We start from the raw sequence: 57,671 nt of genomic DNA on the forward strand, positions 1-57,671 counted from the left end.
GGGACACGCCGTTTTAGCCTGTGGAGGCGTGGTGCAATCAGGCCGCCCGATGAAGCAGGAACCCGGTACTGCGCGAGCAGCTATCACCCAGTAATGGGAATCCCCCTCCTGTGACGCGAAGCGCTAAGGTGGGGGAGGATGTCAAGGTGAGTCTGTTGCAGTTTGAGTTTGTGACCCGGGAAAGCAGCTTTGATCTGGCGTGTCGCTTCGGAGTGGCCAGGCGCGAGGGTGGCGAGGATGCCGATGAGCTATTGGAGCAAGCCATATTGGCATTGAACGAGGCCAAGCGTGAGGGGACCACCCTGGTGTGGTATCAGAGTGCGATGAAGGCTGATCTCCACATGGCCCAGCGGCAGCTGCACCAATTGCGGGAATGGCTGGCGGGGGCCGCCCCTTCCCCCCTGGAGACCCTCTGCGAGGCGATGAGAGACGAGCAGGGCGTGCCGGTGACGGCGGTCAGCCTGCGCTGGCGGGTGAGCCAGCAGCCCTGTGACGTGGGCTGGATGCAAGAGCGTGGTGTCCTTGGGCCCGTGATGGCACGATGGCTGACAGAAGAGCCATGCAGTGGCACCTTGCTGGTAAGGCTTCATCAGCCTGCCCAGCTGGCCCCTCTGCTGGCGAGCCTGCCCCCCTTGCCACAGGGGAGACTGATCCTGGCATTGCCTGCGCTGATACCGGATGCCACCCTGCTTGAGAAGATGCGCGAGTGTGGCTGCATGCTGGCGCTGAGCGAGCTTGGCAGCTGCGCCCCCGAACTGCTGCAAGCGGGCTGGCCAATTCGCTACTGGCTGCCAGCACCCTCCGGGTACGAGGCGCTGCTCCAGCCGTTGGCAACGGCGCTGGGGCTGCTGCGCCTGGCTCCCCTGGGAGAGGCGCAGCAAGAGGATGATCTCAAGCTGAGTTGAGTGGTGGCTTGTGCAGTCTCGGGGCCGATGCCAAGGAGACAATACACAGAAGAGCGGCTCATGGCCGCCCTTCTGCTGCTTGCTGGCACTTAAACTGGTTTGCTGTCCGGTGAGGAAAAGGGAGCGCAGGAGTGTCTGATCACCAGGTCCGGATCCACGGTGATCATGCGGTTTGCGATGGGCTCGCCGTTGATGCGCGCCAGCAGCCGGGTGACGGCGAGGCGGCCCAGCTCCTCTTTCGGTTGATTGACCGTGGTGAGCGGGGGGGACATGAACTGGGCCAGCGCCACGTTGTCATAGCCGACGATGGAGAGATCGCGGGGGATCACCAGCCCTGCCTGATGGGCGGCACTGATGACCCCCATGGCCATCATGTCGTTGCAGACAAACAGCGCGGTGGGACGCTCTGGCAGCGCCAGCAGGCGGGTCATGGCGGCGGCGCCGCTGGCGCAGTCAAAGTCTCCCTCCTGGATCCAGCCCGGATTGACGGTGAGCCCGGCCTCCTGCATCGCTTGCTCGAAACCCGCCTGGCGCTGGTTGGCCGGGGCGCGGCTGTGGGGGCCCGTGATGCAACCGATGGCAGTGTGACCCAGCCCCAGCAGATGGCGGGTTGCCAGGTAGCCTCCACGATGGGAGTTGTCGGCGATGAGATCCACCTCGCCATTCTCCATGCCCCAGTCCATCACCACGACCGGCAGGCTCTTGAGCCAGTCGAGCTGGTTGAACACCTCCTGCTGCCCTTCACTGCACATGATGAGCAGGCCGTCGACCCGTTTCCTGAGCATCATCTTGAGGTAGGAGAGCGCCGTCTCGGCCTGTCCTTCGGTGTTGCCCAGCATCAGGTTGTAACCCTGCTCGAAGCAGTAGCGCTCCACCCCGCGCACCACCTCGGCGAAGAAGGGGTTGCTGGAGGTGGTAACCAGCATGCCGATGCTGTTGGTCTCCTTTACCTTGAGGCTGCGGGCCACCAGGCTCGGGGCATAGTTGAGATCGCGCATGGCGGCGAAGACCCGCTCCCGGGTCTCTTCGGCCACGAAGCGGGTCTCGTTGATGACGTGGGAAACGGTGGTGGTCGACACTCCCGCCAGCGCAGCCACCTCCTTGATATTGGCCATCAGTGCCCCTGCGCAGTCTGTTCAAGGAGGAAAGCATCGACCTCCTGCTTGCTCGGGATGGAGCTCTGGGCACCAAACCGGGTGACGGAGAGTGCCGCCGCCCCGTGGGCAAAGCGTACGGCTGCGTCAAAGTCGGCGCCGGCGAGCTCGGCCGCCAGGAAGGCGCCGTTGAAGGTATCCCCGGCAGCCGTGGTATCCACCGCCTTGACCCGAAAACCCGGCATGAGCGCCTGTTTCTGCCCCTTGCTGCAATAGACCCCTTGAGACCCCAGGGTGATCATCACCTCACCGATGCCCATCTGGTGGAAGCGGGTGGCAGCCTCCCGGGCGCTCGCTTCGTCCGTCACCTTGACGCCGGTCAGCAGCTCGGCCTCGGTCTGGTTGGGGGTGATGAGGTCCACCAGCGCCAGCAGATCCCTTGAGAGCGGGCGCGCGGGGGCGGGGTTGAGCACCACCCGGGTGCCGTGGGCACGAGCCAGACGGGCCGCTTCCTGCACGCTCTCCAGCGGCACTTCCAGTTGCAGCAGCAGGGTGTGGGCGGCGGCGATCATTGCCTCGTGACCTTGCACTACGGCCGGGGTGAGGGCGCCATTGGCTTCGGCGGAGATGCCGATGCTGTTCTCCCCCTCGTCGCTCACATAGATGATGGCGATGCCGGTGGGGAGCCTGGGGTCGAGTTCGACGGCGCTGACATCGATGCCGTCGTTGGCAAACCCGGTTTTCATCTGGTGGCCGATGGCATCATCACCGATGCGGGCGATGAAGGAGACAGGGGCGCCGAGGCGGGCGGCGGCCACCGCCTGATTGGCGCCCTTGCCGCCGGGAACGACCTGATAGCTGTGGCCGGTCAGGGTTTCACCGGGGCGGGGAAAGTGGGGGACGCGCAGCACATGATCCGCATTCACGCTGCCGAGGACTACGAGACGATTCATTCCTATCACCCTTGGTTGAGTACATCCTGGTCTGGGTGGACCCAGACCAGGCGGCACTGGCGGAAAAAGAGAGGGGAGGCGAACCTCCCCCCGTCAACTTACTTGTTGACGATTTGCAGCGGTACCGGGATGGATTTTTCCACCGGTTGACCCTTGAGCACCTTGTCGGCGGTTTCCACGCCGATGGCGCCGATGAGGGCAGGCTGCTGTGCCACGGTGGCGGCCAGTTTACCCTTGGCCACGGCGGCTTTGCCATCGTCGGTGCCGTCAAAGCCCACGATCATCACCTCTTTGCCAGCGGCCTGCACGGCGCGGATGGCTCCCAGCGCCATCTCGTCGTTCTGGGCGAACACTGCCTGCACGGTCGGATGGGCGGCCAGCAGGTTCTCCATGACGTTCAGACCCTTGGTGCGGTCAAAGTCGGCGGGTTGGGAGGCCAGCACCTGCAGTTTGTTGGCGGTGACCGCCAGGGCGAAGCCTTCGCCGCGATCACGGGCGGCGGAGGTACCTGCGATCCCTTCCAGCTGGATCACCTTGGCACCGCTGCCCAGCTTCTCGGCGATGAAGTCGCCAGCCAGCTTGCCACCGGCCACGTTGTCGGAGGCGATGTGGGCCTTGACGTCACCCTGGGCTGCGCCGCGGTCCAGGGTCAGCACCGGGATGTTCGCCTTGTTGGCCAGGCGAATGGCGTTGCCCACGGCTTCGGAGTCGGTCGGGTTGATCAGGATGGCGTTGACCTTGCGCACGGTGAGATCTTCCACGTTGGAGAGCTCCTTGGCCGGGTCGTTCTGGGAGTCCAGCACCACCAGCTCGTAGCCAAGCTCCTTGGCCTTGGCTTCGGCCCCCTCCTTCATGGTGACGAAGAAGGGGTTGTTGAGGGTGGAGACCACCATCGCCAGGGTGTGTTCCGCGGCCTGGGCGGTGCCCAGCACGGACATGATGGCGGCAGCGAGCAGGGTATTGAGCTTTTTCATCATTTCATTCCTTGTGTGTGGCGTGGCTTGTTAACGGTTGCTTTTGTTATCGATCATCACGGCAAGCAAAATCACGCTGGCCTTGGCGATCATCTGGTAATAGGAGCTGACGTCGAGCAGGTTGAGGGCATTGTTGAGGAAGCCGATGATGAGGGCACCGATCAGGGTACCCATGATACGGCCCTTGCCCCCCATCAGGCTGGTGCCCCCCAGCACAACGGCGGCGATGGCATCCAGCTCGTACCCCATGCCGGCTGTGGGCTGGGCGGAGGAGAGGCGGGATGTGACGATGAGCCCGGCCAGTGCCGACAGCATGCCGCACAGACCATACACCGCGAGCTTGACCCGATCCACATTGATACCAGAGAGGCGGGTGGCCGATTCGTTGCCGCCGAGGGCATAGATGTGGCGGCCCAGGCGAGTGTGGTTGAGCAGGTACCAGGCCAGCAGGAAGACGATGGCCATCAGCCAGATGGGCACCGGCAGACCCAGCAGGTAGCCGGTCCCGAGCCAGGCGAAGTGATCGGCGCCGTCACTGAAGCCGGTGGAAATGGGGCGCCCCTCGGTGTAGACCATGGTGACGCCGCGCAGGGCGGTCATGGTGACCAGGGTGGCGATGAAGGCCTGTACCTTGCCCTTGGCGATGATGAGGCCGCTGATGCTGCCAAGCAGGGCGCCGGCCCCCAGGGTGAGGGGGATCACCAGGCCGATGGGCAGCTCCATGGCCACCATGGTGGCGGCCAGGGCGCCGCACAGGGCCAGTACCGAGCCGACCGACAGATCGATGCCGGCGGTGAGGATGACCAGCGTCATGCCGACCGCCATGATGGCGTTGACCGATGTCTGGCGCAGGATGTTGAGCAGGTTGTCGGCGGTGAAGAAGTTGGGGCTCAGGAAGGAGACCACGCCGATCAGCACCAGCAGCGCGACCAGGGACTTGTTCTCGATCCACCAGGCCTTGCTCATGACGCCGCGGCGGGAAAGGGTTTGGGTTGTCATTGTGCTGCCTCTTGCTCTGCTTGCCACTGTTTACCGACTGCCGCTGCCATCAGCTTCTCCTGATTGGCATCGCGGGTGTTGAATTCTGCGCTAATGCGCCCTTCGTGCATCACCATAATGCGATCACTCATGCCGAGCACTTCCGGCATTTCGGAGGAGACCAGGATGATGCTCATCCCCTCCTTCTTGAACTGGTTGATGAGCTGATAGATCTCCTTCTTGGCGCCGACATCGACGCCGCGGGTCGGCTCATCCAGGATCAGCACCTTGGGCCGGGTCAGCAGCCCCTTGGCGATGGCCACCTTCTGCTGGTTGCCGCCGGAGAGGAGCTTGATCAGCTGATCCTGCCTCGGGGTCTTGATGTTGAACAAACGCACATAGTCCCCTACCGCCTGGCGCTCGGCCTTGCCGTCAATCTTACCGCCACGAATGAACTCGCCGAGGGCGCACAGGCTCATGTTTTCGCGCACCGACAGCTCCAGCACCAGGCCGTCGCCCTTGCGATCCTCGGAGATATAGGCGATACCAGCGGCCAGACCATCGGCCGGGCTTCTGGGTACCAGGGCGTGGCCATCCACCGTCACCTGGCCAGCGCTGATGGGGCTGGCACCGTAGATGAGCTTCATCAGCTCGGTGCGGCCGGAGCCCATCAGGCCGCTAAAGCCCAGAATTTCCCCCTGACGCAGGGAGAAGCTCACCCCGCGCACGCCGGGACCAGCCAGATCGTTCACCTGCAGGCTAACCGGGCCAAGCTCGCGCTCAAGACGTGGGTACTGCTCTTCCAGCCGGCGGCCCACCATCATCTCGATGATCCTGTCTTCATCGAGATCGCTCACCGCCTGCTCGCCGATCCACTTGCCATCCCGCAGCACGGTGACCCGATCGCAGATCTCGAAGATTTCTTTCAGGCGGTGGGAGATGTAGACAATGCCGCAGCCCTGCTCGCGCAGTTCACGAATGACGGTGAAGAGCTGCTCGGTCTCGGTGTCGGTCAGCGCATCGGTGGGCTCGTCCATGATGATGACGCTGGCATCGAACGACAGCGCCTTGGCGATCTCTACCATCTGCTGTTCACCGATGGAGAGATCCCCGAGTCGGGTATCCGGGCCGTGCTTGACGCCAAGTCGCGCCAGCAGACCGCTGGCACGCTCACGCAACTGCTTGTGGTCGATGCTGCCAAAACGGGTGCGCGGTTCGCGGCCGAGGAAGATATTGGCGGCAATCGACAATTCCGGCAGCAGGTTCAGCTCCTGGTGGATGATGCTGATCCCCTGATCCTGAGAGTCGCGGGGGCCCTTGAAGTGCACCGGCTGGCCGCGATAGTTGATGTAGCCCGCATCGGCCTGGTAGATGCCGGTCAGCACCTTCATCAGGGTCGACTTGCCAGCGCCATTTTCGCCGAGCAGGGCCATCACCTGGCCCGGATAGACCCGAAGGCCCGCTTCGTCGAGGGCGCGTACCCCGGGGAAGGTCTTGACGATCCCGGTCAGCTCCAGAATGGGTGAGAGGGGGGAGGTTGTGCTCATTTGCAGCTTCCTTGAAGAGGCCTTCTTTGAAGAATTCAGAACGCCACACCGGCGCAGAGGATCAGGTTGGCGTAGGGAGTCACCTCGCCGCTGCGCACGATAGCCTTGCTCTGGCAGGAGCGAGCCTTGAACGCTTCGTGCAGGCAGTACTCGATGGTGATGGGCTTGCCCTGGGCGGCTGCGTGGGCCTCCAGCTGATCCACCAGCGCCTGATGGGCGGCGGGACTGATCTGCTTGATCTCGCTTGCCATGATCACCTTCTCCACCACCAGGTCGGTGAGTAGGGCGGTCAGTACGGTTTCAAGGCTGGGGGTGCCCGCCATCAGCGCCAGATCGATGCGCTCGGGGCCTGCCGGAATGGGCAGGCCAGCGTCGCAGACGGTGATCTCGTCGGTGTGGCCCATCTGCGCGACCAGCGCGCTTAAGGGAGCATTGAGCAGCTTGCCTCGTTTCATACAGCACCTCGGCGGCCTGGGACCGCATATGAATATTGAGTTGGGCAATCGGTTACGCAACCGGTTGCGTCATTAGGGCGAAAGATAGGTGTTAACCGTTAACGGGTCTAGGAAGTGATGACGAAAATGTGAAAACGATCTCAGTGACAGGGCAATTTCAGAAGAAACGGGTGCCATAAGAGCACCCCGTCTGAGAGGCGTCGCCGGATGTTGCCCGCACAAAAAGGCGTACCCGGCGCGAGGAGATCAGAGGGCGAGCGCCGCCTGCACTGCGGGGCGGGCCAGCATGCGCTGATAGTGATCCGCCACCTTGGGAAACTCGCTGATGGCAACCCCGTCGCTCTCGAGCCAGCCTGCAATCACGAAGAGGTAGATGTCGGCCAGGCTAAAGCGCTCCCCCAGTACCCAGGGGCCGGCCAGATAGTGGCGCTCAATCTGGTCAAAGCCATCGCGCATGTTCTGGGGCATCTTGGCCTGCATGGCAGCCATGGCCTGTTCATCGTCGGCCCAGCGGCCGGGACGGCGTCCATGGGCATGGGCGACATGGACGGTGGAGACGAGGAAACTGTGTACCTCCTGCATCCTGGCCAGGAGGAAGGGGTCATCCAATGGGGCCAGCCCGGCGTTAGGAAAACGCTGGGCCACGTAGAGCAGCAGAGCCGGTGTTTCGGTCAGCACGCCATGCTCCGTCACCAGTGCCGGGACTCGCCCCTTGGGATTGATGGCGAGGTAGTCGGGGCTGCGCTGTTCACCAGCGGCCAGATCCAGGCGCTTGACAAGGTGAGGGGCACCGGCCTCCACCAGAGCGATGCGTACCGCCATGGCACAGGTACCCGGGGCAAGATAGAGCGTCAGTTCGGACATGACCGTTTTCCTTGTGTGAGAGAGAAGAGCCAGTGGACATCTCGTCCGCCAGCGCGCGCCATCATCCTACTCCCGTTGGACAGAGGGGCCAAGGGTGAGGGGAACTTCATCAAGTAGGGCTGCAAGGCCTTGGGTATCAATGGCTTTCTGAACGGAAGATAACAGGAAAAACGGCTACGCATGCCGGTTCAAACCGCTATAATGTGCCACTTTGGATCAGTCGTCAGTGAATGTTGGACAGTCAATTGAGTAATAGAATGCGGATCGGTGGAACCCTCGAACAGTCCCTCAGCCAGGGATATCGTCTGGACCTGCAAGGGGTGTTGAAAGAGGGGTGGCAACAGACTCGTCGCACCGGTTTCGGATTGGCGCTGGCCATCGCCGGGGTCATGGCAATCTGGATCCTGCTGAGCAATACCTTGCTGACGCCCTATGTCGCCCGTGAAGGAGGGGATATGGATATGGCCCTGATCCTGAGCCTGCTGGTCACGGTGATCATGTCACCCATGACCTCCTCCCTCGACATGCTGGGGTTGCAGCAGTCGGTGGGGGTACGCGCCCGGCCGAGCCAGGTGTTCGACTTCTTCCGCCACTTCCTGCGCCTGGGCAGCCTGAGTCTGCTCGGCAGCCTCATCACCAGCCTGTTTGGACCCCTGTTCGAGCTGCTGGGGGTGCCTGTGATGCTGGCCTTCATCCCTTCCGCCCTGGTGGGCATGGGGCTGGTGTTTACCGTACCTCTGGTGCTGGAGCGCGGTCTTTCCCCGGCTCAGGCCATTCTGGTCTCCCTCAAGCTCTTTGCCCGGGGCTGGCCCAGCATAGTGCTGCTGCACGGGGTCATGCTGGCACTCTTCTTCCTGGCGCTCATCCCCATGGGGCTGGGACTTATCTGGGTGGCGCCGCTCTACTTCAACTGCAAGGGCATTCTCTACCGGGATCTGTGTGGGGTGGCAGTCGAAGTGACCGAGGTTGCCAGTGGCAACGACGGGCAGGGCCCGGATCATTTCAACGCATAATGGAATACCAGGGGTCAGCCGGTGTCGACCCGCCCGGAGCATGATGCAAAAGGATGGCATATGAACAAGCGATACGGGATGGCGGCGCTCCTGCTGATGCCCATGCTGGGACAGGCTGAGCCGTCCCTTGAACTCGACTACGGCACCTTCTACAGCCAGATGAAGACCTTCGCCAAGGGGGAATTTGGCCACGCCAGACTGGGCTTTTATCTGGCCAGTCAACAGTACGGTCGGCGCTGCGGGCTCACCTCGGCCCGGGTCTCGACCCCGGACAGGGATGTGCCCGCCGAGGTCACGGTGGATGGCGAACTGCGTCTGCCCTATGACGATGATCTCAACCTCGACAAGGCGATCGTGGTGGTGGGGCTCACCGAGGCCCACGCCGCCTGTGATCTGTCGGTACAGGTGATGGCTGACGCCCCCGCCACACCCGAGGTGCCGCTGGCCGAACTTGTCTCGCGTCAGCAGCAGATGCAGCGATTGCTCGACAAGATGGCCGGCATGGTCGGCCAGTATTTCCTGCCCAAGATGGAAGGGGTGCGGATCTCCATGGTGGCGCCCGCAGGCACAGCCTACCTTGTGGAGGGTGCCCGTCAGGAGGCCGTCTCCTGGCAGCAGGGGCAACTGCTGCTCAGCAATGCGCAGCTGAAGGGGTTTGCCCAGGGCAAGCTGCAACTGCAAGGGGAGATCCTGCGCCTGACCCCCTGGCTACACAAGGAGTAGCGACCCGAGTCCGCAGATTGCCAGAATGAAAAAAGGAGCGCCTGGCGCCCCTTTTTTGTGGGTGACGGGGCTTAGCGCACCTCAATCACGTCCAGCATGTCCATCTCGTCGATGTCCAGCAGCGGCGCCTTGGGCAGCTCGGGCGGATCAAATGCCTTGTCGCCACCGTCGATGATGCCGGAGTCGCGATTGATGCTCTTGAAGTCAAACAGCTGGTGATCGAGCAGGTGGCTCGGGATCACGTCCTGAATGGCGGTGAACATGGTCTCGAGACGGCCTGGGAAGCGGCGATCCCACTCCTGCATCATCTGCTTGATGGCCTGGCGCTGCAGGTTCTCCTGGGAGCCGCACAGGTTGCAGGGGATGATGGGGAAGGCCTTGACCTCGGCATAGCGCACCAGATCTTTCTCCTTGCAGTAGGCCAGGGGGCGGATCACCACGTTCTTGCCATCGTCGCTCACCAGCTTGGGGGGCATGGATTTGAGCTTGCCACCGTAAAACATGTTGAGGAACAGGGTCTCGAGGATGTCGTCACGGTGATGGCCAAGGGCGATCTTGGTACAGCCCAGCTCCTGGGCGGTGCGATACAGAATGCCGCGGCGCAGGCGGGAGCAGAGCGCGCAGGTAGTCTTGCCCTCCGGTACCTTCTCCTTGACGATGGAATAGGTATCTTCTTCCACGATCTTGAAGTCGATGCCGAGAGTGCTCAGGTATTCGGGCAGCACGTGCTCGGGGAAGCCGGGTTGCTTCTGATCCAGGTTGACGGCCACCAGATCGAAATGGATGGGGGCGCTGGCCTTCAGGCTCATCAGGATGTCGAGCATGGCAAAGCTGTCCTTGCCGCCAGACAGGCAGACCATGATCTTGTCACCCTCTTCAATCATGTTGAAGTCGGCGATGGCCTGGCCCACGTTGCGCCGCAGACGTTTCTGCAGCTTGTTGAAACTGTATTTCTCTTTGGCGTTAAGCTCTTCTAGCATGGCCTCAAACCCGGGACAAAAATAAGCGGCTTATTATAGCCATGTCCCGGGGGAGGGCAAGAAACGCTTATGCAGGATGACGCCTGTCATCCACAGGGCAGCTGTAATCGTCGGGTTTGAGGATGAGAATGTCGCAGTTGAGCCTGTCCACCACGTGCTCGGCGGTGTTGCCAAGCAGGGCGGCAGAGAGGCCGGTACGGCCGACGCATCCCATGATCATCAGGGTGGCATTCAGATCGTCCGCCATGTCCGGCAGCACCTCCTCCGGCAAGCCTTCCGCCACCTTGGTCCACATGTGGTTGATGCCGAATTGATCGGCATGTTCCCGCAGCAGATCTTCATGGTGTTTGCGAATGGCATCGTTGTAGGCGTTGGGATCGAACTCTGGCAGTTCGATGGCGACATTGACCGGGGTGCCCGGGTAGGTGTTGACCAGATAGAGACTGGCACCAAGCAGCTCGGCGATGGCGATCCCCTCGCGGGTGATCCGCTCGTTAAGCACCTTCTGCTCCTTGTCATCGCTCGAGCAGTTGATGGCGGCAATCAGGTTGCCCCCCCGTTGCCAGTGCCCTTCTTTTACCAGCAGAACCGGACAGGGGCATTTGCGCAGCAGGTGCCAGTCGGTGGGGGTGAAGATGAAGGTTTGCAGGAAGGAGTGTTTGTGAGTCGCCTTGACGACCAGATCGTGACGCTGTTCCAGCACTTCCTGAATGACGCACTCGAAGGGACGGTTGTGCCAAAGCACTTTCACTTCGCATTCCAGCCCTCTGGCCCGATAGGGAGTTAGGATCTCGTCGAGCCACTCCCGACGCTGGGCGATGACACCATGGCGCATCTCTTCCCGCTCGTCTGCCGAGAGCATGGCGGTCATCTCGTAAGAGAAGTCGTAAATCGTCAGGAGCAGGGTCAGCTGGGCGCCCTCATCCAGCTCGGCGACCTTGACCGCGCGCTCGAGCGCGATCTGGCGCTCCTCCTCGGGATTGATCACCACCAGAATGTTTCGGTACTTGACCATGTTCTCCTCCTTGGTAAAAAGGCCAATGATGGCAACTCTTTAGCTATTACAGCTTAGTCCAAGGGGGGAGACGGGAAGGTGTGCCGGATCAAATTTCAGGGTGATCCGATCCGGCAAAAAAGGGAATAAACGGGGATTAACCGCAGGGAGGACGAGTGGCTCCGGCCATGACGCCCAAGGCAACGTTGTCAAGTACAGTAATGTATTTGCCTTTGACGCTGATGAGACCGGATTTCTGGAAACGGCCCAGCAGGCGGCTGATGGTCTCGACGGTGAGACCGAGGTAGTTGCCGATGTCTCCACGGGTCATGGAGAGGCGGAACTCCTTGGCGGAGAAGCCGCGCTCGGAGAAACGAACCGAGAGATTGTGCAGGAAGGCAGCGAGGCGCTCTTCGGCGTTCTTTTTGGAGAGCAGCAGTATCATCTCCTGGTCGCCCATGATCTCGTTGCTCATCAGCCGCATGATCTGCTGGCGCAGTTTGGGCATCTTGCCAGAGAGGTCGTCGAGCACATCGAACGGTATTTCGCACACCATGGCGGTTTCCAGCGCCTGGGCGAAGGAGGGGTGGGCCTGCTTGTGGATGGCGTCGAAACCGACCAGATCACCGGCGAGGTGGAAGGCGGTGATCTGTTCGTCACCCTGTTCGGTGATGGTGTATGACTTGATGGTCCCGGAACGTATGGCATAGAGCGACTTGAGCTCATCGCCGGCCTTGAACAACTCTTCACCCTTCTGGAACGGCTTTTTGCGCTCGATGATGCTGTCGAGCTGATCGAGCTCGTTATCGTTCAGGGTGAAGGGGATGCAGAGCTGGCTGATGCTGCAATCCTGGCAATGAATTGCACAGCCACCGCTCTGAATACGTCTGCCAGGTTTCTTGTCCGGGATCATAGGCTCAAATGAATAATTGATTTATATCAAACAAGTTTACCACCATCTCATCCGTTTTGGATAGGGTTTCAAAAGGACGCCATCCCGATCCAGAGGGTGTGGATCCCGTAGGCAATAAGCAGCAAGGCGCCCCCAAGGCGCAGGCTGCGCAGGGTGAGCCAGTAGCGCAATCGGTCTGCCAGCCCCCCTAGCGCAAACAGGGTCGGCAGGGTGCCGAGGCCGAAAAAGAGCATGATGAGTGCCCCGCCACTCGCGGAGCCTGCGGCAGCGCTCCAGGTCAGCATGGAGTAGACGAGGCCGCAAGGGAGCCAGCCCCATATCATGCCAAAGGGGAGGGCCTGCCTGGCTGATGTAAACGGGAGAAACCTGCCTGCCAGCGGCTTGATGAGAGGCCAGAACTTCGCACCGATGCGCTCGAGCAGCAAGACGCCATGCCACCAGCCAGCCAAGTAGAGGCCGAGCGCTATCATCAGCAGGGCGGCGATGAGGCGAAGCCCTGCCAGGGCGTGTTTGCCAGCGCCTATCTCCGTGGTGGTGGCGAGCAAGCCGCCCACCAGCGCGCCCGCCAGCACATAGCTCAGGATGCGCCCCAGGTTGTAGTTGAGCAGATAACCGAGCCTGCCCCAAAAATGCTGCTTCTCGGCAGGTATGGCCATGGAGAGCGCTGCGGACACGCCGCCACACATGCCGATACAGTGGCCGGCACCGGCAAGCCCGACCAGCAGGGCGCCCATGAGGTCAAGGCTGCTGGTCATGGGGCCTGTTTTCCTGTTCTGCTTGTTGTTCAGAGGGGGGCAAGGGGCGCTGCTCCTCGTCAAACAGGATGTTGGAGCCCTGCCTGTCGAGATCCTCGAACTGCTCGGAGCGGATGGCCCAGAAGAAGACGGCGCCGGCAATGACAACGAACAGGATGGCGATGGGGATGAGGACGAAGATAATGTTCATGGCGTGGACCCTGTGGTGAAAGGGGGATGATAACCCGGCGAGGCAAGAGGTGCCGCCACCCGGGAGGATGCCAGATGGCTGCTCACCGGTTGAGCCGCATGGAGTTGGTGACCACGATGAGGGAGCTCAGGGACATGCCAGCAGCCGCCAGATAAGGGGGGAGCCAGCCACTTGCAGCCAGCGGCAGCACAAGCAGGTTGTAGCCGATGGACCAGGCAAAGTTCTCCTTGATGATCTTGCGAGTTCGCAGGGCCAGGGCCCGGGCGGCCAGCAGACGGGAGAGATCGTCGGCCAGCAGGATGGCGTCGGCACTGTTCTTGGCCAGATCCGTGCCCCCCGCCATGGCAAAGGACGCGTGGGCGCCGGCCAGCACAGGGGCGTCGTTGATGCCATCTCCCACCATGATGCTGATATCCCCGGCCGCTTCCCGGGCCTTGAGATAGGCCAGCTTGCCGTCCGGGGTGACCCCTTTTACCAGCTCATCGACCCCCAGCTCGCGGGCCAGCATGTCCGCCTGGTCCGAACCGTCGCCGGTGAGAATGGTGGTTTGCAGGCCTGCCTCCTTGAAGGCCTGGATCAGTGCACCGGCATCGGGGCGCAGCGTGTCGGCCAGGATGAAACGGGCCAGCAGTCCGTGTTCATCGGCCAGATAGATGGTCAGCCCTTGAGCGGCATTCTCTTCTTGCGCCAGTTCGAGCCAGCGTGCACTGCCGATGCGGTAATGCTTGCCCTCAATTACTCCCTGCACGCCGTGGCCGATGACGGGGGTGACGTCGCTGGCGGCGAGCGGCACCCCGTCCGCCAGTGGTTTGCTTCGAAACGCACGGGCGATGGGATGCTCGGAATAGGTCTCCAGGGCCTGGGCGAGGGCGAGGCAGCGGGCTGCGTCGAGCTCGCCGAGGGGCTGGGTGCTCACCAGGCTGATGTTGCCCGTGGTCAGGGTCCCCGTCTTGTCCATCACGATGCGGTTGGCCCGGGTCAGAATGTCCAGCACGTGGCCGCGGCGCAGTAGGATGCCGCTGCGGGTCAGGTTGGCAGTGGCCGAGGTCAGTGCGGTCGGGGTGGCCAGCGAGAGGGCGCAGGGGCAGGTCGCCACCAGCACCGCCAGGGTGACCCAGAAGGCCCGCTCGGGCTCATGAAAATGCCAGAAGGTCCAGACCCCGGCCGCAATGATCAGGAGCACCAGGATAAAGTGGCGCGACAGCACGTCCGCCAGCTGGGCGATGGCGGGCTTGTCGTCCAGAGCATGATCCTGCAGGCGCATGATCTGGGCCAGGCGCGACTCTTCAATGGAATGGCTGACCCGGATCTCCAGGGGGGCATCGGTGTTGATGGTGCCTGCATAGACGGGATCTCCGGCCTGTTTGAGCAGAGGCAACTGTTCGCCAGTCAGCATGGATTCGTTGAGGCTGGCCTGGCCCAGGGTGACGATGCCGTCTGCCGGCAGGGTGGCCCCCGCGAGTACCCGCACCCTGTCTCCGACTCGCAGCGTCTTGGCGGCCACCTCGTGTTCGCCGTCATCATCGATGCGGGTTGCCATGATGGGTACCAGGCGCGCCAGGTTGGAGCTCGACTCCGACGCCTTGCGCCTCGCTCGCAGTTCCAGCAGACGGCCCAACAGCAGGAAAAAGACGAACATGGTGATGGAGTCGTAATAGACCTCACCCGTGTTGAAGACCGTGGCCCAGATGGAGGCGACGAAGGCGCCGATCAGTGCCAGCGACACCGAAACATCCATGGAGAGGTGCCCCTGCTTCAGGCTGCGCCATGCCCCCACGTAAAAAGGCTGGGCCGAGTAGATCATGATGGGGGTGGAGAGCAGAAGGCTTATCCACTTGAAGTAGATCATGAACTCCTCTTCCACGCTGATGAAGAGGTCCATGTAGAGTGCTACGGCGCACATCATCACCTGCATGGAGCCAAGGCCGGCCAGCGCCATGCGGAACATGTAGCTGCGCACCTCTTTGGCGTAGAGCGCTTCCTGCTGATGAGTCTGGAAGGGATAGGCGCGATAGCCGACCCTGGCAAAGCCCTTGAGAATGTCGCTCAAAGAGAGCTGGGCCGGATCCCACTTGATGCGGGCGCGATGGGTGGTGGTATTGACGTTGATGTAACGCAGACCGCGCAGGGTCATCAGGTGCCGCTCGATGAGCCAGGCACAGGCGGCGCAGGTCAAACCTTCCACCGTCAGTTGGATCTCGCGCGTAGTTTCGCGACCCGTACCGGTGTCGGTGACGAACTCCTGCTGCACCTCCGCCAGATCGTAGTGGGTGAGGGCGGCGAGCTCTTCGGGCACCAGTTCCCCCTTGATGCCGGGAGCGGTGCGGTGTTCGTAATAACTGGCGAGGCCGCATTCGAGAATGGTCTGTGCCACGGCCTGACAGCCAGGGCAACACATCGGCTGAACGATGCCTTTGATCTCGAGAGTAAAGTTACTGCCAGTGGGAACCGGTTCACCACAGTGAAAACAGCCGGTCATGGTGATCATCCCTCTTTGATGCAGCCCAGCAGGCCGGGTCGGGGAGAAGGGTGGCTGACCGGCGTGCCGATCACCCTGCCTTCGTGATTCAACGTCCCTTGGGATCGAGCTCAATCGCTGCCTGAGTCGGCAGTTGTGCCGTCTCCTGGAGGCGCCATTCATGGTTGAAGGCATCGACCCGCACGTGCCACTTGCCGGTGAGGGGCTTGTCCAGCATCAGGCGATAGACTCCCTTGCCATCGGCCGTCAGCAGATGTTCGCTGTCCAGGCCCGCCAACGTGGGATGAAACAGGGAGAGGTGCAGTGCCTGCCCGAGGGGGAAATCCCCGGACAGTGGATTTAACGTCAGCTCCTTGTCGCTGACATTGAGGGCGATACGGATGCCGAGCGCCTCGGCGCGATCGAACTTGCTGAGATCCTGATTAATCTCCTTGCCCTGCTTGTAGTAGTCCTCCGCTACCAGGTTGACCCCATCCTTGCTGGCAATGATGGCGGTGGCGATGCTGCCTACCACGGCGGCGCAGGGGAGGGCGATGATGAACCAGGGCCAGAATTGGCGATACCAGGGTTGGGTCATGATGCTACCGAAACAAATGGTTAACGAAATGGCGGTAATTCAGCCAACACAAGATAACAAAAAGCCTCGAAGAGTCGAGGCTTTTTGCTGATTAATCACGTGCTTATCACATGTTACTGCTGATTTTGCCGATCGTTGTGGGACAAGCTGTAAACGTAGGAGGCGAGCAGATGTACCTTGTCTTCCCCCAGAATGTCCTTCCAGGCCGGCATCACGCCGTGACGACCGTGGGTGATGGTCTGTTCGACCACCTGACGGGAGCCGCCATAGAGCCAGATGTTGTTGGTCAAGTCGGGGGCGCCGAAGGCGATGCCGCCCTTGGCATCCGGGCCGTGGCAGGCGGCGCACATGGCAAAGCGTGCTTCCCCTTTCTTGGCTTCCACCAGATCAACCTTGCGACCGGAGAGGCTCAGCACATAGGAGGCCACCTCCTTCACCCCGTCCTGACCCAGGATCTCGCCCCAAGCGGCCATGATCCCCTGACGACCGCCCATGATGGTGGTCTTGATCTGGTCGGGTGCGCCGCCCCACTGCCATTCGCTGTCGGTCAGGTTCGGGAAACCGCGGCCACCGCGGGCATCGGAGCCATGACACTGGGAACAGTTTTGCAGGAACAGGCGCTGACCCACCTTCAGGGCTTCCGGATCCTTGGCGATCTCGGTGATCTCCTTGTAGCTCTTGCCGTCAGCCTGATAGGTCAGCTCGCGGAACTTGGCGCCGTAGATCTCGTCGGCCTTGGCAAGTTCCCGATCGTATTCCACCGCGCGTCCTTCGGCCTTGGCGGAAGCCGCCGCTGCCTTGGACTCGGCCAGGGAACGTACATCCTGGTTGGAGCTCTGCCAGCCCAGCAGACCCTTGAAGTTGCCAAGGCCCGGGAAGGCGAGCAGGTAGATGAGCCCGGTGACGATGAAGAAGAGGAACATATAGGACCACCACTTCGGCAGGGGATTGTTGATCTCCTCGATGCCGTCGAAGGTGTGACCCATGGGTTTGCCCTCTTCGGCCCCCATCTTGTCCTTCATGCACCAGGCCAGCAGCAGGAAGCAGCCGAGAATGGTGCCAAGGCTTATGACGGTCACAAAAATGCTAAACAGAGTGCTCATTATTGCTTCGCTCCTGCGTTCTTGTTATCAGCACTGGGTTGCTCGTCATCGGCAAAAACCAGGTTGGCGGCCTCGTCGAAAGAAGCCTTGCGGCGCTTGCTGTAGGCCCAGACGATGATGCCAATCATGATGACCATCAGCAGCAGGGTGTACAGGCCGCGAAATGTGCCGTAATCCATATCCCGACTCCTTATTTCAGGGCATGGCCCAGTGATTGCAGATAGGCGATCAGCGCATCCAGCTCGGTCTTGCCCTTGACGGCCTCACCGGCACCGGCGATGTCGGCATCGGTATAGGGCACGCCGAAGTGATCCCGGAACAGAGCCAGCTTCTTGCCGGTCAGCTCGCCGCTCAGCACATTGGTCTCGAGCCAGGGGAAGGCCGGCATGTTGGACTCGGGCACTACGTCGCGCGGGTTGATGAGGTGGGCGCGATGCCAGTCATCGGAGTAGCGGCCGCCGACCCGGGCCAGATCCGGGCCGGTACGCTTGGAGCCCCATAGGAAGGGGTGCTCCCACACGCTCTCGCCGGCAACCGAGTAGTGGCCGTAGCGTTCGGTCTCGGCGCGGAACGGGCGGATCATCTGGCTGTGGCAGACGGTGCAGCCTTCGCGGATGTAGATGTCGCGTCCTTCCATCTGCAGGGCGGTGTAGGGCTTGAGGCCCTCCACCGGCTCGTTGGTCTGCTTCTGGAAGAACAGGGGGGTGATTTCCACCAGGCCCCCCAGGCTGATGGCGAAGATGATGCCAATGACCAGCATGGGGACGCTTTTTTCAAAAATCTCGTGACGGTTGTTGTTGCTCATGCTTTAAACCCCTTCAAATCAGGCTGGCTGTGCGACGGGTTCCAGAGAACCCTTGGGCGCAGTGACGGTGCGATAGGCGTTGTAGGCCATCAGCAGCATGCCGGTGACGAAGAAGCAGCCACCCAGGAAGCGCACGAAGTAGAAGGGATAGGAAGCTTGCAGCGCCTCCACGAAGCTGTAGGTCAGGGTGCCGTCGTCGTTGACCGCACGCCACATCAGACCCTGCATCACACCGGAAATCCACATGGCGACGATATAGAGCACGGTGCCCACGGTGGCCAGCCAGAAGTGGACGTTGATGAGCTTGATGCTGTACATGCGCCCCTGCCCGAACAGGTTCGGGATCAGGTGGTAGACGGCACCGATGGACACCATGGCAACCCAGCCCAGGGCACCGGAGTGAACGTGACCGATAGTCCAGTCGGTGTAGTGGGAGAGGGCGTTGACGGTCTTGATCGCCATCATGGGGCCTTCGAAGGTCGACATGCCGTAGAACGACAGGGAGACGATCAGGAAGCGCAGGATGGGGTCATAACGCAGCTTGTGCCAGGCACCCGAGAGGGTCATGATGCCGTTGATCATGCCGCCCCAGGAGGGCACGAACAGGATGAGGGACATCACCATGCCCAGCGACTGGGCCCAGTCAGGCAGGGCGGTATAGTGCAGGTGGTGCGGACCGGCCCAGATATAGAGGGAGATCAGCGCCCAGAAGTGCACGATGGAGAGGCGGTAGGAGTAGACGGGGCGACCCGCCTGCTTGGGCACGAAATAGTACATCATGCCAAGGAAGCCCGCTGTCAGCAGGAAGCCCACTGCGTTGTGGCCATACCACCACTGCACCATGGCATCCATGGCACCGGAGTACATGGAGTAGGACTTCATGCCGGAGAGCGGCACTTCCATGTTGTTGACGATGTGCAGTACGGCCACCGTGATGATGAAGGCACCGAAGAACCAGTTCGCCACATAGATGTGGGAGGTGGTGCGCTTGACCAAGGTGCCGAAGAAGACGATGGCATAGCTCACCCAGACCACGGCGATGGCGATGTCGATGGGCCACTCCAGCTCGGCGTACTCTTTGGAGGTGGTGTACCCCAGCGGCAGCGAGATGGCTGCAGACAGAATGATCGCCTGCCAGCCCCAGAACACGAAGGAGGCGAGGGGACCACCAAACAGCCGGACCTGACAGGTGCGTTGCACCACGTAGAAGGAGGTGGCCATCAGGGCGCTGCAACCAAATGCGAAGATGACCGCATTGGTATGCAGGGGACGCAGACGGCTGTACGTCAGCCAGGGGGTGTCGAAGTTGAGGGCAGGCCAGATCAACTGGGCTGCAATCAATACACCCACCGACATGCCGACGATACCCCAGACAATCGTCATGACGGTGAACTGGCGCACAACGGTGTAGTTGTACTCAGGGTGGTTTGTTGTATGGCTCATCGTTGTATTCCGCTTCCGATGCTGTTGTTAGTGTTGCCCGGTGTCCTGGGCCATTTTCACCCCGGTTTTGCAAAATCCCCTCGTTAACATCTGTTAATAAAAGGAAAAGCAAAAGGTGGTTAAATGAAAATCCATTGAGAATGATACTGAAATGACCGGTAAAATAACAGTACAAACAGTGATATATTTGGCTCCAGCGGGTCTCATGTCCGCCAGTTTTTACCTTGAGCCAGATCACGAAAATTACATTTTCTACGTACCTTACAGAGCTGTTTTTTCATGAAAGAGAGACTCACTTCACGCAAAATCGTCCACCTGTCCATGGTGCTGGTCATTTTGCTCTCCCTGATGGCCTATCGAACCTGGTTTTCAGGCACAGGAAGCGACCATGCAGAGGGCTCCAATGTTCAGATTTGTGATCTGTCCCACAGCCCCTGCCGCCTCATCGTCGGGGATCGCCCGCTGACGGTCAGCATCGATGGCTTGCCGATCCGCCCTGAACATGACTTTGTCCTGCGCCTTCAAGGGGGTGTGCCGGCCATTACGCCGGTCAAGGCCTGGCTCGAGGGCAAGGAGATGTTCATGGGGCTCATCCCCGTGCTGTTTGAAGCCAGCGATGCGGGGTGGCGAGGGGTGACCCAGGTGGGAAGTTGTACGGCAGAGGCGATGGACTGGCTCTTGACCATCGAGTGGAGCAATGGCCAGCGCCATCAACTGACGTTGGGCGCGGCACGTTGAACGGACTCTCATCGGGCCCCAGGAGGGGGGATAAATGAAAATTGATTTGAAATTTTCAGGCAGGACGGTACCTTGCATTGATTATCAAAGAGTGAAGTTCATTTAATCATGATTGAAAAACAAGCATTTTATCGCACGCTCAACCAGCAGGCCCAGGCATTGCTAGAGGGCGAACCCGACATGATCGCCACCCTGGCAAACCTGTCTGCCCTGCTCAATCAGGAACTGGCTGACATCAACTGGGTTGGTTTCTACCTGCTGCAGGGCGAGACCCTGGTGCTCGGCCCGTTCCAGGGCAAGCCGGCCTGTGTGCGCATCCCGGTCGGGCGCGGCGTCTGTGGCACTGCGGTTGCCGAGGGCAAGACCCAGCTGGTGGACGACGTGCACCAGTTCGCGGGGCACATTGCGTGCGACGGTGCCAGCAACTCGGAAATCGTGATCCCGCTGCGCCGTGGCGGGGAGATCATCGGGGTGCTGGACATCGACAGTCCAATCTTTAACCGCTTTGACGAGCAGGACCGGATTGGCCTCGAAGAAACGGTGCAAATTTTGGAAAGCATGCTCTAAGTCATTGCTAGATGGTTCGCAAAAGGTCCCAAGCTCTCTATAATGGGGCCTTTGTTGTGTTCGGGCATGCCCGTGCGTCTATATGAAAGCCAAGGTTATACATGGAAAACACTGAAAAGCTGAAGAACAGTAAAGAGATCGTCGCCTACCTGGTCGAGAAATTCCCGGCCTGCTTCATCGCTGAAGGAGAGGCCAAGCCACTCAAGATTGGCATCTTCCAGGATCTGGCCGCGCGTCTTGCTGATGACGAGAGAGTCTCCAAGACCATGCTGCGCTCTGCTCTGCGTCAATACACCTCCAGCTGGCGTTACCTGCATGGCCTCAAGGCTGGCCAGGCCCGTGTCGATCTGGACGGCAACCCGGGCGAGCTGCTCACCGAAGAGCACATCGAGCATGCCAAACAGGCGCTCAAGGAGAGCAAGGAACGTGTCTTTGCCAGCCGCCGCACCAACACCAAGGAGAAGGAAGACAAGCCCAAGCAGCCGCGTCGCAACGCGCCGCGCAAGGCTGACGCTCCCCGCTCCGACAAGCCCAAGTCCGCCCCTGCTCCCAAGGCTGCACCGGTCGCCGATGCGCCGCTGGTGAAAGTGGATGCCGCTACCCTGAAAGTCGAGCAGGGCGTGCGCGTCGTGCTGGGCAAGTCCCCTGTGCCTGCGACCATCAAGGAAGTGACCAAGGATGACGTACAGGTTCAATTGCAGACCGGCATGATGTTGCGGGTCAAGTTCGAGCATCTGGTTCTCTAAGGAGACGAATGTTGAAGCATGGCGTGATTCGTTTTTCACTCGTTGCCTGTAGCCTGGCGCTTGCCGGGCTCGCACAGGCCATCGAGCCGGTGCTCAAGGAAAGTGATTTGCCTGTGTTGGCTCAAGAGAGCCAACATGCTACGGCCAGCAAGCGAATTGCCAATCTGTTTACCCGCTCCCACTACAAACAGTTCAAGCTGGACGACGCCTTTTCCTCCGTGATCTTTGACAAGTATCTGGAGAATCTGGACTACAGCCGCAACCTGTTTCTGGCCTCTGACATCAGCCGTTTTGAGAAATATCGTACCGGTTTTGACACCGACCTCGAGCGAGGGCGACTGGCTCCGGCCTACGAGATGTTCAACCTGAGTCAGCAGCGGCGGTACGAGCGGTTCGAATACGCCCTCAAACTGCTCGACACTCCCTTCGATTTTACCCAGAAAGACAATTACGTCTTCGATCGGGAAGGGGCTCCCTGGCCCAAGGATGAAGCCGAGCTCAACGAGCTGTGGCGTCAGCGGGTCAAGTTCGATGCCCTGAGCCTCAAGCTCAGCGGCAAGGAGTGGCCCGAGATCAAGGAGCTGCTTGGCAAGCGTTACAACAACGCCATCAAGCGGATGTCCCAGACCGAGAGCGAGGACGTGTTCCAGCTCTTCATGAACTCCTTCGCCCGCGCCATCGAACCGCACACCAGCTATCTGTCTCCGCGCAGCGCCGATCGGTTCAACACCGAGATGAACCTCTCGCTGGAAGGGATTGGGGCCGTGCTGCAGGCGGAAGATGACTTTACCGTCATCCGCTCCCTGGTGCCAGGCGGCCCGGCGGCCAAGTCCAATCACCTGAAACCCGATGACAAGATCACCGGTGTGGGGCAGGACGACGGTAAGATCGTGGATGTCATTGGCTGGCGTCTTGACGACGTGGTCGAGCTCATCAAGGGGCCCAAGGGCAGCAAGGTGAAGCTGGAGATCCAGCGCGGCAAGGGCGCGACCGCCAAGACCGAGCTGGTGGAGCTGGTGCGTGACAAGGTGCGTCTGGAAGACAGAGCCGCCAAGTCCAAGGTGATCACCGCCGAGGGCAAGAAGATCGGCGTGCTCGAGATCCCGAGCTTCTACGTCAACCTGCACGACGACGTGATCAAGGAGATCTCCAGCCTCAACAAGCAGAAGATCGACGGCCTCATCGTCGATCTGCGCGGCAACGGTGGCGGTGCCCTGACGGAAGCTTCCGCCCTGAGCGGTCTCTTCTTTGCCAGCGGCCCCGTGGTGCAGATCCGTGATCACATGGGTCGCATCACCGTCAATGGCGACGACGACGGCAATGTCTACTACGGTGGCCCCATGTCGGTGATGATCGACCGCTACAGCGCCTCGGCCTCCGAGATCTTCGCTGCCGCCATGCAGGACTATGGTCGTGCGCTGATCCTCGGCGAAAACTCGTTCGGCAAGGGGACGGTGCAGCAGCATCGCAGCCTCGCCAAGGTCTATGACTTCTACGAGCAGCCGCTGGGTCACGTGCAGTACACCATCGCCAAGTTCTACCGTATCGATGGCGGCAGCACCCAGAACAAGGGAGTTGCACCCGATATCGCCTTCCCGACTGCGGTAGCGCCGGGGGAGACGGGGGAGAGCCGCGAGTTCAACGCCTTGCCCTGGGACAAGATTGCCTCGGCCAGCTACGAGCGACTGGGGGACTTCTCCAGCCTGCTGCCCAAGCTGAAAGCGGCCCACGAGGCACGGATCACCAAGGATCCGGAATTTGCCTATGTGCTGCAGGACATCAAGGAGTATCAGGCGGACAAGGACAAGAAGTCGGTCTCCCTGAACGAAGCCGAGCGGCTGGCTGAACAGGCCAAACAGGACGAGAAGGCGCTGGCGCGAGCCAATGAGCGGCTGACCCGTCTTGGCAAGCCGACGGTGAAGAGCCTGGATGAACTGCCGACCGATTTCGAGGCACCTGACGAATACCAGGTGGAAGCGGCCAACATCACGGCGGATCTGGCCACCCTCAGCAAGAAGAGCTGATGCTGGCAACGAAATGACAAGGGCGACTCGGGTCGCCCTTTCTTTTGCCTGAATGCAAACTATTTGACCCTGTCCGAGCCTTGTGACAGCCTCTGACACGTCAATAACAAAGCGTGGAAGCACACAATAATGACTGAACAACCTCAGGCCATGACGGCCAAATATCGCCAGGATTACCAGGCTCCCCTCTATTGGTGTGACAGCCTGGATCTCGATTTTCAGCTGCAAGAGCCCCTGACCCGGGTCACCGCCATTTCCCGTTTGCGTCGCAGCGGCGATCACAACGAACCCCTGGTGCTGGACGGCGAGGGGCTTGACCTTGTCAGCGTCATTGTGGATGGCGTGCCCTATCAGCAATACGAGCAGGGAGAGAGCAGCCTGACCCTGTTCAACCTGCCGGCCGAGTGCGTGCTGACCGTGGTCACCGACATCGATCCCGCCGCCAACACGGCGCTGGAGGGGCTCTACAAATCCGGCGATGCCTATTGCACCCAGTGCGAGGCCGAGGGCTTTCGTCGTATCACCTATTACATGGACAGGCCGGACATCCTGGCCCGTTACAGTACCCGCATCACCGCCGACAAGGCCAAGTACCCCTATCTGCTCTCCAACGGCAACAAGGTCGCGAGCGGCGATCTGGACGACGGTCGCCACTTCGTGCAGTGGCAGGATCCCTTCCCCAAACCGAGCTACCTCTTCGCCTTGGTGGCGGGGGACTTCGATGTGGAACGCAACCACTTCATTACCAAAAGCGGCCGCCAGGTGGCGCTCGAGATCTTCGTGGACAAGGGCAACCTGGACCGCGCCGGTTTCGCCATGGAGAGCCTCATCAACTCCATGCGCTGGGACGAGCAGCGTTTCGGCCTCGAGTATGACCTCGACATCTACATGATCGTGGCGGTGGACTTCTTCAACATGGGGGCCATGGAGAACAAGGGGCTCAACATCTTCAACTCCAAGTTCGTGCTGGCCAACCCGGCCACTGCCACCGATGCGGACTACCACGGCATCGAGCGGGTGATCGGCCACGAATATTTCCACAACTGGACCGGCAACCGCGTCACCTGCCGCGACTGGTTCCAGTTAAGCCTCAAAGAGGGACTGACGGTGTTCCGGGATCAGGAGTTCTCCTCCGATCTGGGGTCGCGCGGCGTCAACCGCATCAACAACGTGCGCACCGTGCGCGGTCCGCAGTTTGCCGAAGATGCCGGCCCCATGGCCCACCCCATCCGCCCGGATGTGGTGATCGAGATGAACAACTTCTACACCCTGACCGTCTACGAGAAGGGCTCTGAAGTGATCCGCATGATGCACACCCTGCTGGGGGAGGACGCCTTCCAGGCGGGTATGCGACTCTACTTCGAGCGTCACGACGGCTCTGCTGCCACCTGCGACGACTTCGTGCAGGCGATGGAGGATGCCTCCGGGGTGGATCTCGCTCGCTTCCGCCGCTGGTACAGCCAGTCCGGCACCCCCGAGCTCACCGTGACCGACGAATACGATGCCGAAAGCGGTGTCTATCGTCTGCACGTGAGCCAGCACACGCCGCCGACCCAGGATCAGCCACAAAAGCTGCCGCTGCATATCCCCCTCGACATCGAGCTCTACGATGCACAGGGTGCCGTCATCCCGCTGCAATACCAGGGCAAGGCCATCGGCAATGTGCTGGACGTGCTGGAAGCACAGCAGACGTTCGAATTCGATCGAGTGCCGGTCAGACCGATACCCTCCCTGCTGCGAGACTTCTCCGCCCCGGTCAAGCTGCACTATGACTACAGCGACGAGGCCCTGGCCTTCCTGATGCGTCATGCCCGCAACGAGTTTGCCCGCTGGGACGCCGCCCAGATGCTGATCAACAAGGCGGTGATCGACGGGGTGGCCCGGGTCCAGCACGGGCAGGGGGTTGAACTCTCCCACACCCTGCTGGCGGCCTTTGTCGCCATTCTGGACGAGGCTGCACTGGATCCCGCCCTCAAGGCAGAGATCCTGGCCCTGCCGGGGGAGGCGACCCTGGCCGAGCTGTTCGAGGTGGCCGACATCGACGCCATCCACCAGGTGCGCAACGGGATCCAGACCGCATTGGCCCACGCCTTCGGCGACCGCCTGCTGGCGTGCTACGAGAGCCTGCGTCTGCCGGCTTATCAGGTGGTCCATGCCGACATGGCCAAGCGGGCCCTCAAGGGTGTGGTGCTGGGTTATCTGGCGGCGCTGGATGCCGCGAAGGCCGATACCCTGGTGCGCGAGCAGTACGAGGCTGCCGACAACATGACCGACACCCTGGCGGCGCTCCAGGTGGCCAACAGCCATCTGCTGCCGTGCCGCGCCGCGCTCTTGGCCGACTTCGAAGGCAAATGGGCCCATGATGGCCTGGTACTGGACAACTGGCTGCGGTTGGTGGGGGCCAAGCCGGCCAAGGATGTGCTCCATGACGTGAAGCAGGCGATGGCGCACCCGACCTTCAGCATCCGCAACCCGAACCGGCTGCGGGCGCTCATCGGCAGCTTCGCCATGAACAACCAGGTGCAGTTCCACGCCGCCGATGGCAGCGGCTATCGCTTCCTGACCGATCTCTTGATCGAGCTCAACGAGGTCAATCCCCAGGTGGCGTCCCGCCTCATCACCCCGCTTATCCAGTTCAAGCGGCTCGATGAGGGGCGCAAGGCGCTGGTTCGCGCCGAGCTGACCCGCCTGGCCAACCTGGACGGGCTGGCGCGGGATCTGTTCGAGAAGGTGAGCAAGGCGCTGGCACAGTAAGCGCCGCGACGGCGGGCAGGGGAGCCTGGCTTTCCTGCCCGTTTTTCATGGATGACCAGGAGGTGACATGAGGCAATACACTTTTCGGCTCTCCCTTGGCCGCGACGAGATCATGTTGATGTACCAGGGGCAGGTGAACCGCCTGGTGGTACGTACCGAGCAGGGTCTGACCCTGGAGCTGGGATTGGAGAAAATCCGGCGTTTTGTGTCGGAGAGCGGCGTTCACGGCTACTTTCGACTGAAAACCCAGGACGATCATCGCTTCATTTCCCTGGAACGCATAAATTAACAAAACTTGAACATCAATCCGGGTAATTATCTGCTTTAAGTCACTATCTATCCGGCAAATGGCGCGGCATCCAGTGGGATTTTCTGAATTTTGCCAACTTGGCAAAATTTATCACAACCCAAGCCGTGATCTGTCCCTTGTTTTTAACATCCCGTTATCACCTTTGCTCGCCTTCCTTGATCCAAGCCATTACACTTCGCTGCAACTCTGTACCGGTGGGCATCCTGGGTGGATGTCGCCGTGTCTGTGATGTCGTCCGATAAGGAAACTAGCAATGGCATTGAAAGACGCCCCTACCTCCGTTCTGCTCGAAAACGTTCTCAGTCTGATCCACCAGAAATTGCCGAAAAACAGTGCCTCCCTGGTCGAATGTTTCGTTGCCAAGTTCTACGGCAACATGGCCAGCACTGATCTGCATGACCGCAATGACAGCGATCTCTATGGCGCCGCCCTCAGTCTGTGGAATGCCCTCAACCACCGTACCGGCATCGAGCCCTATATCCGGGTCTACAACCCCGAGCTGACCCGCCACGGATGGCAGTCTCCCCATACCATCGTCGAGATCATCCTGCAGGATTCCCCCTTCCTGGTGGACTCCATCCGCATGGCCCTCAAGCGTCTCAATATCACCGCCCACATGATGCTGCACCAGCCGCTGCACCTGATCCGCGGCGAAGGCGGCAAGATTGGCGCCATCCTGGATCTGGACAACACCGCAGAGCAGACCTCGGTGGAAACCGCCTTCCTCATCGAAATCGATCACCTGACCGGTGAAGAGGAGATGGACGCCCTGACTGCCGAGCTCAACTCGGTGGCGCGGGAAGTGGCCCTGGCGGTGGGAGACTGGCAGCCCATGCTGACGCGCCTGAACGAGATCATCGAGGAGCTGCCCAAACGCAAGAACCCGGTCAGCCAGGCCGAGGTGGACTCCTGCGTCGCCTTCCTCAAATGGGTGGCCGCCCACAACTTCACCCTGATGGGTTATCGTCGCTACGACGTCAAGGCGGTGGAGGGGGATCACGAGATCCTGCCGCAGCCCGAGTCCAGCCTGGGGCTGATGAAGAACTCCATCAAGGACGAAGGCCAGCGCCTCGGCACCATGCCCGCCAGCGCCCGTCACGCGGCCCTCAGTTCCGACTTGCTGATCCTCACCAAGTCCAACAGCAAGTCCCGGGTGCATCGTCCGGCCTATGTGGATTACATCGGCATCAAGCGCTTCGACGAGCACGGCAAGGTGGTGGGAGAGGATCGCTTCATCGGCCTGTATGCCTCCTCCATCTACAACACCAGTGCGACCCAGATCCCCCTCATCAGCCACCGCCTCGAGCGCATCATGGCCGCCTCCGGCTTTGAATCGGGCTCTCATGCCTACAAGGCGCTGCTGAACGTGCTGGAAACCTACCCGCGCGACGAGCTGATCCAGGCCCGTGAAGAGGAGCTGCTGGCCACCGGTCTCGGCGTGCTGGAGATGCAGGAGCGGGACATGCTGCGCCTGTTCGTGCGCCGCGACGTCTACGGCCGCTTCTTCTCCTGCATGGTCTATGTCACCAAGGAGCGCTACAACACGGCGCTGCGGGTCAAGACCCAGCAGATTTTGCAGAAATATTTTGGCAGCAGCATCGATGTGGAGTTCAACGTCTACTTCACCGAGGGCGTGCTGGCACGGACCCACTACATAGTGCGGGTCAACAACAACAACGTGGATGTGGATGTGAACGAAGTACAGAACAACCTGATTGAAGCGGCCCGCAGCTGGGATGACCGCCTGGATTCCGTGCTGCTTTCCCACTATGGCGAGGCCCGCGGTAACGAGCTGCGCCGCCGTTTCAGCACCGCCTTCCCCCGTGCCTACAAGGAAGATGTGCTGCCGGGCTCTGCCGTCGCGGACATCATGGCCCTGGATGGATTGAGCGAGGCCGAGCCGCTTGGCATGCTGTTCTACCGCGCCCAGGAGGAGGAGAACGATCGCCGGGTACGCCTCAAGCTGTTCCACCGAAGCGAACCCATCCACCTCTCCGACGTCCTGCCCATGCTGGAAAACATGGGACTGCGCGTCATCGGCGAGACCCCGTATCAGGTACGGACCCCCACCGGCGAGGTGTTCTGGATCCTCGATTTCTCCATGCTGCTGCGGGGCGAGCAACCGTTCGATCTGGAGCAGAGCCAGCAGCGCTTCCAGCAGGCCTTCGCCGCCATCTGGAACAAGACCCTGGAAGATGACGGCTTCAACCGTCTGGTGCTGGGGGCCGGCCTCACCGGTCGTCAGGTATCCGTGCTGCGGGCCTATGCCAAATACATGCGCCAGACCGGCGTCTCCTTCAGTCAGTCCTATATCGAGGAGACCCTGACCCGTTATCCGGATATCGCAGAGCTGCTGTTCACTCTGTTCGAACAGCGTCTGGATCCGGCCGGCAAGCAGGACGCCAAGGTGCCATCGCAAGATGCCAAGGCATCCGCCAAGCTGCATGAGCAGCTCGCCGCCAAGCTGGATCAGGTCGCCAACCTGGATGACGATCGCATCATTCGCCGCTATGTGGAGATGATCGACGCCACCCTGCGCACCAACTACTACCAGCTGGACAAGGCGGGCAACATCAAGCCCTACATCTCCTTCAAGCTGGCCCCCTCCAGCATCACCGACATGCCGCTGCCGCTGCCGAAGTTCGAGATCTTCGTCTACTCCCCGCGAGTGGAAGGGGTACACCTGCGCTGGGGCAAGGTGGCCCGTGGCGGCCTGCGCTGGTCCGATCGCAAGGAGGACTTCCGCACCGAAGTGCTGGGTCTGGTGAAAGCCCAGCAGGTGAAGAACACCGTCATTGTGCCGGTGGGCGCCAAGGGCGGCTTCTATTGCAAGCAGATGCCGGCAGGCGCCCCCCGTGCCGTCATCCAGGAGGAGGGCAAGGCCTGCTACCGTCTGTTCATCCGCGGCCTGCTCGATGTGACCGACAACATCATCGGCGGCGAGGTGATCCCGCCAAAATCCGTGGTGCGTCACGACGAGGATGACTACTACCTGGTAGTGGCGGCCGACAAGGGCACCGCCACCTTCTCCGACATCGCCAACGAGATAAGCCTCGAATACGGCCACTGGCTCGGCGATGCGTTTGCCTCCGGCGGCTCGGTGGGCTATGACCACAAAAAGATGGGCATCACCGCCCGCGGCGCCTGGGAATCGGTCAAGCGCCACTTCCGTGAGATTGGCATCAACTGCCAGACCACCGACTTCACCTGCGTGGGTATTGGGGACATGGCCGGCGACGTGTTCGGCAACGGCATGCTGCTCTCCGAGCACATCCAGCTGGTGGGCGCCTTCAACCACATGCACATCTTCGTCGACCCGACCCCGGATGCGGCCAGGAGCTTCGTCGAGCGCAAGCGCCTGTTCGAGCTGCCGGGCTCGAGCTGGGATGACTACAACCGTGAGCTCATCTCCAAGGGGGGCGGCATCTTCCTGCGCTCGGCCAAGTCCATCAAGCTGAGCCCCGAGATGCAGACCCTGCTCGGCACTGACAAGGCCAGCATGGCGCCGAACGAGCTGATCAAGGCCCTGCTCTGTCTGAACGTGGACCTGCTCTGGAACGGCGGCATCGGCACTTATGTGAAGAGTGCCCGCGAGAGCGACGCCGACGTCGGGGATCGCAGCAACGACGTGCTGCGAGTCAACGGTCGCGATCTGCGTGCCCGCATCGTGGGCGAGGGTGGCAACCTGGGCTTCACCCAGCTCGGCCGGGTGGAGTACGCGAGCCAGGGTGGTCGCATCAACACCGACTTCACCGACAACGTGGGCGGCGTGGACTGCTCCGACAACGAGGTGAACATCAAGATCCTGCTGAACCAGCTGGTGGCCGCCGGGGATCTGACCCTCAAGCAGCGCAACCAGATGCTCTACGAGATGACGGATGCGGTGGCGCAGGTGGTCATCACCAACGCCTATCGCCAGTCCCAGTCCATCTCGGTCACGGCGTTCCGTGGCGCCGAGCAGCTCAAAGAGCAGCAGCGCTTCATCCAGGGGCTGGAGCGGGAAGGCAAGCTGGACCGCGGCCTCGAGTTCCTCCCCACCGACGAGGAGCTCTCCGAGCGGATGGCGGCGGGGCAGGGGCTGACCCGTCCCGAGCTGGCGGTGCTGGTGGCCTACGGCAAGATGGTGCTCAAAGAGCAGCTCAACTGCCCGGAAGTGACCGACGAGCCCTTCCTGGCCAACATGCTGGTCACCAGCTTCCCGACCCAGCTGCAGCAGCAGTTCGGTGCGGCCCTTGCCCAGCATCCGCTGCGCGGCGAAATCATCGCGACCCGGGTGGCCAACATGCTGGTCAACGACATGGGGCTCAACTTCGCCAGCCGGATGAAGGACGAGACCGGTGCCTCGGTGGCCGAAGTGGCCTGCTGCTTCGCCATGGCCCGCGAGGTGTTCGGCCTCAATACCCTGTGGCGCGACATCGAAGGGTGTGACAACCAGGTGGATGCCAACACCCAGCTCGAGCTGATGTTCTACAGCCGCCGCATTGTACGCCGCGCCACCCGCTGGTTCCTGCGTGCCCGCAACCGCAGCTGGAGCATCGGCGAGAACATCGCCTTCTTCCGCCCGGCCTTCGAGACCCTGGCGGAGCACCTCTACGAGGTGATGGACGAGAGCGAAGTGGCCGAGCACCAGCAGGCGGTCGCGGCCCTGGTGGCCAAAGCGGTACCCGAGCAGATTGCCCGTCAGGTAGCCCACATGAGCAGCCTGTTCTCCTGCCTGGATCTGGCGCAGATCGCCGCGGAGCACAAGACCGACATCCTGCGCGCCGCCAACGTTTACTACCGTCTCGGTGCCAAGCTGGATCTGCACTGGTTCCTCGAGCAGATCAACCATCAGCCGGTGGGCAACCACTGGCAGGCGATGGCGCGGGCCTCCTTCCGCGAAGATCTGGACTGGCAGCAACGCAGCCTCACTTCCGTGGTACTGGAAGGGTGCAAAGAGCAGGGGGAATGCGCTACCATACTGGCCGACTGGATTTCGGAGCATGAGCAGCTCTTGTCCCGTTGGACCCATATGTTGGCCGACTTCAAGACTACCAGCACCCACGAGTTCGCCAAGTTCTCGGTGGCCTTGCGAGAGTTGAACCTGCTCCAGTTGAATTGCCGAACCTCGGCATAACCCCAAAAGCCCCGGCCAGTTGCCGGGGCTTTTTTTAAGGAGCAAGCATGCTGTACCCACTCGCCAGGCATTTCCTGTTCAAACTCAATCCGGAGCAGGCTCACGATCTCTCCATCAAATATTTGCCCCGCCTTCTCGGTACACCGCTCGATTGTTTCTTCCGCAACACCCTGCCAAAACGCCCCGTCACCGTCATGGGGCTTAATTTTGCCAATCCGGTGGGCCTGGCCGCGGGATTGGATAAAGACGGGGAGTGCATCGATGCCTTCGGCGCCATGGGGTTCGGTTTCATCGAGGTCGGTACCGTGACCCCCAGACCCCAGAGCGGCAATGACAAGCCACGTCTCTTCCGGGTGATCCCGGCCGAGGGGATCATCAATCGCATGGGATTCAACAACAAGGGAGTCGATCACCTGGTGGCCAAGGTGAAAGAGGCCAAATATCAGGGGGTGATCGGCATCAATATCGGCAAGAACAAGGACACCCCCATCGAGCAGGGCAAGGATGATTACCTTCTCTGCATGGACAAGGTGTATGACCACGCCGGTTATATTGCGGTCAATATTTCCTCGCCAAACACCCCGGGTCTGCGTCAATTGCAATATGGCGATGCACTGGATGAACTGCTGGCCGCATTGAAACAGCGCCAACAGGAGCTGGCCGAGAAATATAAAAAGTATGTGCCGCTGGCCGTGAAAATTGCCCCGGATCTGTCACTCGATGAAATAGATCAGGTAGCCGCCTCTTTGATCAAGAACCGTATTGACGGTGTCATCGCCACCAATACCACTCTGGAGCGGGAGATGATATATGACATGCCCCATGCCGCAGAGGCTGGCGGGCTTAGCGGTCGTCCGCTCCAGCACAAGAGCACCGAGGTTATTCGCCACCTGGCCAAGGCCCTCGACGGCGCCCTGCCCATTATCGGTGTGGGTGGTATCGACAGCGCCATGGCGGCTCGGGAAAAACTGGCAGCGGGTGCCAGTCTTGTCCAGATTTACAGCGGCTTTATTTATAAAGGGCCGAGTCTGGTCAAAGAGATCGTTACCCATATTTAAAAAATAACCGGTTGCCCTTATTTAACGTTGCTCAAATTCTCGACATGGAATAAAGTCGAGGGACGGCTTAGATAAGGGCACCACCATGTGTATTCAACCCAATGACAATTGGCAGTGGCATTATGACGCTCAGGATGATCGCCTTATGCTGGATTTGTCCGATCGCATGATATTTGCCACCGAATATAAAGGTCGACAACTTGTTCCCTGTTCTTTCACCACCCAGCCTTTTTGCGTGGATGATGCCGCCCTCTATTACCAGTTGATGGACAAGGCCGCTGAACTCGACTGGAGTACGCCCCACCAGGTCCAGCTGGTCCTCAATGCCATCGCCGTCAGCCGTTTTTATAAACCCCTGATGCCGCAAAGCTGGTTCTTTCATGAACAGCAGGCCCATGTTATTCCGGATATGGGATCCCTGGTGTGGATGGATACGCCCCACGGTAGGGGGGAATTCATGGTCATCGAAGCCGGCGATCAGGCGAGTGTTTGCCTGAACCTGACCGACGAGCTGGTGCTGACCAACAGCAAGACGCTGCCGCGCTTTGCCGTGATCAAGGTGATGAATAACCGGATGCAAGCCAGAGTTCGGGCACAGACACAATATCGGGAAGTGGGCTGACGACGGGGCCGTTATATGGCGACGAATAAGTCCGTTATAGGCCTGCTATATTGGTCTGATATTTAAGCGCTCAGTCTCTCTCTTGTTCCATTATTTGTCTTTTTCCTTCGTCTGGTCGTCACGACCATTTTCTGCCTGGTCCGGGCAAGATTTTCGAATTCTTTACGAATGTGATGGTAGACAACTGCCAGCCAAGAGCGGGATCCTGTCGCCCGCAAGGGGGAGGGGAGCGTTTGCCGCGCCTCTTGCCGTTTATATGGCGCCTTTGTCCAAGGTTCGAGTGCCGAGCGCGGGCCGATAAGGTATAATGCGGCACTATTTTTATGGCATCCCCGTGAGCGTGATGAAAGAATTTTTTGCAACCTGCCCCAAAGGGCTGGAAAACCTGCTGGCCGTCGAGCTGACCAATCTGGGTGCAGAGCAGGTCCGTGAGACCGTGGCCGGCGTCCACTTCAAGGGCGAACTGGCCATCGGCTACAAGGCCTGTCTGTGGAGCCGCTTTGCCTCCCGAATCGTGCTTGTGCTCTCCGAGTTCCAGATGAACGACGATCTGGACCTCTACCTCGGGGCCCATACCATTCCCTGGGAAGATCACTTCTCCGGTACCGCCACCATCGCGGTGGACTTTACCGGTACCAACGCCTCCATTCGCAATACCCAGTACGGTGCCCTGAAGATCAAGGACGCCATCGTCGATCGCTTCACCAAGCGCGGTCACGTGCGCCCGGATGTGGACAAGAAGTCCCCGGACATTCGCATCATGGCGCACCTTGGCAAAGGCAAGGCCAATATCACGCTGGACTTGTCAGGCCCGGCGCTGCACCAGCGCTTCTATCGCCAGGGCACCGGCGAGGCGCCCCTCAAAGAGAACCTGGCGGCGGCCATGATTGCCCGCAGCGGCTGGGCCGGCGAGCCCATGATGGACCCCATGTGCGGCTCCGGTACCCTGCTGATTGAAGCGGCCTTCATCGCTGCCGACATGGCGCCTGCGCTGCGCCGTGAGCGCTTCGGTTTCGATCGCTGGCTGCAACACGATGGTGAACTGTGGCAGAGTCTGATGATGGAAGCCCAGGTACGTGCCAAGCGCGGCATGCAGCGCTGCGAGGTGAAACTGTTCGGTTGCGATGCGGATACCCGGGTCCTGATGAAGGCCCGTGACAACGCCAAGGCCGCCGGCGTGGATCATCTCATTACCTTCAAGCAGGCCGATGTCACCAAGCTGGAAAATCCGCTGCCAATGCCGGCTGTGGAAGGAGAGAGCCGTCAGGTCGGCATGCTTATCTCCAACCCGCCCTATGGCGAGCGTCTCGGTGAATTCCCGGCGTTGCTGGAAGTGCATCAGGCCCTTGGCGATGCCCTGCGCCGCGGCTTCCAGGGGTGGAAGGTCACCATTCTCTCCGCCTCTCCCGAACTCCTGAGCTGCCTGCGCCTGCGTGCCGACAAGCAGTATCGCCTGTTCAACGGCGCCCTCGAGTGCCAGCTGCGCAACTACCAGATCGCCCTCGATGCCGTCGCTTCCCAGAAAGAGGTGGCCCAGGACTTTGCCAACCGTCTGCGCAAGAATCTGAAGACCCTCGAGAAATGGGCGAGCAAGGAGAACCTCGATTGCTACCGCCTCTATGACGCGGACTTGCCGGAATACAACGCCGCCATCGACCGCTATCAGGATTATCTGGTGGTACAGGAGTACGCGGCGCCCAAGGACATTCCCGCCCAGAAAACCCGCCAGCGTCTGCTGGACATGGTGCAGGCCGCCATCAAGGTGACCGGCATGGACGGCGAGAAGGTGATCCTGAAGGTGCGCGAGCGCCAGGAAGGCAAACAGCAGTACCAGAAGCTCTCCGAAGAGCAGCACCGGATGGAAGTGCAGGAGTACGGTGCACGCCTCTGGGTCAACCTCTACGACTATCTGGACACCGGCCTCTTCCTCGACCACCGTCAGACCCGCCGCATGCTGGGCCAGATGGCTCGGGGCAAGCGCTTCCTGAACCTGTTCGCCTACACCGGCAGTGCCACCGTGCACGCGGGGCTCGGCGGCGCCCGCGAAACCACCACGGTGGACATGTCGCGCACCTACCTCAACTGGGCCCAGGACAACATGCGCCTCAACTCGCTGGTGGGCCGCGAGCACAAGTTCGTGCAGGCGGACTGCCTGAAGTGGTTGTCGGAAGCCGACGAGCAGTACGACCTCATCTTCATCGATCCGCCCACCTTCTCCAACTCCAAGCGGATGGACGAGAGCTTCGACGTGCAGCGGGATCACCTGCTGTTGATGCAGCACCTCAAGCGCCTGCTCGCGGCGGACGGCACCCTGGTCTTCTCCAACAACAAACGCCACTTCAAGATGGACTTGGCCGGCCTTGACGCCATCGGTCTCAAGGCGCAGAACATCACGAACAAGACCCGGCCCAAGGACTTCGAGCGCAACCAGCATATCCACAACTGCTGGATCATCACCCACGCCGAGGCACAAGGCTGATGCTGACCCTGTTTCACACCGACGGCTGCCACCTGTGCGAACAGGCGTGGACGCTGGTGGAACAGGCCGGGATGGCCGCGCAGACCCGCCGCTGCGACATCCTGGAGGAGGAGGCCTGGCTCGAGGCTTACCGGGTGCGCATCCCGGTGCTGCAAGACAGTGCCGGCCGGGAGCTGGGCTGGCCCTTCACCCTGGGGGAGCTGCAAGGCTGGCTGGCACAGGGGTGAGCAGGATTTGACGACAAAACGGGGGCAGATTCACGCTGCCGCCCGTTTTTTCATAAGCAATAAGGAACAAACATGGCTCTTTTGACATTGCACGGCGCGTCCCTGTCGTTCAGTGATTTTCCGCTGCTCGACCATGCCGAGCTCACCATAGAGCGGGGCGAGCGCCTCTGTCTGGTGGGTCGCAACGGGGCGGGCAAGTCCACCCTGATGAAGGTGATTGCCAGCGAACTGCCGCTGGACGACGGCCGTCTGGTGTTGCAACAAGATTTGAAAGTGACCCGCCTCGAGCAGGATCCGCCCGCCTCGAGCGAGATCACCGTGTTCGATTACGCCGCAGAAGGGCTGGCCGGGGTAGGGGAGCTGCTCAAGCAGTACCACCATGTCTCCCACGCCCTGGCGCACGACCCTTCCGATGCCAACATTCGCACCATGAGCCAGTTGCAGGAGCAGCTCGACTATCAGAACGGCTGGCAGTACGAAACCCGCATCAATCAGGTGCTGACCCTGCTCGATCTCGACCCTGATGTGACGCTCGACAGTCTGTCTGGCGGCTGGCTGCGCAAGGTGGCTCTGGCCCGCGCCCTGGCGTGTGACCCGGACCTGTTGCTGCTGGACGAGCCGACCAACCATCTGGACATCGATGCCATCAACTGGCTGGAAGAGTTCCTCAAGGACTTTCGTGGCGCCATCGTCTTCATCTCCCACGACCGGGAGTTCATCCACAAGCTGGCGACCCGGATCATCGATCTCGATCGCGGCGTGATCACCTCCTGGCCCGGTAACTATGACGAATATCTGCAAGGCAAGGAGGAGTGGTTGCGGGTCGAGGAGCTGAAAAACGCCGAGTTCGACCGCAAGCTGGCCCAGGAAGAGGTGTGGGTCCGCCAGGGGATCAAGGCGCGTCGTACCCGCAACGAGGGACGGGTGCGGGCCCTCAAGGCGATGCGCATGGAGCGCACCCAGCGCCGGGAACTGCAGGGCAAGGCCAAGCTGCAACTGGACGAGGCGGGCCGCTCCGGCAAGCTGATGTTCGAGACCGAGGGGCTGGGGCTGGACTTTGGTGATCGCACCCTGTTCCAGGGACTGGATCTGCAGGTGCTGCGCGGGGACAAGATTGCTCTGGTTGGCCCCAACGGCTGCGGCAAGTCGACCCTGATCAAGCTGCTGATGGGCCAGCTCGAGGCGAGCCGTGGCTCGGTGCGCCAGGGGACCAACCTGGAAGTGGCCTACTTCGATCAATACCGTGAGCAGCTCGATCCCGAGAAGACGGTGGTGGACAACGTGGGGGAGGGCAAGCAGGAGGTGATGGTTCGCGGCCGCTCCCGCCACATCCTTGGCTACCTGCAGGACTTCCTGTTCGAGCCCAAGCGGGCGCGCACCCCGGTCAAGGCCTTGTCAGGGGGCGAGAAAAACCGTCTACTGTTGGCCAAACTCTTCCTCAAACCCAGTAACTTGTTGATTCTGGATGAACCAACCAACGACCTGGATGTCGAAACGCTGGAATTGCTGGAAGAGCTGCTCACCGATTATCCGGGCACCCTGCTGCTGGTCAGCCACGATCGCCGTTTCATCGACAATACCGTGACCGGCTGCTGGCTGTTTGAAGGGGATGGACGGATCAGCGATTATGTCGGGGGCTACGCCGACATGATGGCCACACGAGCCCTGCAGGCCGCCCAACAGACGGCCAAGCCGGCCCCGGTCAAGGTGGCAGAGCCTGTCGCATCGGCAGCGGAGCCTGCGAAAACAACACGAAAACTCTCTTACAAGTTGCAACTGGAGCTGGATAATCTGCCAGCCCGGCTGGAACAGTTGGAAATGGAACTCGATGCCCTGCAGGCCGAGATTAACCACCCCGGTTTCTTCTCCCTGCCAGCAGAGCAGACCCAGCCCAAACTGGATGCATTGAATGCGGCAGAGGCCGCATTGGAACACGCCTTCTCCCGTTGGGAGGAGTTGGAAGCGTTGAAACATCAAGACTAAGGAAGTAGATGAAAAAGCAATTATCCATGCTGGCCATCCTGGTCGGCGCCAGCCTCAACGCGCAGGCGGCACAAAGCTCCTTTTTCACCATCGTCGATGACGAAGTCAAAGGCTATGCCAGCGGGATCAGCGGCGATGCCAACGGCCTCATCGGGCTCAACACCAAGAACAACATGGCGGAATACTTCTCCACCGTGCGGTTTGCCGACTTCCTGGTGGATCGTTTCCGTTTCGAGCAGGGTTGCATGCTCTCCAACTCGGTCTGCAACTCCTTCTGGAGCGACAACTCGGGCTTTGCCTACCAGTGGCGTCGCGACTTCCTGGACAAGGTGGATCAACGCAGCAACCTGGGCTACGTGACCAGCTCCGAGGTCGATGGCCTGGTGACGGCCCTCGGGGATGTTCCGGAGGATCGGGTCGGTTACAAGATGAATGGCAAGCTGCGCACCGCCTTTGCCGTGGTCAATGACGGCAACCCGGTCGAGCTCAAGGATGCGGCCAGCACCCACGGCCTGAGCGTACCCACCTCCATCAAGAAGCTGGACAACGGTCAGTATCTGGTGACCGGTACCGCGGCCAGCGACAAGTATCGCCACAAGGTGGGCGGTGATTTCTACAAGTGGTGTTTCGAGACGGGCAATGACAGCCAGTACGGTGACTTCCGCTACTGCCCCGGGGTCGATACCCAGGCGAGTTTCTGGCTGCTCAACAGCTCGGGCGGGTTCAACAAGCTGATGCAGGCCGGCACCTATGGCCATCAGCGTGACGAGGTGCTGCAAACCGCTTCTGCACTGGGCGTGGCCAAGTACAACGGCACCCTCTACGGCGTGGGCTACAGCTCTACCGGCGAGGTGGGCACCGGTGATCTGGATGGCCGCAACCTCGCCAGCTACTGGACCCTGGATACGGCTGCCGGCACCGTGGGCACCACCAAGATCATCCCGCTGCCGGATGGCGAGCCTGGCAAGGACGATGCCAAGCTGCAACACAGCTGGGCCGTGGCCGTCAACGACAACGGCTACGTGATCGGCAACCAGCGCTATCGCATCAACAAGGGTCAGAACCGCCCGGTGGAGATGTTCCTGTTCAACCTGAGCAAGCCGGGTACGGCGGCCAGCCTTCCTCTTCAAGACAAGCCGGTCTCGGGGGCAGGCTCGGAAGCGGCCGCCATCAACGAGCACAACATGGTGGTTGGCTGGCGCGACTCCCGCCATCAGACCCAACCGGTGGTCAATGGCACCAACCGCATGCAGGAAGCCTTCCTGCTGAACGCGGCCGCCCCGGCCAACAGCTGGTATCTGAACGATCTCATCTGTGGCAAGGATGACGCCGGCAACAAGCAGTGTGCCCAGAACGGCAAGTACTATCACATCGCTTATGCCAGCGGCATCAGCAGCGACGGCACCATTGCCGCGACGGCGTATCGCTATGACAGCGAGAGCGACCTCAACAAACGCGCCAACGCCACCGTGGTCGCCGTCAAACTGACGCCGGCCGTGGCGGATTATCAGGGCAATGCCCCGGCCAGCTATGTGGTCAGCAATGCGCCGGTCAACAACCAGACCGGTCAGGATGGTGGCGAGGGCGGTGGTGGCAGCCTGTTCTGGTTGACTCTGCTGGCGCTGCCCTTTGCCTGGCTGCGTCGCTATCAGCGATAAATAAGTGTCATCAAAAATTAATGCAGTTCAGTATCTTGTGTCACAACCCCTGAATAGCATGGAATTTTTGTTTGACCCTGCCTCCCCCCTGGGGTAAAGATGAAGGCGACCGGTGAAAAACTGGTCGCTTTTTTTGTTCCACGAAGAGGGTCGTAGATGATGAAGAGACAGAAACGGGACCGTCTGGAGAGAGCTCGCGCTCGTGGTTATCAGGCTGGCGTAGTCGGCAAACAGAAAGAAGCGTGTCCGTACCAGTGCCTGGATGCCAGGGGCCATTGGCTTGGTGGTTGGCGCGATGCCATGGAAGGGCGAGGCTCAGGCCTCTTCATGAAGTAACCGATACTTCATCACTCATTACAAAAGGAAAGGGGCCATCGTGGCCCCTTTACGTTGTCTCTGCTCACCCAGGAGCAGGATCAGAATGCGGTGGTGTCTTTGAACAGGCCCACTTTCAGATCGGTGGCGCTGTAGATGGGGCGACCATCCACTTCCACGACGCCATCGGCAATGCCCATGACCAGTTTGCGGTTGATGACGCGCTTGAAGGTGATTTTGTAGGTGACCTTCTTGGCCGTCGGCAGGATCTGGCCGGTGAACTTGACTTCACCGACACCCAGCGCACGTCCCTTGCCAGGACCCCCTTTCCAGCCCAGGAAGAAGCCGACCAGTTGCCACATGGCATCCAGGCCCAGGCAGCCAGGCATGACGGGATCGCCGGGGAAGTGGCAGTCGAAGAACCAGAGATCCGGCGTGATATCGAGTTCAGCCAGGATTTCACCCTTGCCGTGCTCGCCGCCATGGTCGTTGATCTTGACGATGCGATCCATCATCAGCATGTTGGGGGCGGGCAGCTGGCTGTTACCTTCACCAAATAATTCGCCACGGCTGCAGGCAAGCAGCTCTTCACGGGTAAAGGACTCTTTGCCTTGTTCGCACAGGGAGAGGCGGGGATCAGTGGTGTCGTTATCTAGGGTCACGCTGTTTATCCTTCATATGGGTCAAAGCCGGGCCAATTTAGCTTACAGATGTTCGCCAAACAACTCCGATCACTTCATTTAACGGCCAAGCAGCCGGTCCAGCAGGCTGCGCAGCAGGCCGCCACTCTTGGTTGCCGTGCCATTGAGTTCGTCCAGTCTCTCCTGGATGCGGCCAAACAGGGTATCCGGCATGTCAGGCTCCCCAGCAACGCAGCCGGTGAGCAGCTCGATTGCCTCTTCCACGTGATCCACCGGGTGGATGTGGAACTGGCCGGCCTCTACTGCCGCGATCACTTCATCAGAGAGGTTGAGCTGCTGGGCGTTGGTGCCTGGCAGCAGAATGCCTTGCTTTCCGGTGAGACCGTGGATCTTGCACACCCGGAAGAAGCCCTCAATCTTCTCGTTCACGCCGCCCACGGCCTGCACATTGCCGAACTGGTCGACCGCACCGGTCACGGCGAAGTGCTGATAGATGGGCTGGCGGGCGAGGGCGGAGAGCAGGGCACACAGGCCGGTCAGGGAGGCGCTGTCACCATCGATCTCGTGGTATGACTGCTCGAACACCAGGTTGGCCGAGAGCGGCGAGGGGTTCTCTGCGCCGAACTTGTTGGAGAGGTAGCCGTGGATGATCATCATGGCCTTGGCGTGAATGTGCCCGGCGAGCTCCGCCTTGCGCTCGATGTCAGCAACATCGCCATCCCCGAGGTGGACGGTCGCGGTGAGGCGTACCGGCTCCCCGAAGTCATAGGGATGGCCGGCCACCTGGATGACGGAAAGCCCGTTGATCTGGCCAACCTCTTCACCGTCGGTCTGCAGCAGGATCTGGCCGTCGATGACACCCTGATCCGATTGCTCCACCAGATAGTTGAGGCGGTAATCCTGTTCTTCCAGGGCGAGCAGGATATGTTCGTCAGTGACGCAGATCGCTTCCAGCTCGCGGGCCAGGCTGTCGGCCATGCGCATGATGGCGCCGAGCTGTACCTCGGAGAGGGATAGCCACTCCTGGTGGTCACACAGGCGGCTGGCATGGCGACAGAGGGCGAGGAGGGCACCTGGGGTGAAATCCAGCAGCGCCCAGCGCGCTCGCAGCCAGGCGAGATATTGCAGGAAGGCGGGGAGATCTTCCTCGATGTTCACTTCGGAGACCAGATCGGCACGCAGGAAGATGCGCTCCGCCATGTCCCTGTCCAGCATCTGGAATTCCGCCACGTCCAGCCTGTCACCGACCAGGATCAACTTGAACCGGATGGGGGTCGCCTCCGGGGTGAAGAACGGCGTCAGCGTCTTGCCTTCCTGATAGGCATTCCAGTCCAGCTCGCCTTTTTGCATGGCGTTCTTGAGCTTGAACCAGAGATGAGGCTGATCCAGCAGCTCATCAAGCTGCAGTATCAGGTAACCACCGTTGGCTTCCCGCAGCAGACCAGGTTCCAAAAGGTGCTGGTTGGCGTAAACGGAGCCTTGTTCCGTCTGATAGTTGATGGAACCGAACAAGGTATCCCAGTTCAGGTCACGGCCGTAGACGACAGGGGCTTGCTGATCCTCATGATGGATCAGCAGGTTGATGAGCACCGGGTGCTGGAACTCGAGGCCCTGGGCGACATGGGCGGCCAGATCGGAGAGGAAATCCACGATCTTGGGGTCGTTGTTCTGTTTGCGGATGATCCGGGTGACCAGCCGCTCGGCGTCGAGATGGTGGCTCATCAGCTTGAGCAGCTCACCGACCATTTCGCAGAACTCGAAACCCGAGCCCGGTTGCAGGCGCAGCCAGATGGGCTTGAAAGGGTTGTTGAGATTCTCGGTATAACAGAGATCGAACAGGTCGCCATCCTTGCCATTCGAAGAGGCGATCAGGGTCTGGCAGACATTCTCGTAATCTGCACCGGGGAAACCGTTGAGGATCATGACCGGGCAGTCACCATCAAAACTGGCCAGCCGTTTGATACCCGAAATCGCTCTGGGTTGCAGGGCGGCAAACGGAATGGGGTCGAGTTCGCCAAGTGTGGGGAACTGCTCAATCGAGAAAGCGGGTTTTAATTGTTCTGATGTTAATTCAGCCACTTAAGACATCCGGTCGGGGATAGGATCAATTGCCACCATTATACACAGTTCGGTTGAGGGTGACAGAATACCAAGATATTTCATTTAACATAATATACATTATGCGCAGTGTCGTATTTTATGAGTCCCAGGGCATAATCAATCAAGGATTGCCTTTAGGTCCCGTGTCTTGGTTATGAGTGCAGTTTTATTGTTCACCATTGGTTATCAGTCATATGTACGGTTCTGGTCGAGCAAGTGATCCAGCGGCTTGCGGCTGGCACTCTCGTGACGTTCCCGGTTGCCGGTGTGCAGGTACTTGGAGGTGGTGTCGATGCTGTCGTGTCCCGCATCGGCTTGTACGTGGGATAAAGGCCGGCCGTGCAGATTGATGTCATGGGTGATACCGGTATGGCGAATGGAGTGCGGCGTCAGGGTTCGCATTTCAGCGGCATCCTGATCAAAACCGTCTTGTTCGGCGAGGCTTGCGGCCTGTTCAAATACCGCCATTACCAGGTCTCGAAGCTGGCGGATACCCAGATTGGCATTGAGTTCGCCTTGTTCGCGGCCATGGGCCGCCGCCTTGTGGCGTACGAACAGCGGGGTCTGCTCGCCGGGGGCCGGCAGTGGCGAAAGGCCAAGAAAGGTACGATAGCGAGTCAGGGCTTCGAGCAGAGCCTGAGAAACGGCCACGGTGCGACGTTTACCGCCTTTGCTGCGGGGAATGTCATAACCCCAGACGCCCGTTTTGGCGTCACGTCGAAACTGGCCCATGACGGGGCTGAAACCCGGCCTGGCCGCCACCTCGGAAATCCGCAGATAACAGGCATACATCAGACAGATGAGAAAGCGGCTGCGCTCATGTTGTGCCGGGCATTCGGCAGCGAGCTGTTCGGCGGCTTGCATCACATAAGACCATTGCAGCTCAGTGAAGGATTGCGCGTCTTCACCAGCCTCCTGGGGGCCCGCACGTTTAACCCGCTGCAGCAGGAGAGCCGGATTGCGATCCATGTACTCCTCCTGGATGAGAAACTGGAAGAAGGCGGACAAAATGGCGAGTTTTGTCTTCATCGCCTGCTCACTCAGTCGATACGGTAGCTCCCGGCCCAGTTCCCGCTTGCCAAGAAACGGACGCCACAGGGGGTTTGGCAACCGTTCCCCCCACTCCTTGTCGAGCACGAACTGGGCGACGTTGCGGTAGGCAATCAGTCTGGACGGTGGCGCCTGGCAATAGTCGAGATAGCGCATCATGATGCGCCTGGTGAGATCCCTGGGGCTGATGGCCACCTCGCAAAAACACCAGTGCAAAAAAGTGGTCAGCTCACTGCGATAGGTCTTGTAGTTGTTTTCGCTGTGGCGCTGCTCCAGCAGCCAGTCGACGGCCAGCTCATACACGATCCCCGCGTCGGGGACTTTGCCAAGACTCAGGGTGGCGAGGTACTGGTTGACCTGGGGATTGCCCGCCTCAAGGTGGTCCACGCTATCGAACAGTGGCATGGCGGGTGGAAGTGCTGGATGAGTCATGATGGTGTGTGATGTCGGTTGAATGTTTTGAACGGGGCCGCACCCCCCTGATGCCGATAAATGGGGTTATCGGCATCAGGGGTTGCAGTGCGCCTTGGGGGCAACGACCTGAGGCATCTTGCTGTGATACCCCATGATAACGAGCAATCGGCATATTCAATAAATATGCGGTGTGGTTGGAAAATTCTCGGGGAAAAGAGGCGTGACAATGACTTAAGTTGCACTTTTCATGAATGAGAAAGTGGATTCTGCCTCACATCCCCTTCCCCGCCCTTTCGTCTCAAGCCACGCTCTTCAGGGGCTTCCCCTTTGGCAGTTCAGTATCCAGCTTGTCTTCTTTGGGGGAATTCCCCTGCCCTTTTCCACCGCGCAATACCTGCTGCAACTGATCCCGCTGCTCGGCCAGATAAAAGGCCAGACTCTCCTGCTGCTCCGGTGCAAGCGCGACCGGCGCACCCGCCAGCAGTGTCATCAGCTCATCGGCGGTGTCCAGCAGTTTGTCATAGGCATCCGCCTCTTTCTTGCTGGCAAAGGTCATCTTCTCCACTCCCCCACGTACCACAACATACTTGATCTCAACGGCCATCGCGGCGCCCTCCTGATGATAGTGACCGCAAGTATATGTACGTATATACAGTATTGCAAATACCCTCAGCATGTCGGCGTGCATCGCCAGCCCCTGCTTGGCTGGCGGCGGCCAGTTCACAGCGGAAAACACGTCTTTTCAAAGGGGGGTGTGCAGCGCGGCAAGACAGGGCAGGCGTTTTAAGGTAAATTTCATCAATTCCTTCAACAGGTTGAATCGTATGTCGGATCCGCACTCGGTGATTGCCTGTCCGGCCTGTGACTTGCTGATCGAACGCAAGTTGCTGCCGCTGCGCCGTCACGCCCATTGCCCCCGCTGTCATCAGCATCTGTATGGGCGCTATGCCTTTCACCCTTCCCAGTTGATGGCGCTGACCATCACCGGATTCCTGTTGCTGCCTTCCGCGTTTTTTGAGCCTTTGATCTATCTTCGTCTGGCGGGCGTGAACTCGGACGCCAACCTGATCAAGGGAATTATGATGCTGTATGCCGAGAGCGAGCTCTGGGTGGCAACACTGGTGCTCTGGTGCGCCGTGCTGGCGCCGACAGGGCTGCTGCTCGGGATCTTTGCCCTCGCCTCCGGCCTGGCCAAGCGCTGGCATCTGCTGGCGTGGACCCTCAAAGCGGTCGAGGTATTTCGCCACTGGGCCATGCTGGAGGTGTACATCGTCAGCCTGCTGGTCGCCCTGTTCAAGCTTATCGACATCGCCGACGTGCGCCTGGGAGGCGGTCTGCTGAGCCTGGGTTGTCTGATGCTGCTCAACATGACGTTGCTGATCCTCTTTGATCCTGCCCCTTACTGGGAGCGGATTCCGCTGCAACATGCCTCCCGGGAGCCGGACCATGTCCCCGATCAGCGCCCGTGAACTGGGGCTTTGCCGCTGCCATACCTGTGGGTTGCTGGTGCGCCATCAACACGGCATGAGCTGCCCTCGTTGTCATACCCCCTTGCAGATGCGCATTCCCCATTCCCTCGCCTGGTCATGGGGCCTGCTGGCGCTGGCCACCTTCATGTTGTTGCCTGCAAACCTGCTGCCCATCACCCACTTCTACAACAAGGGATTATTGCAGTCCGATACCATTTTCAGCGGTATCATGGCGCTCTATCGCAGCAAGATGTCCGGCATCGCCACCATAGTACTGACCGCGAGCATCATCGTGCCCATCGGCAAGATCCTGGGTCTTGGCTGGATCTGCTGGCAGTTGCAGCGCAGCAAGCCGGTGCGCCGCAAACGCCAACTCGTCATGTACCGCATCATCGATTTCATCGGACGCTGGTCCATGCTGGACCTGTTCGTCATCTCGCTGATGGTGGCCCTGGTGGATCGCGGCGTGCTGCTCAATGTGCGTGCCGGCCCCGGGGCGACGGCGTTCGCCGGCGTGGTGGTGCTCACCATGATGTCGGCCAGGATGCTCGATACCCGCCTGTTGTGGGACAAGGCGGCCCGTTAATGTTTTTTGTGTCGAACGCGCTGTGCATCACAGCCAATGTAAGGAGTCGGTATGGTCGGGGCTGAGCCCGTCATTGAGAAGCACCGCTGGTTATCACCGGTCTGGTTGCTGCCCTTCATCGCCCTCTTGCTGGCGGGAGGCTTTCTCTACCAGCAGTGGACGAGCAGTGGTCAACTCATTCGCATCAACTTTGCCCAGGGCAACGGTATCTTGCCGGGCAAGACCCAGTTGCGCTATCAGGGGGTCGCCATCGGCGTGGTCCAGGAGCTGGAACTGGCACAGGATGGTCGCAAGATTGCGGTGCTGGCCAAGGTGGACAGCCGTGCCCGCTCCCTCATACGCAAGGGCTCCGACTTCTGGCTGGTGAGTCCGAAGGCGTCACTGACCGAGATCTCCGGCCTGGACACCCTGGTGTCCGGCAACTACATCAACCTGCAACCCGGACGGGAGAACAACCCGCTGGAGGATGAGTTCGATGCCCTGGATGGCCCTCCCCCTGGTTATCAGGCCCAGGGGCGAACCCTGCACCTGACAGCCGATTCTCTGGGGTCGGTGGGCATCGGTGCCAAGATCTATTTCCGCGGGCTGGAGGTGGGCAGTGTCATCAACACCCGTCTTGGGGAAGAGAACCAGAACGTGATCCTGGATCTGGTGATCGAGCCGCGCTTCGAGCACCTCGTCAAGGCGGATACCCGCTTCTGGAACATCAGCGGCATCAAGGGCTCCTTCAGCCTGGCTGGCGTCAGCGTGGAGGCGGGCAGTCTCACCTCCATCCTGAGCGGCGGCATTGCGTTTGACTCCCCCAAGGATTCTCCCGTGGCGCAAAAGGGGGTCAACTTCATCCTCTACAAGGGGCTGGCCGAGGCCGCCCGGGGTGAGCGCATCACCATCCAGGCGGGGACTCTGCCCATCAAGGAAGGGATGCCCATCCTCTATGAGGGCATCGAGATTGGACGCATCGACCCCATTCGCCTCACCGAACAGGGGCGGAGCGTGACGGCCCTCATCAACCCCGAGCAGGCGTTCCGGGTGACCGGCAAGAGTCGTCTGGTGTGGGAGACGGTCTCTCTCTCCCCTGCCGGGATCAAGCATGCGGATCGCCTGCTGGCCGGGCCCGCCATTCGTCTGGACTATGAACCCGGTAAACGGGTCAACACCATGACCCTGGAGAGCCAGGCACAGCGCGGCGGCATCAAGCTGACCCTGCAGGCAGAGGATCTCGCCGGTTTGAGCGAAGGGGCTCCGCTCTGGTTCAAGGGGTTGCAGATAGGTCAGCTCGGGGCACTGACCCTGGATGCCGGCGGCAATGCCAGTGTCGAGTTGCTGGTGAACGAGCGTTATCGCCATCTGCTGCAACGGGCTCGCTTCTATCGCGCCGCCCCCTTGCAGGTGGAGGCGGACCTCAGCGGTATCAAGGTGGAGACCAGCCCGGCCAGTGCCTGGTTGGCGGGGGGCATCAAGCTGGTACAGGCCCCGAAGGGTGACAGGATTGACCGCCTCTACCCCAGCCAGGAGCTGGCCCTGCTTGGGAGCCGCCATGCCAAAGCGGTCAGCTGGACGCTTCGTGCCGCTCAGGCTGATGGGATCGGTGTGGGCTCCCCCGTCCTCTATCTGGGACTGGAAGCGGGCAAGGTCAAGGCGCTGGATGCCGATGATCGCGGGGTGGCCATCACCCTGGAGATCGATGCCATCTATGCTCCTTTGCTCAAGCAGCAACCTCAGTTCTGGAAGAAGGCCGCCATCGACGGCAAGATCCGGCTCGACGGCGTGCAGGTCAAGATGGGGAACCTCGCCACCCTGCTGCGTGGTGCCATCGAATTCGACAAGCTGGGGACAGGTCGCAGCAGTCATCAGCTCTTTGACAGCAAGGAGCAGGCAAGCTCCCAGGTGCGTACCCTCACGCTCACGGCGGATCACAACCCGGGTCTCGGGGTCGGCAGCCCCATCCGCTATCGCGGAGTGGACATCGGCAAGGTGGAGCAGGTGGAACTGGATCCGACCCTGGGCCAGGTAAGCTTCAAGGCCGAGCTGAATGAGCAATATGCCGCGCGCTTCCTGCAATCCGGGGCGCGCTATGCACTGGTGCAGGCCAAGGTCGGGCTGGGAGGCGTTGCCCACCTCGATACCCTGATCAAGGGGGCCTTTGTGGAGGCGACACCGGGCCGAGGGGCTGGCAAGGAGACCTTCCCCTTGAGCCAGAGTGGCCCCGCCGGTCTTGCCCTGACCCTCAAGAGCCCCTCCGTCGATGGCATCAGCGTGGGCAGCCCCCTGCTGTTTCGCAAGATGGTGGTGGGCAGCGTCACCGGCGTGACCCTGGCCCGGGATGGCAGCGAGGTGCTGATCGATGTGAATGTGGATGGACAGTACGCCCATCTGATACGCGCCAACAGCCGGTTCTGGAATGTCTCCGGGGTCAAGGCCGATATCGGGCTGACCGGTGGCACCATCGAGGTCGAAACGGTGCAAAGCCTGCTGGCGGGCGGGATTGCCTTCAATACGCCGGAGCGGGAGATGGGCGCGACCGTCAAGGCGGGCCATCGTTATCCGCTTCATGCCAAGGCAGAGAAAGAGTGGCTGGAGTGGAGTCCCCGCATCTTGCCCTGAGTTATTCCCCTGCTCGTCAAAAACCGGCCTTGTGCCGGTTTTTTTATGGCCTCATGGACTCTCCCATCAAGAAGGGCGGCGCACTGTGGTAAGATGTCGCCCCTCATTTTGGGTCAGCGAGATTGCGCCGTGCACGACAACACCTACCTCCCCGATCACTTCCTGCGTCACATTGCGGAGTTCATGCCATCCCATCTCTCCATGGAGGCATTCGTGGCGAGTTGCCGGCAGCCGCTGCGGCGCAGCATCCGGGTCAACACCCTCAAGATCACGGTATCCGAGTTTGTCGCCCGCATGGCGCCGCTTGGCTGGCAGCTGGATCCCGTGCCCTGGTGTGAAACCGGCTTCTGGCTCACCCGCAGTGATGAGAGCGTCCCCCTTGGCAACACGGCCGAGCATCTGTGCGGCCTCTTCTATATTCAGGAAGCGAGCTCCATGTTGCCGGTGACGGCGCTCTTTGCCAGTGAGCAAACCAGAGGGGATGGCATGTTGCTGGACGCGGCCGCCGCCCCTGGCTCCAAGACTACCCAGATCGCGGCGCTGATGGAGAACCGCGGCATGCTGATCGCCAACGAGTTTTCCAGCAGCAGGCTGAAAGTGCTGAGCGCCAATATCCAGCGCTGCGGTGTGACCAACGTCGGCATGACCCATTTCGATGCCAAGGTCTTTGGCCAATGGCTGCCTGAAACCTTCGACGCCATCCTGCTCGACGCCCCCTGCTCCGGCGAGGGGACGGTGCGAAAAGATGAAGACGCGCTGCGCAACTGGAGTCTCGAGAGCATCGACGAGATTGCCGCGGTGCAGCGTGGCCTGCTGGAGAGCGCTTTTCACGCCCTCAAACCCGGCGGCGTACTGGTCTACTCCACCTGCACCCTGAGCCTGCAAGAGAATCAGGCCGTCTGTCAGTCGTTGCAGGAGAAGTTCGGTGATGCCTTCAGCTTTGACTCGTTGGCCGATCTCTTTCCGGGAGCGGAGAAAGCCTGTACACCGGAGGGATACTTGCACGTTTGGCCCCAGATCTTCGACAGTGAAGGATTTTTCGTCGCCCGGTTGCGCAAGCATCACTCCGTGCCCAACACCATGTTCAAACCGGGCAAGCTCGGCAAGTTCCCCTTCTCGCCGCTGCCAGAGAAAGAGGCTGGCCCCATGCTGCGGGAGATTGAAGGGAATTTTGGCATCGTGCCCCATGGCCAACTGTTTGGCCGCAATGACGAGATCTGGCTCTTCCCTCACGCCTTCGAGCAGGTACAGGGGAAGCTGCGCTTCGATCGCATCGGCATCAAGCTGGCTGAGACCTTCAAGAAGGGATATCGATTGACCCATGAATGGGCTCTGGCTTACGGCCATGAGGCGAGTAAGGGATGCGTCGAGCTGGATGCCTCCAATGCCCGTGAATTCATGATGGGACGAGATGTCTGGCCAGAGCAGGATGCCGGGACTGGGGAAGTGATCGTTCGTTACCAGGGGCACCCGCTCGGCATGGGGAAATGGGTGGGGAGTCGCATCAAGAATGCCCTGCCCCGGGAGCTGGTACGGGATAACAACCTGTTCAATGCGTGAGAGTGGGGTCGCTCGAGCAAAAATAGCGCCTGTTCGAGTCTGAAAAACCCCCACTCTGGTTGGGGGAACCGCAGAATTCGGAAAAAATCGTACGCTAAGCTAACGGTGTTCTCGTGACAGCTCTTTGACTAGGCTTTCTAAGGCCATTCTGATAGCCCTGACTTCCTGAAAAGCCATGGCTAAAATTTGTGCGGCTAAAAGGGATAACCGATGGTAAAGTAAGTTATCCCTGTCGAGATACTGAAAAGCGTTATCCTCGTTTTTCCCAAAACTGTTTTGCCAGTTCGCTCAGAGCGCTAGTTAACTGAGCGACAGATTTCGCACTTTGCAAATTATTCTGCCCGGTCTGTACATTGGTATCAGCAGCATCGCGTATATTGATAATACTGCGGTTTATGTCTTCACTTACTGCTCCCTGCTGCTCGACCGCAGTCGCTATTTGCGCGTTCATGTCGGTAATTTCGTTAACGCGTTGGCCAATTCCATCAAGAGCTGTAGCTGCTTCCTCTGCGTGAGCTACACTCGTGTGCGCTTGCCGACTACTTTGCTCCATGACTGTAACAGCGGATTGCGCTCGCTCTTGTAGAGCGCTGATCATGCTTTGAATATCCGTTGTCGATTGCTGTGTGCGAGCAGCAAGACTGCGAACCTCATCGGCGACAACAGCAAAACCACGCCCCTGCTCACCAGCACGCGCGGCCTCAATTGCTGCGTTGAGTGCCAACAAATTCGTTTGCTCGGCGATCCCTCGTATAACGTCAAGAACTTTTGATATCTCGTTACTTTGACCTTCAAGCTCATGAATAACCTGAGCGGCTTGCCTAATTTCACCTTCAAGGGCAGTGATTGACTGGCTTGTGTGGGCTACCAGACGCTGGCCAGATGCCGTCTCAGTGTCTGCTCTTCCGGCCGCATCTGCAGCATGCTGTGCATTGCTCGCAACCTCTTGAATGCTTGCCACCATTTGGTTTACTGCCGTTGCTATTTGATCTGTCTCTGCCTGCTGCTCAACTGTAAGTACATTGCTTGACTCAATATCCTTTAGTAGGCCTCGGGTGTGTTCGCTAAGCCGATTTGATGCATCACCTATGCGACCTACTATGGCGCCTGTTTCAGCTTGCATCATTCGTAAAGCAAACTCTATTTGGCCAAACTCATCGGTGCGCCCAGTGTAGAGGGATTGACTTAATGGGTTATTGGAAATATTCCTGGCTCTTTCAACCAGTCTTCCAAGAGGAGAGAGAATAGCCAAAACACTAACAGAGCTTAAGCTTCCTGACATTAAAGTGGCTAACAATAAGCTGCTTATTGATGTATCAGTAAGCATGCCGGCAGCCATTGCGCTTGATATAATACTACCCCATATGAGCAAGAGTATTTTCACGGAAAAGCTAGCAGCCAATTTCGGCCTCGCGGCCTTCCCGCTTCTCAATTGAGCATATAATTTTTCCGCAGCCAAAACCTGCTCAGGTTCAGGCTTGGTCCTTACAGACTGGTATTCAACAATCGAACCATTCTTAGCTATTGGCGTTACATAAGCACTTACCCAATAGTGGTCGCCATTTTTACAGCGATTTTTTACTAGCCCCATCCATGAGCGGCCAGATTTTAATGTACTCCACATATGCTCAAATGCAGCAGGCGGCATATCTGGGTGTCTTACGATGTTGTGAGGCTGGCCTAATAGTTCTTCCTCAGTGAAACCACTGATTTTAATGAAGTCAGGATTAACGTACGTGATATGGCTTTGAGGGGAGGTAGTCGAAAGAATATTGGCATCTTTTGGGAGTTCTAAGTTTCGACCCGTCACTGGTAAATTCTGGCGCATAAGAACCTCAAGGGTTGGCTGTTTTATTTTATTGTTTTCGGCATTAAGCCCAATTTCTTGAGCGTTACGATAAAGCTAGCATGGAAACGATAGGTGCAAGCAAGTTAAGGGTTGCATCGCGCATGTCAATCTAGGCTATACCCTAACTTGATGTCAGGCAGGGCCGCGCCGCTTCGTCAGTGTCATTTTCAGAAGACGACTGCACCAGTTGATTGGGCGTAATGGCTGTTGTGCAGCCAGCTCCTGACAGTTCAATATCAGAAGTGATCTGCACCAATCTCGACTATGCTCAATACTCGTGTGCACCAAAGCGAGGTGAGCATGGCGACGGACACCCCACGGATTCCAGAACAAGGCGTGGCCACTCTGCCTGATGAGGCTTGGGAGCGTGCGCGCCGTCGTGCGGAGATCATCAGTCCGTTGGCGCAGTCGGAGACGGTCGGGCACGAAGCGGCCGATATGGCGGCTCAGGCGCTGGGCTTGTCTCGGCGCCAGGTATACGTTCTGATCCGGCGTGCCCGGCAAGGCAGCGGCCTCGTGACGGATCTGGTGCCCGGCCAGTCCGGTGGAGGTAAAGGTAAGGGGCGCTTGCCGGAACCGGTCGAGCGCGTCATCCACGAGCTACTGCAAAAGCGGTTCCTGACCAAGCAGAAGCGCAGCCTAGCGGCCTTTCACCGCGAAGTCACTCAGGTGTGCAAGGCTCAAAAACTGCGAGTGCCGGCGCGCAATACCGTGGCCTTACGGATCGCTAGCCTTGACCCGCGCAAGGTCATCCGCCGGCGGGAAGGCCAGGATGCCGCTCGTGACCTACAAGGTGTGGGCGGCGAGCCTCCTGCCGTGACCGCGCCGCTGGAGCAGGTGCAGATAGACCATACGGTCATCGACCTGATCGTGGTCGATGACCGCGACCGGCAACCTATTGGCCGCCCGTACCTGACCCTCGCCATCGACGTGTTCACCCGCTGCGTGCTCGGCATGGTCGTCACGCTGGAAGCGCCGTCTGCCGTTTCGGTTGGCCTGTGCCTCGTGCATGTCGCCTGCGACAAGCGCCCTTGGCTGGAAGGACTGAACGTGGAAATGGATTGGCAGATGAGCGGCAAGCCCTTGCTGCTCTACCTAGACAACGCGGCCGAGTTCAAGAGCGAGGCCCTGCGCCGGGGTTGCGAGCAGCATGGCATCCGGCTGGACTATCGCCCGCTGGGACAGCCGCACTATGGCGGCATCGTGGAACGGATCATCGGCACGGCGATGCAGATGATTCACGACGAACTGCCGGGAACGACCTTCTCCAACCCTGACCAGCGCGGCGACTACGATTCCGAAAACAAGGCCGCCCTGACGCTGCGCGAGCTAGAGCGCTGGCTCACATTGGCGGTCGGCACCTACCACGGTTCGGTGCACAACGGCCTGCTCCAACCGCCGGCCGCGCGCTGGGCCGAGGCCGTGGCGCGTGTCGGCGTACCGGCCGTCGTCACACGCGCTACTTCGTTCCTGGTCGATTTTCTGCCGATCCTCCGGCGCACGCTGACCCGCACCGGCTTTGTCATCGACCACATCCACTACTACGCCGATGGGCACTGTTGCAAATAGTCGGTGGTGATAAACTTATCATCCCCTTTTGCTGATGGAGCTGCACATGAACCCATTCAAAGGCCGGCATTTTCAGCGTGACATCATTCTGTGGGCCGTACGCTGGTACTGCAAATACGGCATCAGTTACCGTGAGCTGCAGGAGATGCTGGCTGAACGCGGAGTGAATGTCGATCACTCCACGATTTACCGCTGGGTTCAGCGTTATGCGCCTGAAATGGAAAAACGGCTGCGCTGGTACTGGCGTAACCCTTCCGATCTTTGCCCGTGGCACATGGATGAAACCTACGTGAAGGTCAATGGCCGCTGGGCGTATCTGTACCGGGCCGTCGACAGCCGGGGCCGCACTGTCGATTTTTATCTCTCCTCCCGTCGTAACAGCAAAGCTGCATACCGGTTTCTGGGTAAAATCCTCAACAACGTGAAGAAGTGGCAGATCCCGCGATTCATCAACACGGATAAAGCGCCCGCCTATGGTCGCGCGCTTGCTCTGCTCAAACGCGAAGGCCGGTGCCCGTCTGACGTTGAACACCGACAGATTAAGTACCGGAACAACGTGATTGAATGCGATCATGGCAAACTGAAACGGATAATCGGCGCCACGCTGGGATTTAAATCCATGAAGACGGCTTACGCCACCATCAAAGGTATTGAGGTGATGCGTGCACTACGCAAAGGCCAGGCCTCAGCATTTTATTATGGTGATCCCCTGGGCGAAATGCGCCTGGTAAGCAGAGTTTTTGAAATGTAAGGCCTTTGAATAAGACAAAAGGCTGCCTCATCGCTAACTTTGCAACAGTGCCGGATTGAATATAACCGACGTGACTGTTACATTTAGGTGGCTAAACCCGTCAAGCCCTCAGGAGTGAATCATGACCGTAGTCACGACCGCCGATACCTCCCAACTGTACGCACTTGCAGCCCGACATGGGCTCAAGCTCCATGGCCCGCTGACTGTCAATGAGCTTGGGCTCGACTATAGGATCGTGATCGCCACCGTCGACGATGGACGTCGGTGGGTGCTGCGCATCCCGCGCCGAGCCGAGGTAAGCGCGAAGGTCGAACCAGAGGCGCGGGTGCTGGCAATGCTCAAGAATCGCCTGCCGTTCGCGGTGCCGGACTGGCGCGTGGCCAACGCCGAGCTCGTTGCCTATCCCATGCTCGAAGACTCGACTGCGATGGTCATCCAGCCTGGTTCGTCCACGCCCGACTGGGTCGTGCCGCAGGACTCGGAGGTCTTCGCGGAGAGCTTCGCGACCGCGCTCGCCGCCCTGCATGCCGTCCCCATTTCCGCCGCCGTGGATGCGGGGATGCTCATCCGTACACCGACGCAGGCCCGTCAGAAGGTGGCCGACGACGTTGACCGCGTCCGACGCGAGTTCGTGGTGAACGACAAGCGCCTCCACCGGTGGCAGCGCTGGCTCGACGACGATTCGTCGTGGCCAGATTTCTCCGTGGTGGTGCATGGCGATCTCTACGTGGGCCATGTGCTCATCGACAACACGGAGCGCGTCAGCGGGATGATCGACTGGAGCGAGGCCCGCGTTGATGACCCTGCCATCGACATGGCCGCGCACCTTATGGTCTTTGGTGAAGAGGGGCTCGCGAAGCTCCTCCTCACGTATGAAGCGGCCGGTGGCCGGGTGTGGCCGCGGCTCGCCCACCACATCGCGGAGCGCCTTGCGTTCGGGGCGGTCACCTACGCACTCTTCGCCCTCGACTCGGGTAACGAAGAGTACCTCGCTGCGGCGAAGGCGCAGCTCGCCGCAGCGGAATGAGCGAACGTCGATATAGCCCGCTCGCGACGCTGTTCGCGGCGACCTTTCTCTTCCGGATCGGCAACGCGGTGGCGGCCCTCGCGCTTCCATGGTTCGTCCTGTCTCATACAAAGAGCGCGGCCTGGGCGGGCGCCACGGCCGCTAGCAGCGTCATCGCGACCATCATCGGCGCGTGGGTTGGTGGTGGCCTCGTCGATCGGTTCGGGCGCGCGCCCGTCGCATTGATCTCGGGTGTGGTGGGCGGCGTGGCCATGGCGAGCATCCCACTGCTCGATGCCGTTGGCGCCCTCTCGAACACTGGGCTGATCGCTTGCGTGGTGCTCGGTGCCGCGTTCGACGCACCCGGTATGGCCGCGCAGGACAGTGAGCTGCCCAAACTCGGCCACGTCGCCGGGCTCTCCGTTGAGCGCGTCTCGTCACTGAAAGCGGTGATCGGGAACGTCGCGATTCTAGGTGGCCCGGCCCTTGGGGGGGCCGCAATCGGCCTGCTTGGCGCTGCGCCAACGCTCGGGCTGACGGCGTTCTGCTCCGTCCTTGCAGGTCTGCTCGGCGCGTGGGTGCTTCCCGCGCGTGCCGCTCGGACGATGACCACGACGGCGACTCTCTCCATGCGCGCCGGCGTCGCTTTTCTCTGGAGCGAACCCCTGCTGCGCCCTCTCTTTGGTATAGTGATGATCTTCGTGGGCATCGTTGGCGCCAACGGCAGCGTCATCATGCCTGCGCTGTTTGTAGATGCAGGACGCCAAGTAGCAGAGCTCGGGCTGTTCTCCTCAATGATGGGGGCTGGTGGTCTCCTTGGCATTGCCATTCATGCGTCGGTCGGCGCCCGGATATCAGCGCAGAACTGGCTGGCGGTGGCATTTTGTGGCTCTGCGGTGGGCTCGCTTCTGCTTTCACAGTTGCCAGGCGTGCCGGTGCTGATGTTGTTGGGCGCGCTCGTGGGACTGCTGACCGGCTCAGTCTCTCCCATTCTCAACGCTGCCATCTACAACCGCACGCCGCCAGAACTTCTCGGCCGGGTACTCGGCACGGTCTCGGCGGTGATGCTGTCAGCCTCGCCCATGGTTATGCTTGCGGCCGGCGCGTTTGTCGACCTTGCTGGTCCGCTCCCTGGCCTCGTTGTATCGGCCGTGTTTGCGGGGCTCGTGGCTCTACTCTCGCTCCGTCTTCAATTTGCTACAATGGCGGCGGCAGCCACAGCCTCCGCCCCAACCCATACAGAAGGTGAACACTGATGCCCCGCCCCAAGCTCAAGTCCGATGACGAGGTACTCGAGGCCGCCACCGTAGTGCTGAAGCGTTGCGGTCCCATAGAGTTCACGCTCAGCGGAGTAGCAAAGGAGGTGGGGCTCTCCCGCGCAGCGTTAATCCAGCGCTTCACCAACCGCGATACGCTGCTGGTGAGGATGATGGAGCGCGGCGTCGAGCAGGTGCGGCATTACCTGAATGCGATACCGATAGGCGCAGGGCCGCAAGGGCTCTGGGAATTTTTGCAGGTGCTCGTTCGGAGCATGAACACTCGCAACGACTTCTCGGTGAACTATCTCATCTCCTGGTACGAGCTCCAGGTGCCGGAGCTACGCACGCTTGCGATCCAGCGGAACCGCGCGGTGGTGGAGGGGATCCGCAAGCGACTGCCCCCAGGTGCTCCTGCGGCAGCTGAGTTGCTCCTGCACTCGGTCATCGCTGGCGCGACGATGCAGTGGGCCG

The 57,671-nt window shown here is 60.3% G+C and carries 49 protein-coding genes and 1 pseudogene (1 of these 50 running past the window's edge); 26 read left to right on the top strand and 24 right to left on the bottom strand.

Going from position 1 to position 57,671, the window contains the following annotated elements; all coding sequences use genetic code 11:
* Window positions 1-110 precede the first annotated feature (110 nt).
* Window positions 111-905, top strand: a complete 795-nt coding sequence (locus tag J9893_RS04050) for a hypothetical protein (protein WP_155488285.1) — start codon at window positions 111-113, stop codon at window positions 903-905.
* An 89-nt stretch (window positions 906-994) separates the two neighbouring features.
* Here the strand turns inward: J9893_RS04050 and J9893_RS04055 are convergent, their stop codons facing one another.
* From J9893_RS04055 to J9893_RS04085, 7 genes are all read right to left on the bottom strand, one after another.
* Window positions 995-2,020 (bottom strand): substrate-binding domain-containing protein, encoded by a 1,026-nt coding sequence (locus J9893_RS04055; RefSeq protein ID WP_041211440.1) that lies wholly within the window; start codon window positions 2,018-2,020, stop codon window positions 995-997.
* Window positions 2,020-2,952 (bottom strand): ribokinase, encoded by a 933-nt coding sequence (gene rbsK, locus J9893_RS04060; RefSeq protein ID WP_010674791.1) that lies wholly within the window; start codon window positions 2,950-2,952, stop codon window positions 2,020-2,022. Before rbsK ends, J9893_RS04055 begins: the two co-directional genes overlap by 1 nt.
* Before the next feature lie 98 nt (window positions 2,953-3,050).
* Window positions 3,051-3,926, bottom strand: a complete 876-nt coding sequence (gene rbsB / locus J9893_RS04065; RefSeq protein WP_041211439.1) for a ribose ABC transporter substrate-binding protein RbsB — start codon at window positions 3,924-3,926, stop codon at window positions 3,051-3,053.
* 30 nt (window positions 3,927-3,956) lie between these two features.
* Complete coding sequence (rbsC, locus tag J9893_RS04070) at window positions 3,957-4,925, bottom strand: ribose ABC transporter permease (protein ID WP_041211438.1); 969 nt, start codon at window positions 4,923-4,925, stop codon at window positions 3,957-3,959.
* Window positions 4,922-6,451, bottom strand: a complete 1,530-nt coding sequence (gene rbsA, locus J9893_RS04075; RefSeq protein ID WP_041211437.1) for a ribose ABC transporter ATP-binding protein RbsA — start codon at window positions 6,449-6,451, stop codon at window positions 4,922-4,924. The genes rbsC and rbsA overlap by 4 nt, the downstream gene beginning before the upstream one ends.
* Before the next feature lie 35 nt (window positions 6,452-6,486).
* The gene (gene rbsD, locus J9893_RS04080) at window positions 6,487-6,906 is read right to left on the bottom strand and encodes a D-ribose pyranase (protein WP_010674787.1); all 420 of its coding nucleotides are present in this window, start codon (window positions 6,904-6,906) and stop codon (window positions 6,487-6,489) included.
* 246 nt (window positions 6,907-7,152) lie between these two features.
* On the bottom strand, window positions 7,153-7,770 hold the full coding sequence (locus J9893_RS04085; protein ID WP_039040777.1) for a glutathione S-transferase family protein: 618 nt from the start codon (window positions 7,768-7,770) through the stop codon (window positions 7,153-7,155).
* A 257-nt stretch (window positions 7,771-8,027) separates the two neighbouring features.
* On the opposite strand from J9893_RS04085, the gene J9893_RS04090 reads away from it, so the two are divergent.
* Both J9893_RS04090 and J9893_RS04095 read left to right on the top strand, forming a co-directional pair.
* Window positions 8,028-8,783, top strand: coding sequence for a hypothetical protein (locus J9893_RS04090; protein WP_042017089.1), 756 nt, complete (start codon window positions 8,028-8,030; stop codon window positions 8,781-8,783).
* A 60-nt stretch (window positions 8,784-8,843) separates the two neighbouring features.
* Window positions 8,844-9,506: a DUF2987 domain-containing protein gene (locus tag J9893_RS04095; protein WP_210599790.1), complete on the top strand. Its 663-nt coding sequence runs from the start codon at window positions 8,844-8,846 to the stop codon at window positions 9,504-9,506.
* Window positions 9,507-9,577: 71 nt separating this feature from the next.
* Here the strand turns inward: J9893_RS04095 and ttcA are convergent, their stop codons facing one another.
* The 12 genes from ttcA to J9893_RS04155 all read right to left on the bottom strand — a co-directional run bounded on the left by ttcA (window position 9,578) and on the right by J9893_RS04155 (window position 19,983).
* The gene (gene ttcA, locus J9893_RS04100) at window positions 9,578-10,486 is read right to left on the bottom strand and encodes a tRNA 2-thiocytidine(32) synthetase TtcA (RefSeq protein ID WP_010674783.1); all 909 of its coding nucleotides are present in this window, start codon (window positions 10,484-10,486) and stop codon (window positions 9,578-9,580) included.
* Window positions 10,487-10,553: 67 nt separating this feature from the next.
* Complete coding sequence (gene uspE, locus J9893_RS04105; protein WP_039040780.1) at window positions 10,554-11,501, bottom strand: universal stress protein UspE; 948 nt, start codon at window positions 11,499-11,501, stop codon at window positions 10,554-10,556.
* Between the two features lie 136 nt (window positions 11,502-11,637).
* Window positions 11,638-12,393 carry an FNR family transcription factor gene (locus J9893_RS04110; protein WP_010674781.1) on the bottom strand — a complete coding sequence of 252 codons (756 nt, stop codon included), beginning with the start codon at window positions 12,391-12,393 and terminating at the stop codon, window positions 11,638-11,640.
* A 68-nt stretch (window positions 12,394-12,461) separates the two neighbouring features.
* Entirely contained in the window at window positions 12,462-13,148 is a 687-nt protein-coding gene (locus J9893_RS04115) for a sulfite exporter TauE/SafE family protein (RefSeq protein WP_010674780.1), read from the bottom strand.
* Entirely contained in the window at window positions 13,132-13,338 is a 207-nt protein-coding gene (gene ccoS / locus J9893_RS04120) for a cbb3-type cytochrome oxidase assembly protein CcoS (RefSeq protein ID WP_041211434.1), read from the bottom strand. The genes J9893_RS04115 and ccoS overlap by 17 nt, the downstream gene beginning before the upstream one ends.
* Window positions 13,339-13,420: 82 nt before the next feature.
* On the bottom strand, window positions 13,421-15,817 hold the full coding sequence (locus J9893_RS04125) for a heavy metal translocating P-type ATPase (RefSeq protein ID WP_029314548.1): 2,397 nt from the start codon (window positions 15,815-15,817) through the stop codon (window positions 13,421-13,423).
* An 88-nt stretch (window positions 15,818-15,905) separates the two neighbouring features.
* On the bottom strand, window positions 15,906-16,394 hold the full coding sequence (locus tag J9893_RS04130) for a FixH family protein (RefSeq protein ID WP_010674777.1): 489 nt from the start codon (window positions 16,392-16,394) through the stop codon (window positions 15,906-15,908).
* A gap of 113 nt (window positions 16,395-16,507) precedes the next feature.
* On the bottom strand, window positions 16,508-17,497 hold the full coding sequence (gene ccoP / locus J9893_RS04135; RefSeq protein WP_010674776.1) for a cytochrome-c oxidase, cbb3-type subunit III: 990 nt from the start codon (window positions 17,495-17,497) through the stop codon (window positions 16,508-16,510).
* On the bottom strand, window positions 17,497-17,676 hold the full coding sequence (locus tag J9893_RS04140) for a CcoQ/FixQ family Cbb3-type cytochrome c oxidase assembly chaperone (RefSeq protein WP_010674775.1): 180 nt from the start codon (window positions 17,674-17,676) through the stop codon (window positions 17,497-17,499). Before J9893_RS04140 ends, ccoP begins: the two co-directional genes overlap by 1 nt.
* A gap of 11 nt (window positions 17,677-17,687) precedes the next feature.
* Window positions 17,688-18,302, bottom strand: a complete 615-nt coding sequence (gene ccoO, locus J9893_RS04145) for a cytochrome-c oxidase, cbb3-type subunit II (RefSeq protein ID WP_010674774.1) — start codon at window positions 18,300-18,302, stop codon at window positions 17,688-17,690.
* Window positions 18,303-18,320: 18 nt separating this feature from the next.
* Window positions 18,321-19,745, bottom strand: coding sequence for a cytochrome-c oxidase, cbb3-type subunit I (gene ccoN, locus J9893_RS04150; protein ID WP_010674773.1), 1,425 nt, complete (start codon window positions 19,743-19,745; stop codon window positions 18,321-18,323).
* Window positions 19,720-19,983, bottom strand: a complete 264-nt coding sequence (locus tag J9893_RS04155; protein ID WP_125117269.1) for a hypothetical protein — start codon at window positions 19,981-19,983, stop codon at window positions 19,720-19,722. The genes ccoN and J9893_RS04155 overlap by 26 nt, the downstream gene beginning before the upstream one ends.
* 41 nt (window positions 19,984-20,024) lie before the next feature.
* Between J9893_RS04155 and J9893_RS04160 the strand changes: the two genes are divergently transcribed.
* From J9893_RS04160 to rmf, 14 genes are all read left to right on the top strand, one after another.
* Window positions 20,025-20,483, top strand: coding sequence for a hypothetical protein (locus J9893_RS04160; protein WP_010674772.1), 459 nt, complete (start codon window positions 20,025-20,027; stop codon window positions 20,481-20,483).
* Window positions 20,484-20,591: 108 nt separating this feature from the next.
* The gene (locus J9893_RS04165; RefSeq protein ID WP_010674771.1) at window positions 20,592-21,050 is read left to right on the top strand and encodes a GAF domain-containing protein; all 459 of its coding nucleotides are present in this window, start codon (window positions 20,592-20,594) and stop codon (window positions 21,048-21,050) included.
* Window positions 21,051-21,151: 101 nt separating this feature from the next.
* Entirely contained in the window at window positions 21,152-21,796 is a 645-nt protein-coding gene (proQ, locus tag J9893_RS04170) for an RNA chaperone ProQ (protein ID WP_010674770.1), read from the top strand.
* Between the two features lie 8 nt (window positions 21,797-21,804).
* Complete coding sequence (prc, locus tag J9893_RS04175; RefSeq protein ID WP_041211433.1) at window positions 21,805-23,820, top strand: carboxy terminal-processing peptidase; 2,016 nt, start codon at window positions 21,805-21,807, stop codon at window positions 23,818-23,820.
* Window positions 23,821-23,949: 129 nt separating this feature from the next.
* Window positions 23,950-26,574: an aminopeptidase N gene (gene pepN / locus J9893_RS04180; RefSeq protein WP_010674768.1), complete on the top strand. Its 2,625-nt coding sequence runs from the start codon at window positions 23,950-23,952 to the stop codon at window positions 26,572-26,574.
* 67 nt (window positions 26,575-26,641) lie between these two features.
* Window positions 26,642-26,863 carry a DUF2835 family protein gene (locus J9893_RS04185; RefSeq protein WP_010674767.1) on the top strand — a complete coding sequence of 74 codons (222 nt, stop codon included), beginning with the start codon at window positions 26,642-26,644 and terminating at the stop codon, window positions 26,861-26,863.
* Window positions 26,864-27,137: 274 nt separating this feature from the next.
* Complete coding sequence (locus tag J9893_RS04190) at window positions 27,138-32,000, top strand: NAD-glutamate dehydrogenase (protein ID WP_124814390.1); 4,863 nt, start codon at window positions 27,138-27,140, stop codon at window positions 31,998-32,000.
* Between the two features lie 47 nt (window positions 32,001-32,047).
* Entirely contained in the window at window positions 32,048-33,058 is a 1,011-nt protein-coding gene (pyrD, locus tag J9893_RS04195) for a quinone-dependent dihydroorotate dehydrogenase (RefSeq protein WP_010674765.1), read from the top strand.
* Between the two features lie 85 nt (window positions 33,059-33,143).
* On the top strand, window positions 33,144-33,680 hold the full coding sequence (locus J9893_RS04200) for a cell division protein ZapC (RefSeq protein WP_029314546.1): 537 nt from the start codon (window positions 33,144-33,146) through the stop codon (window positions 33,678-33,680).
* A gap of 307 nt (window positions 33,681-33,987) precedes the next feature.
* On the top strand, window positions 33,988-36,159 hold the full coding sequence (gene rlmKL, locus J9893_RS04205) for a bifunctional 23S rRNA (guanine(2069)-N(7))-methyltransferase RlmK/23S rRNA (guanine(2445)-N(2))-methyltransferase RlmL (RefSeq protein ID WP_010674763.1): 2,172 nt from the start codon (window positions 33,988-33,990) through the stop codon (window positions 36,157-36,159).
* Complete coding sequence (locus J9893_RS04210; RefSeq protein WP_010674762.1) at window positions 36,159-36,386, top strand: glutaredoxin family protein; 228 nt, start codon at window positions 36,159-36,161, stop codon at window positions 36,384-36,386. Before rlmKL ends, J9893_RS04210 begins: the two co-directional genes overlap by 1 nt.
* A 72-nt stretch (window positions 36,387-36,458) precedes the next feature.
* Window positions 36,459-38,369, top strand: coding sequence for an ABC transporter ATP-binding protein (locus J9893_RS04215; protein WP_128295909.1), 1,911 nt, complete (start codon window positions 36,459-36,461; stop codon window positions 38,367-38,369).
* 8 nt (window positions 38,370-38,377) lie between these two features.
* Window positions 38,378-40,027, top strand: a complete 1,650-nt coding sequence (locus J9893_RS04220) for a DUF3466 family protein (protein ID WP_010674760.1) — start codon at window positions 38,378-38,380, stop codon at window positions 40,025-40,027.
* A gap of 159 nt (window positions 40,028-40,186) precedes the next feature.
* Complete coding sequence (gene rmf, locus J9893_RS04225; RefSeq protein WP_010674759.1) at window positions 40,187-40,363, top strand: ribosome modulation factor; 177 nt, start codon at window positions 40,187-40,189, stop codon at window positions 40,361-40,363.
* Window positions 40,364-40,443: 80 nt separating this feature from the next.
* Here rmf and fabA read toward each other — a convergent pair whose 3' ends face one another.
* The 4 genes from fabA to J9893_RS04245 form a co-directional block, all read right to left on the bottom strand.
* The gene (fabA, locus tag J9893_RS04230; protein WP_010674758.1) at window positions 40,444-41,004 is read right to left on the bottom strand and encodes a 3-hydroxyacyl-[acyl-carrier-protein] dehydratase FabA; all 561 of its coding nucleotides are present in this window, start codon (window positions 41,002-41,004) and stop codon (window positions 40,444-40,446) included.
* Between the two features lie 78 nt (window positions 41,005-41,082).
* Window positions 41,083-43,062, bottom strand: coding sequence for a Lon protease family protein (locus J9893_RS04235; protein ID WP_029314542.1), 1,980 nt, complete (start codon window positions 43,060-43,062; stop codon window positions 41,083-41,085).
* A gap of 207 nt (window positions 43,063-43,269) precedes the next feature.
* Entirely contained in the window at window positions 43,270-44,565 is a 1,296-nt protein-coding gene (locus tag J9893_RS04240; RefSeq protein WP_041201615.1) for a site-specific integrase, read from the bottom strand.
* 280 nt (window positions 44,566-44,845) lie between these two features.
* Window positions 44,846-45,151 carry a YebG family protein gene (locus J9893_RS04245; RefSeq protein WP_010674755.1) on the bottom strand — a complete coding sequence of 102 codons (306 nt, stop codon included), beginning with the start codon at window positions 45,149-45,151 and terminating at the stop codon, window positions 44,846-44,848.
* 220 nt (window positions 45,152-45,371) lie between these two features.
* Between J9893_RS04245 and J9893_RS04250 the strand changes: the two genes are divergently transcribed.
* The 4 genes from J9893_RS04250 (at window position 45,372) to rsmF (ending at window position 50,766) form a co-directional block, all read left to right on the top strand.
* Window positions 45,372-46,016, top strand: a complete 645-nt coding sequence (locus tag J9893_RS04250; RefSeq protein ID WP_210599791.1) for a paraquat-inducible protein A — start codon at window positions 45,372-45,374, stop codon at window positions 46,014-46,016.
* Window positions 45,994-46,602: a paraquat-inducible protein A gene (locus J9893_RS04255; protein WP_010674753.1), complete on the top strand. Its 609-nt coding sequence runs from the start codon at window positions 45,994-45,996 to the stop codon at window positions 46,600-46,602. The genes J9893_RS04250 and J9893_RS04255 overlap by 23 nt, the downstream gene beginning before the upstream one ends.
* Before the next feature lie 51 nt (window positions 46,603-46,653).
* A complete protein-coding gene (locus J9893_RS04260; protein WP_010674752.1) occupies window positions 46,654-49,206 on the top strand; it encodes an MlaD family protein in 2,553 nt (850 codons plus the stop codon).
* Window positions 49,207-49,335: 129 nt separating this feature from the next.
* On the top strand, window positions 49,336-50,766 hold the full coding sequence (gene rsmF / locus J9893_RS04265; RefSeq protein ID WP_029314541.1) for a 16S rRNA (cytosine(1407)-C(5))-methyltransferase RsmF: 1,431 nt from the start codon (window positions 49,336-49,338) through the stop codon (window positions 50,764-50,766).
* 250 nt (window positions 50,767-51,016) lie between these two features.
* Here rsmF and J9893_RS04270 read toward each other — a convergent pair whose 3' ends face one another.
* The gene (locus J9893_RS04270; RefSeq protein WP_104456125.1) at window positions 51,017-52,594 is read right to left on the bottom strand and encodes a PAS domain-containing methyl-accepting chemotaxis protein; all 1,578 of its coding nucleotides are present in this window, start codon (window positions 52,592-52,594) and stop codon (window positions 51,017-51,019) included.
* A gap of 321 nt (window positions 52,595-52,915) precedes the next feature.
* On the opposite strand from J9893_RS04270, the pseudogene J9893_RS04280 reads away from it, so the two are divergent.
* The 5 genes and pseudogenes from J9893_RS04280 to mphR(A) all read left to right on the top strand — a co-directional run.
* Window positions 52,916-54,166: pseudogene (locus tag J9893_RS04280) on the top strand (transposase); the annotation flags it as partial.
* A 64-nt stretch (window positions 54,167-54,230) separates the two neighbouring features.
* On the top strand, window positions 54,231-54,935 hold the full coding sequence (locus J9893_RS04285) for an IS6-like element IS26 family transposase (RefSeq protein WP_001067855.1): 705 nt from the start codon (window positions 54,231-54,233) through the stop codon (window positions 54,933-54,935).
* A gap of 121 nt (window positions 54,936-55,056) precedes the next feature.
* Window positions 55,057-55,962: an Mph(A) family macrolide 2'-phosphotransferase gene (locus tag J9893_RS04290; RefSeq protein WP_000219391.1), complete on the top strand. Its 906-nt coding sequence runs from the start codon at window positions 55,057-55,059 to the stop codon at window positions 55,960-55,962.
* A complete protein-coding gene (gene mrx(A) / locus J9893_RS04295; RefSeq protein ID WP_000004159.1) occupies window positions 55,959-57,197 on the top strand; it encodes a macrolide resistance MFS transporter Mrx(A) in 1,239 nt (412 codons plus the stop codon). Before J9893_RS04290 ends, mrx(A) begins: the two co-directional genes overlap by 4 nt.
* Window positions 57,197-57,671, top strand: partial view of a macrolide-binding transcriptional repressor MphR(A) gene (gene mphR(A) / locus J9893_RS04300; protein WP_001137892.1) — the 5' portion only. 110 nt of this gene lie beyond the right edge of the window; only the first 475 of its 585 coding nucleotides appear in the window; it begins with the start codon at window positions 57,197-57,199; its stop codon lies beyond the right edge, outside the window. Before mrx(A) ends, mphR(A) begins: the two co-directional genes overlap by 1 nt.

This window comes from Aeromonas sp. MaB10011B (assembly GCF_017939325.1).
Classification (GTDB): Bacteria; Pseudomonadota; Gammaproteobacteria; order Enterobacterales; family Aeromonadaceae; genus Aeromonas; species Aeromonas caviae.

Bases quoted from the DNA above. Each gene is read 5' to 3' on its own strand.
- J9893_RS04055 (WP_041211440.1), bottom strand. From the start codon at position 2,020: ATGGCCAATATCAAGGAGGTGGCTGCGCTGGCGGGAGTGTCGACCACC.
- rbsK (WP_010674791.1), bottom strand. From the start codon at position 2,952: ATGAATCGTCTCGTAGTCCTCGGCAGCGTGAATGCGGATCATGTGCTG.
- rbsB (WP_041211439.1), bottom strand. From the start codon at position 3,926: ATGAAAAAGCTCAATACCCTGCTCGCTGCCGCCATCATGTCCGTGCTG.
- rbsC (WP_041211438.1), bottom strand. From the start codon at position 4,925: ATGACAACCCAAACCCTTTCCCGCCGCGGCGTCATGAGCAAGGCCTGG.
- rbsA (WP_041211437.1), bottom strand. From the start codon at position 6,451: ATGAGCACAACCTCCCCCCTCTCACCCATTCTGGAGCTGACCGGGATC.
- rbsD (WP_010674787.1), bottom strand. From the start codon at position 6,906: ATGAAACGAGGCAAGCTGCTCAATGCTCCCTTAAGCGCGCTGGTCGCG.
- J9893_RS04085 (WP_039040777.1), bottom strand. From the start codon at position 7,770: ATGTCCGAACTGACGCTCTATCTTGCCCCGGGTACCTGTGCCATGGCG.
- J9893_RS04090 (WP_042017089.1), top strand. From the start codon at position 8,028: ATGCGGATCGGTGGAACCCTCGAACAGTCCCTCAGCCAGGGATATCGT.
- J9893_RS04095 (WP_210599790.1), top strand. From the start codon at position 8,844: ATGAACAAGCGATACGGGATGGCGGCGCTCCTGCTGATGCCCATGCTG.
- ttcA (WP_010674783.1), bottom strand. From the start codon at position 10,486: ATGCTAGAAGAGCTTAACGCCAAAGAGAAATACAGTTTCAACAAGCTG.
- uspE (WP_039040780.1), bottom strand. From the start codon at position 11,501: ATGGTCAAGTACCGAAACATTCTGGTGGTGATCAATCCCGAGGAGGAG.
- J9893_RS04110 (WP_010674781.1), bottom strand. From the start codon at position 12,393: ATGATCCCGGACAAGAAACCTGGCAGACGTATTCAGAGCGGTGGCTGT.
- J9893_RS04115 (WP_010674780.1), bottom strand. From the start codon at position 13,148: ATGACCAGCAGCCTTGACCTCATGGGCGCCCTGCTGGTCGGGCTTGCC.
- ccoS (WP_041211434.1), bottom strand. From the start codon at position 13,338: ATGAACATTATCTTCGTCCTCATCCCCATCGCCATCCTGTTCGTTGTC.
- J9893_RS04125 (WP_029314548.1), bottom strand. From the start codon at position 15,817: ATGACCGGCTGTTTTCACTGTGGTGAACCGGTTCCCACTGGCAGTAAC.
- J9893_RS04130 (WP_010674777.1), bottom strand. From the start codon at position 16,394: ATGACCCAACCCTGGTATCGCCAATTCTGGCCCTGGTTCATCATCGCC.
- ccoP (WP_010674776.1), bottom strand. From the start codon at position 17,497: ATGAGCACTCTGTTTAGCATTTTTGTGACCGTCATAAGCCTTGGCACC.
- J9893_RS04140 (WP_010674775.1), bottom strand. From the start codon at position 17,676: ATGGATTACGGCACATTTCGCGGCCTGTACACCCTGCTGCTGATGGTC.
- ccoO (WP_010674774.1), bottom strand. From the start codon at position 18,302: ATGAGCAACAACAACCGTCACGAGATTTTTGAAAAAAGCGTCCCCATG.
- ccoN (WP_010674773.1), bottom strand. From the start codon at position 19,745: ATGAGCCATACAACAAACCACCCTGAGTACAACTACACCGTTGTGCGC.
- J9893_RS04160 (WP_010674772.1), top strand. From the start codon at position 20,025: ATGAAAGAGAGACTCACTTCACGCAAAATCGTCCACCTGTCCATGGTG.
- J9893_RS04165 (WP_010674771.1), top strand. From the start codon at position 20,592: ATGATTGAAAAACAAGCATTTTATCGCACGCTCAACCAGCAGGCCCAG.
- proQ (WP_010674770.1), top strand. From the start codon at position 21,152: ATGGAAAACACTGAAAAGCTGAAGAACAGTAAAGAGATCGTCGCCTAC.
- prc (WP_041211433.1), top strand. From the start codon at position 21,805: ATGTTGAAGCATGGCGTGATTCGTTTTTCACTCGTTGCCTGTAGCCTG.
- pepN (WP_010674768.1), top strand. From the start codon at position 23,950: ATGACTGAACAACCTCAGGCCATGACGGCCAAATATCGCCAGGATTAC.
- J9893_RS04185 (WP_010674767.1), top strand. From the start codon at position 26,642: ATGAGGCAATACACTTTTCGGCTCTCCCTTGGCCGCGACGAGATCATG.
- J9893_RS04190 (WP_124814390.1), top strand. From the start codon at position 27,138: ATGGCATTGAAAGACGCCCCTACCTCCGTTCTGCTCGAAAACGTTCTC.
- pyrD (WP_010674765.1), top strand. From the start codon at position 32,048: ATGCTGTACCCACTCGCCAGGCATTTCCTGTTCAAACTCAATCCGGAG.
- J9893_RS04200 (WP_029314546.1), top strand. From the start codon at position 33,144: ATGTGTATTCAACCCAATGACAATTGGCAGTGGCATTATGACGCTCAG.
- rlmKL (WP_010674763.1), top strand. From the start codon at position 33,988: ATGCGGCACTATTTTTATGGCATCCCCGTGAGCGTGATGAAAGAATTT.
- J9893_RS04210 (WP_010674762.1), top strand. From the start codon at position 36,159: ATGCTGACCCTGTTTCACACCGACGGCTGCCACCTGTGCGAACAGGCG.
- J9893_RS04215 (WP_128295909.1), top strand. From the start codon at position 36,459: ATGGCTCTTTTGACATTGCACGGCGCGTCCCTGTCGTTCAGTGATTTT.
- J9893_RS04220 (WP_010674760.1), top strand. From the start codon at position 38,378: ATGAAAAAGCAATTATCCATGCTGGCCATCCTGGTCGGCGCCAGCCTC.
- rmf (WP_010674759.1), top strand. From the start codon at position 40,187: ATGAAGAGACAGAAACGGGACCGTCTGGAGAGAGCTCGCGCTCGTGGT.
- J9893_RS04240 (WP_041201615.1), bottom strand. From the start codon at position 44,565: ATGACTCATCCAGCACTTCCACCCGCCATGCCACTGTTCGATAGCGTG.
- J9893_RS04245 (WP_010674755.1), bottom strand. From the start codon at position 45,151: ATGGCCGTTGAGATCAAGTATGTTGTGGTACGTGGGGGAGTGGAGAAG.
- J9893_RS04250 (WP_210599791.1), top strand. From the start codon at position 45,372: ATGTCGGATCCGCACTCGGTGATTGCCTGTCCGGCCTGTGACTTGCTG.
- J9893_RS04255 (WP_010674753.1), top strand. From the start codon at position 45,994: ATGTCCCCGATCAGCGCCCGTGAACTGGGGCTTTGCCGCTGCCATACC.
- J9893_RS04260 (WP_010674752.1), top strand. From the start codon at position 46,654: ATGGTCGGGGCTGAGCCCGTCATTGAGAAGCACCGCTGGTTATCACCG.
- J9893_RS04270 (WP_104456125.1), bottom strand. From the start codon at position 52,594: ATGCGCCAGAATTTACCAGTGACGGGTCGAAACTTAGAACTCCCAAAA.
- J9893_RS04285 (WP_001067855.1), top strand. From the start codon at position 54,231: ATGAACCCATTCAAAGGCCGGCATTTTCAGCGTGACATCATTCTGTGG.
- J9893_RS04290 (WP_000219391.1), top strand. From the start codon at position 55,057: ATGACCGTAGTCACGACCGCCGATACCTCCCAACTGTACGCACTTGCA.